This window comes from Pseudomonas sp. FW305-7, from assembly GCF_058786735.1.
Window position 1 is genome coordinate 115,091 of record NZ_JBYSZA010000008.1, and the last position, 57,671, is coordinate 172,761.

The following is a 57,671-nucleotide window of genomic DNA, read 5'->3' on the forward strand; positions in this document are numbered from 1 at the left end:
ACATCATTGGCCGTGGGGCCAACGATCTGGCGAATTATGTTGTGCAGGCGCTGGATTTGCCGATCACTGCCGAAGAGTTTCTGGTGATTCGCGAGCCGCTGATGCGCGAGCGTTTCCCCACTGCACAAGCGATGCCCGGGGCGGAAGAGCTGATTCGCCACCTCAAGGCGCACAACATTCCGATTGCCGTGGGCACCAGTTCGTCGCGGCAGTCGTTCGGCCAGAAAACCACGTTGCACCGTGACTGGTTTGCGCTGTTCGATTTCATCGTCACGGCAGACGATCCGGAAGTCGGCGCAGCCAAGCCGGCGCCGGATATTTTCCTGACCGCCGCCCGCCGTCTGGGTGTCGCGCCCGAGGATTGTCTGGTGTTCGAGGATTCGCCGTTTGGCGTCACAGCGGCGAAAGCGGCAGGCATGACCGCCATCGCCATTCCCGACGCCGCCATGGCCGATGAAAAATACGCACACGCCGACGGGATTCTTCGGTCGTTGAAAGGGTTTGTCCCGAGCGCCTGTGGCTTGCCAGCGCTGGAATGGGCCTGAACGCAGCATGAAAAAACGCCGCCCCTCTGTTGAAAGAGGGGCGGCGTTTTTCGTAAAGACGAATCAGAGGATCAGGCGCCGAAACCACCGTCAATGGTCAGGCTTGCACCGGTGATGTAACCCGCTTCCGGCCCCACCAGATAAGCGACGAAACCGGCGATTTCATCGGCTGTACCGTAGCGACCCACCGCCATCAGCGGAATAAGGCTTTCGGCGAAGTCACCGTGCGCCGGGTTCATGTCGGTGTCGACCGGGCCGGGTTGCACGTTGTTGATGGTGATGCCACGTGGGCCGAGATCCCGCGCCAGACCTTTGGTCAAACCCACCAGTGCCGATTTGCTCATTGCGTAGACACCGCCGCCGCCGAAGGGCATGCGGTCAGCATTGGTGCTGCCAATGTTGACGATGCGCGAGCCTTCACCCATGTGTTTGGCGGCTTCCTGCGAAGCGATGAACACGCTGCGTACGTTGATCGCCAAGGTCTGATCAAAATCTTCCAGCTTGAAATCTTCCAGCGGAGCGATGGCCAGCACCCCGGCGTTGTTGACCAGAATGTCGAGGCGGCCAAAGGCTTCGACGGTGGCGCTGACCGCATGGCGAATGGCTGCGGCGTCAGCACTGTCAGCCTTGATCGCCAGGGCCTTGCCGCCGTTGGCAGTGATGCTGTTTTGCAACTCTTCAGCCTTGGCGGTTGAGCTGACGTAGGTGAAGGCAACAGCAGCGCCTTCAGCGGCCAGACGTTTGACGATGGCAGCGCCGATGCCGCGGGAACCGCCTTGAATCAGAGCGACTTTGCCGCTGAGGTGTTGAGTGGTCATGTTCGATCTCCAGATGTTTCAAGGCGGGGTGCCTTGTTGTTGGAGCCGAGTATCGGCCGCGCATCGACAACCGTGTATACCCTGATTGCTATAGTCTGTGTAAACCAGAAGTTTATAGTGGCGATCATGGAAACCTTCAGCAGTATCGAATGCTTCGTGCGTAGCGCCGAAGTCGGCAGCTTTGCCGAGGCCGCTCGACGCTTGAGTCTGACGCCGGCAGCCGTCGGTAAAAGCGTGGCGAAACTGGAAGCGCGCCTCGGCGTGAGGCTGTTCCAGCGTAGCACTCGTCGACTGACCCTGACGGAAGCGGGGCAGTTGTTCTTGGGTGAAGTCAGCGCCAGCCTCACCACGATCCAGAACGCCGTGGCCAATCTGGCCAGCGCCGAGGGGCAGCCGACAGGCACCTTGAAAGTCAGCATGGGCACGGTGTTCGGCCGTCTCTATATCGTGCCGCTGCTCGGCGAGTTCCTGCGACGCTTCCCGGCGATCAACCCGGACTGGAACTTCGATAACCGTCAGGTTGATCTGATCGGCCAGGGCTTCGATGCCGCCATCGGTGGTGGCTTCGAATTGCCCCAAGGCGTGGTTGCGCGGCGATTGACGCCTGCGCATCGGGTCTTGGTCGCGTCGAAGGATTACTTGAAGGCCAACACACCCATCACAGAGCCGGACGATCTCAAGCAGCACGACGGGATTCTGATCCGCTCACCGCAAACCGGTCGTGTACGTTCATGGCAGCTGACGCATCGCAGCCAACAGCACAGCCCGCTGACCCTGCGGGCGCGAATGACCATGAGCGATTCCGAGGCGGCGTGTGCAACGGCGGCACAAGGGTTGGGCATTGCGCTGGTGAGCATGCCGTTCGCGGTGGGGTATCTGGAGGCGGGAACATTGCAGCGGGTGTTGCCGGACTGGTTTGTCGATGACGGCAACATTTCGATCTACTACGCCGAGCACAAATTGTTGCCGGGCAAGACTCGGGCTTTTGTGGATTTTGTGATTGAACAGTTTGCGCAGCAGGGGTTGGCTCAGCGGTTCAGTGCTATCTGATTTTGGCTGGGGACCGAGGTGCGGCGATCGCGGGCAAGCCACGCTCCCACAGGTCTCGCGTCGCACACGAAGTGTGTGGGCAACTCATAACCTGCGGGACCGAGACCCGCGATGAACGATCACGCGGTCTAACGGGCAAACCGCCCCGGCCAGCCAATGATGTTTTTCGGCCGCGGCGTCGCGTACGTCCGCACCTTGGACGTCGACAACCCCAGGCGCACCAGCGATTCCGCAATGGTCACCGCGGCCGTCACCCCGTCCACTACCGGTACCCCGGTGCGCCGGCGAATCTGCTCATCCAGCCCGGCCATTCCGCCGCAACCCAGGCATATCACTTCGGCCTTGTCCTGCGTCACCGCCAACTCCGCCTGATGCACGATGGCTTCCAGTGCGCGGTGCGGTTCATGTTCCAGTTCAAGAACCGCAAGGCCACTGGCCCGCACCGAAGCGCAACGATCCCACAGACCGGACAACTTCAGACGATCCTCGATCAGCGGCACCGTGCGATCCAGCGTGGTGACCACCGAGTATGCGTGGCCAAGAAACATCGCTGTACTGGCCGCCGCATCGGTGATGTCCACCACCGGTACATTGAGCAGCTCCTGCAAACCTTCGCGACCATGTTCGCCATAACCGGCCTGAATCACCGCATCGAACGGCTGATCGTAAGACATCACCCGATCCATCACCGCGATGGCGGCCAGATAGCTTTCGAAATTGCCTTCAATCGAATCGGCGCCGAAGTACGGCGTCAAACCGACGATTTCCGTGCCGGGTGATGCAACAGCCTGCGCCGAGCGGGCAATGGCCTGAGTGATGGATTCGGTGGTGTTGACGTTGACCACGAGAATTCGCATGGGAAGTCCTTATAGCGGGCAGTTCTGCGGCCCGAAGTCCGGGCCGCGAAGAAGTTAGTGGCAGACGTTGTCGACAGCGATGGACTCGCCATTGACGTCGGCGTAGTGCGGCTGACGTTTGGCGATGATCAGGTAGAGCATTCCGGCGATTCCCGCACCGATCAGCCAGGAAAACGGCGAAACACTGTGGAAGCCGGGAACCAGCGCCAGGACGATGGCGATCAATGCCGCAGGAATAAACGCCGCCACCGCACGGAAATTGACCCCGTGGCTGTAGTAATAGGCGCCGTTGGGATCTTCGCTGTAGAGCTGCGGAACGTTGATCCGACCTTTGCGGATCAGCCAGTAGTCGACCATGATCACGCCGTACAACGGGCCTAGCAGGGCGCCGAGACCGGACAGGAAGTACACGATCACCAGCGGGCTGTTGTAGAGGTTCCACGGCAGGATCAGCACGGCGATGGTCGCGCTGATCAGCCCGGCACGGCGGAAGGTCAGGTATTTCGGCGCCAGATTGCTGAGGACAAACGCCGGGGCGACGAAGTTGGCCATGATGTTCACCGCCACGGTGACAATCAGGAACGCCAGGCAACCGAGCACCAGGAAGAACGTATTGGGAATCGAGGCGATGATTTCTGTAGGACTTTCGATGATACGGCCGTTGATCTGGAATTGCGCGCCACACAGCAGAACAGTAATCGCGGCGAACACCAGAATGTTCACCGGCAAACCCCAGAAATTTCCGACCTTGATGGTTTTGCGGCACGGCGAGGAGCGGGCGAAGTCGCAGAAGTTGAGGATCAACGTGCCGTAAATCGCCAGCCACAATGCGCCGCCGGCAAAAATATTGCGCCACATCTCACCGCCGGTCAGTGGTTCGCGGATCGACCAGGCGATGGTTGCGTTGGCCTGGAAGTACATCCATGCGGCGAGAGCGGCGACGGTGAGCAAAATCACCGGGCCGGCGAACGCCTCGTAACGGCGGACCATTTCCATGCCGTAGGCGAGGATTGCCAGTTGCACGAACCAGATCGCCACGAAACACACCCAGCCCAACGTCGACAGGCCGAGGATCGAGTTGTGGTCGTATTCAGCAAAGCCCGGATGGACCGCCGTGAGCAACACCCGGAAAACCACTGACGCCAGATACGTCTGAATCCCGAACCACGCGATGGCGATAACCGCCCGAATCAGCGCAGGAATTTGCGCGCCGTGAATACCGAAACTGATCCGGCTGATCACCGGAAACGGCACCCCGGTTTTCTGCCCCATGTAACCGGACAGGTTCATGAAAAAGTAGACCAGTGCCGCGCCTATCCCCAGCGACAGCAGAATCTGCCAACCGCCCAGCCCCAAGGCATACAAGCCGATGGCAAACGAGTAGTTGGCAATGTTGTGCACGTCATTGGTCCACAGGGCGAAAATGCTGTATTTGCCCCAGCGCCGACCTTCGGCTTTGGTCGGTGCCAGATCACTGTTGTGCAGACGGGGGCTCAGTTGCAACGGCTCGCCCAGACCGTCGTACGGCAAGGGCTGATCGAGTGCGGAGGAGGGCAGATTCAGCGCGATGTTGTTGGAGAGACTTGTACGCATTCCGGCAGGCTCCTGATGGGCGGGCCGCGATGACTGTGCAAGAGCCCGGGGCTCGACAAATCTTCGTCGCGGCCAGCAAACATCACTGGTTACGGGGCATCTGCAGCCTGTACGGGATAGGGCGCTTCAGGCTTGCGGATCGAAAGTGTTTAGTCATGTTTTGCAGTTTTGTATACAAAACATGTATGCACCAAAGCCAGATCTGTGCCAATTATCGATCTATGCGCAGCCATCCTCATTTCGAAAAGTTATCTAGCAACGCTAAGTGATTGAAAATAGTTGGTTATAAATTGACCGATTGAACAGGTATTTATTTTTTGCGGGGGATTTTGCGGAGGTGGCAAAGCGGAGAGGCGTTCAGAAGGGATGTAACTTTTCAGGGCGTGAAAACAAAAAGTGCACACATAAATGGCACCGATGGTGACATTCCTGTGTACACATTTTTTTGAGTCGGTAGAGGCCAGTGTAGGAGTGAGCCTGCTCGCGATAGCGGCGTATCAGTCGATGAATTTTTTGCCTGATACACCGCTATCGCGAGCAGGCTCACTCCTACAAAGGGAAATCATCGTGGCAGGGGTTTACGCCTTGCTGATGATATTTCCCGCATGCAGCCCGCATTCTTTCTGCGTGGCTTCTTCCCACCACCAACGGCCTTCGCGCTCGTGCTGATTCGGCAGGACAGGGCGGGTGCACGGTTCGCAGCCAATGCTGATAAAGCCGCGTTCATGCAGGCTGTTGTACGGCAGCTCCAGCATGCGGATGTAACCCCAGATCTCTTCGCTGGTCATCTGCGCCAGCGGGTTGAATTTGTAGAGGGTGCGTTCAGGCGTAGAGAACGCGGTGTCGATTTCCAGCACTGCCACGGCGCTGCGCGTGCCAGGGCTCTGGTCGCGGCGCTGGCCGGTGGCCCAGGCTTTGACGCTGGACAACTTGCGTCGCAGCGGCTCGATCTTGCGGATCCCGCAGCATTCACCGTGGCCGTCCTTGTAGAAACTGAACAGGCCTTTTTCCTTCACGAACGGTTCCAGTTTCGTGTAGTCCGGCGACACCAGTTCGATGTCGATCTTGTAGTGCTCGCGCACCTGATCGATGAATCGGTAGGTTTCCGGGTGCAGGCGACCGGTGTCGAGACTGAACACCTTGACGTTCTTGTTGAGCTTCCAGGCCATGTCCACCAGCACCACATCCTCGGCGCCGCTGAAAGATATCCACAGCTCATCACCGAACTCGGCAAAGGCGAGTTTGAGGATGTCTTGCGCGGATTTGTTGGCATAGGTCGTGGCGAGTTCCACGACATCGAACGTTGCACTCATCAGGGCGGCTTCCTACAGGTCGGTGGCGCTGGGCGCTCTATATGGCGGCGATGGTAACAAAAAGCTGCGTCTGGCGGGGCGTGCTGTGCGTTGCGCGGGCGTGGGGGAGTCGCTAGAGTTCGGGCTCGCTCGACTCAATAATCAATACAAACGGGAGTGTCTTGTGGAAATTGCTTGCCTGGATCTTGAAGGGGTACTGGTACCGGAAATCTGGATCGCCTTCGCCGAAAAAACCGGAATCGAATCCCTCAAAGCCACCACCCGGGACATTCCCGATTACGACGTGCTGATGAAACAGCGTCTGCGCATCCTCGATGAACATGGCTTGAAGCTGTCGGACATTCAAGAAGTGATCGCCACCCTGAAACCGCTGGACGGCGCGGTGGAGTTCGTCAACTGGCTGCGCGAGCGCTTTCAGGTGGTGATCCTGTCGGACACCTTCTATGAGTTCTCCCAGCCGTTGATGCGTCAACTGGGCTTCCCGACGCTGCTTTGCCATCGCCTGATTACCGATGAAAGCGGGCGGGTGACCAGCTATCAGTTGCGTCAGAAAGATCCGAAACGGCAGTCGGTGCTGGCCTTCAAGAGCCTGTACTACCGGGTGATTGCGGCGGGTGATTCGTACAACGACACCACGATGCTCGGCGAGGCGGATGCGGGGATTCTGTTCCATGCGCCGGAGAATGTGATTCGCGAGTTTCCGCAGTTTCCGGCGGTGCACACGTTTGCCGAGCTGAAGCAGGAATTCCTCAAAGCCTCAAACCGCGACCTCAGCCTGTAAGCATGGCTCCCTGATGATCGTTCCCACGCTCCGCGTGGGAATGCTTCAACGGACGCTCCGCGTTCGGCTTTGGATGGGACGCAGAGTGCCCCGGGCTGCATTCCCACGCAGAGCGTGGGAACGATCTTTACTCAGAGGTTTTGCAGGGTTTCCAGGAGGATTCTGACTTTAGTAATCGACTCCTGATACTCCGCCTGCCAGTCCGAATCGGCGACGATCCCGCCACCGCCCCAGCAGCACACCTGCCCATCCTTGACCAACAGACTGCGAATCGCGATGGAGCTGTCCATCTCGCCGCGCACGTCCAGATACAACAACGACCCGCAATACAAACCGCGCCGGGTCGGCTCCAGTTCGTCAATGATCTGCATGGCACGAATCTTTGGCGCGCCGGTGATCGAACCGCCGGGGAAGCTGCCGGCGATCAGATCGAGTGCATCGCGGTCATCCGCCAGTTCACCGGTCACGCTGCTGACCAGGTGATGCACGTTCGGATAGCTTTCCAGGCTGAACAACTCCGGCACGCGCACCGAGCCAATGCGGCAGGTGCGCCCGAGGTCGTTGCGCAGCAGGTCTACGATCATCAGGTTTTCCGCGCGATCCTTCGGGCTGGCCAGCAGTTCGGCGGCGTTGGCCGCGTCTTCGGCGGGGGTCAGGCCTCGAGGGCGGGTGCCTTTGATCGGGCGGGTTTCCACTTGGCGCTGGCTGACCTTGACGAAGCGCTCCGGCGACAGGCTCAGCACCGCGCCGCCATCGGGCAGGCTCTGGAAGCCGGAAAACGGTGTCGGGCAGGCTTTGCGCAATTCGCAGTAAGCCAACCATGGGTCGCCTTGGCATGAGGCTCGGAAACGCTGGGCAAAGTTGACCTGATAGCAGTCACCGGCCTGAATGTAATGCTGAATGCGTTCGAAAGCCTGACGGTAGTCGTCAGCCGAAAGATCGGCGGTCATCGGTTGGTTCAGCTTGAACGGCGCCAGCGATTCAACAACCGGTTGAGTGAACAGACCGATCAGCCGCTGCTTTTCACTGTCGACAATCGACGGATGAAACACCAGTTGACTGGTGCCAGCCTGGTGATCGCTGACCAATGCCCAGTCATACAACCCAAACTGTGCATCCGGCAGTTGCAGATCATCTCGTGCATCGCTCGGCAGGTTTTCCAGGTGCCGACCAAAGTCATAGCTCAGATAACCGATCAATCCGCCAGCGAACGGCAGTTCATAAGTGGCAGGCAGTTGTGCCTCGCCCAAACGGTTCAGATTGTCACGCAGGCGTTGCAGGAAATGGCTGCCGCTTTCATCCCGCAACACCGCCAGTTGTTCCAGCGGCCAGGCACTGAGCAAGTCATAACGGCCACGGTCGGCACTTGGCCGGCCGCTGTCGAGCAGCACGGCGCCGGGCGCGTGGCGGATGGCCGCGAAGTAGTCGGCGGGATTGGCGCGGTAGGGCAGTGGATGTACGGAGCAGGTCAACATGGGCGGGGCAGATCGGCCATTGAGGCGGGGTGGGGATTGTAGTCCTCTCCGATCCCAGATCAAAGTCAAAAGCCTACCCCTCACCCCAGCCCTCTCCCCCAAGGGGGACGAGGGGGAAAGGGAGCAGATCTTCATGCTTTTCAAAGCCTCGGTTCGACTCGATATTTCGGGGAGGGGAGCAGATCTGGGCTTTTCAAGTCCTGAGTTCGATTCAAGACTTTCAAGTCGGCGTAGCTCCAACATCCACCTCGGTCAGTCCCCTCGCCCTCCGGGAGAGGGTTAGGGTGAGGGGCTCTTCAGCTTTTAGCCCTCGACCGCAGGAATATGCCCAAACATTTCCTGAGTAAACGCCACCCGCTCTTCAACCGACTCGGTCACCCCACGCGCCTTCAGCTCTTCCAGTCGCGCTTCAACCGCGTGGGTACGCAAGGTCAGCCCGCAGTCATTGGCGATCTGGATATTCAGTCCCGGCCGCGCATTCAGCTCCAGAATCAGCGGGCCTTTTTCCTGATCGAGGACCATGTCCACACCGATATACCCCAACCCACACAGCTCATAGCAGCCGGCAGCGAGTTTCATGAAACCGTCCCAATAGGGCAGTTGCACGCCGTCCACCGCGTTGGTGGTGTCCGGGTGTTTGGTGATGATGTTGTTCAACCAGGTACCGCGCAGGGTCAAACCGGTCGCCAGATCAACACCGACACCAATGGCACCCTGGTGCAGGTTGGCCTTGCCGCCGGACTGGCGGGTCGGCAAGCGCAACATCGCCATCACCGGGTAACCCATGAGCACGATGATGCGGATGTCCGGCACGCCTTCGTAGCTGATGCTCTTGAAGATCTGATCCGGGGTCACGCGGTATTCGATCAGCGCCCGATCACGGTGGCCGCCCAGCGAATACAGGCCAGTGAGGATGCTCGAGATGTGGTGCTCAAGTTCTTCGTGGGCAATGATCTTGCCCGACACCGTGCGATAGCGACCCTCGAAACGGTCGGCGACGACGATGATGCCGTCACCGCCGGCGCCTTGCGCCGGTTTGATCACGAAGTCGCTGCGCCCGCCGATGATCTCGCCGAGCTTGTCGATTTCCTTCTCGGTGGAAATCACGCCATACAGCTCCGGCACGTGAATGCCGGCCTTGATCGCGCGTTCCTTGGTGATGATCTTGTCATCGACGATCGGGTACAGGCTGCGCTTGTTGTACTTGAGCACGTAGTCGGCGTTACGCCGGTTGATGCCCATGATGCCCCGGGCCTCCAGGGCCTTCCAGGTCTTCCAGAAACCGAACATCAGGCGTCAGCCTTCTTCAGGAAAGCCTTGAAACGCACCAGTTCGGTCAGGCGGTAACCGCGATAACGACCCATCGCCAGCATGAAGCCGACCAGAATCAGCAGGATCGCCGGGAAAGTGAACACGAAGTAGACCAACTCCGGCACGGTCATGATCAAGTGCGCCAGGGACGCCGCGAACAGCGTGCCAATCGCCACTTTCATCGCATGGCTGGCGCCGCGCTCTTCCCAGGTGATCGACAGACGTTCGATGGTCATGGTCAGAATCACCATCGGGAACAGCGCTACCGACAAGCCGCGTTCCAGACCGAGCTTATGACTGAACAGGCTGATCGCCGCGATCAACACCACGACAAAGGTCAGCACCACCGAGAGTCGCGGCAGCATTTGCAGCTTCAAGTGTTCCAGATACGAACGTAATGACAGCCCCAGCGCCGTGATCACGGTAAACAGCAGGATGCCGAAGCCCAACTGAGTTTCACGGAAGGCGAGGGCGATCAGCACTGGGGTAAATGTGCCCAAGGTCTGCAGGCCGATCAGGTTGCGCAGGATCAGGATCACCAGCACGCCGATCGGGATCATCACCATGATCATGAAGGTCTGCTGGGTTTGCAGCGGCAGGCCGTACAACGAGTATTCGAGGAAATTGGCGTCGGTGTTTTCGTCGGTCAGCTTGGCCAGACGAATCGCGTTCATCTCGCTGTTGTTCAGGCTGAAGGTCACGTTGGCCTTCTTGCCGCCGTCGACGGTGATCAGGTTTTCATCGCCAGTCCACCACAGCAGGCGGTCGGTCGGCAGGCCCTGCTCGCCGGTTTCCGGGTTGAAGTACAGCCAGTCGTTGCCATTGAAGCTGCGCAGCCACAGTTCCGGGGTTTGCGGCTGGTCGGCGACGAGGCGGATGGTGTGGACTTTTTCCACCGGTACGTGAGCGATCGACAGCAGCAGTTCGACGATTTTGGCTTTGTGTGGCGTCGACGGGTCGCCGGCCAGCAGCAGTTTCACGTTGTCGTCGTTGACGTTGTTGACCCGTTTGATCGCCTCGCCAATAAAGGTTTCGACGTCGGCCGAGTGCTGGCGGATCGGCGCGAGCAGAGCTTCGGCGGCGATTTTTTCCGGGCCTTCGATGGCGATGCTGTCGCGGAAGGTCGGGCCTTTGATCTTGGTCTTTTCGGCGGTGTAACGCTTGGTCAGCACCAGACGGTAATAGAGGGTCTGATTGCCCTTGGCCCGGCGCGCCGACCAGGTCACCTTGCGGTTGCCGTCGACGCGGTTCACCGCCACGCCGTAATTATTGGAGATGAAGCTTTCGTTGAGGCTGACGTAGTCGCGGCTCAACGGTGGTACGAACATCTGGATCTTCACCGGGTCCTTGGTGCTGGCGACGAACTCGACCTTGGCGTCGATGTTCCACAAGTCGTCGGTCGCATCTTCGGTCACCGGGATGCCGAGTACGAAAATCTGATAGGCCGTAACCGAAACGCCCAGCAGCACCAGAATGGTGATCAGGATTTTCAGGTGGAAGGTTAGAGAACGCATGAAAATTACTCGGCGGTATGAGCGGCGATGGTGCAGGCGGGTTTGCCGGCAGCGTATTTAAGACTGGGGTCGACCAGCGCGTCGAAGCGTTTCAGCGCTTCGGAGCCAATCAAAAGCGGATATTGGAACGCACTTCGGTCGGTCAGGTTCACTTCGATGCTGCGCAAAGCCGAACCCATGCAGATATCCAGCTCGATCACCGGACGGGCGGTGTACTTCTTGCCTTCTTCCGGGTCGTAGTCGCCAGCGCGACGCTTGATCTTGCTGACCCGGGCCAGCGGCCGTTCGATCGGGTGCGAATGCGCGGCGTCGATGGCCAGATAAAAGCGCACCCAGGACTCGCCGTTGCGTTTGAAGCGTTTGATGTCGCGGGCGCTCAGCGAGGCAGTTTTCGCCCCGGTGTCGAGTTTGGCCGCGACTTCGAGATTGATGCCATCAAGCGATGCATATTCGTTGAGGCCGTACACGGTTTTTTCCCCCGCAGCGGCGAGGCCGGGCAGGCAAAAAAGGGCAAAAAATGTCGGGAAAGGCTTGAGTCTCATAAATCCTGGTGCGCAGCGTTCCGTTGTCGGTTCAGGTCCCTGGCAAAACTTGCGCAAGGCCCTTCGTGTGCCTATCAGCTTTTTATGACAAGCCGTACAAATGGCCAGCAAATGCGGGCGGCATTCTAGCACGGTGGTTTTATGGCGCCAGCGCCTGGGCCGGTCTATAACCCCAAGGGCTATTGATAAGGCTTATTAGACGATTGTCGACAATATCGATTTATCCTTTGACTGATGCAGGCTAATTGGCTAGTTTTTGCCGCATTGGATTTGAAGGTGTCGACAATATGCTGGATCAACTCGATCCCCCGGTCATCAGCGGCGACGATTCCGAGACACTTTCGGAAAACGTCTTCCGGCGCATCCAGGCGGCTATCGTCAAAGGCGAGATCGCCCCGGGCAGCAAGATCTCCGAGCCGGAACTGGCGCGCACCTACGGCATCAGCCGAGGGCCGCTGCGCGAAGCCATTCATCGGCTGGAAGGCCAGCGCCTGCTGGTGCGCGTGCCGCATGTCGGTGCGCGGGTGGTCTCACTGAGCCACGCCGAATTGCTTGAACTCTACGAAATCCGCGAATCCCTTGAGGGCATGGCCTGCCGGCTGGCGGCCGAGCGCATGAGCGTCGAAGAAATCGACGAACTGCGCCGCGTATTGGAAACCCACGAACGCGACGCGGCGTTTCAGGCGGGCGTTGGCTACTACCAGCAGGAAGGCGATTTCGACTTCCACTACCGGATCATCCAGGGCAGCGGCAACCGCACCCTCACGCAAATGCTCTGCGGCGAGCTCTATCAACTGGTGCGCATGTACCGCATCCAGTTTTCCACCACGCCGAACCGTCCACGCCAGGCCTTCGCCGAACACCACCGGATTCTCGATGCCATTGCCGACCGTGACGGCGAGCTCGCGGAATTGTTGATGCGCCGTCACATCGGCGCCTCGAAACGCAACATCGCCCGTCATTACCAGGACGGCGCCCACAATAAGACAGCCACTGAACGAGGTGAGTCATGAGTTCCAAGCACAGCACTCCAGGCCAGCGTTTCCGCGATGCGGTCGCCAGCGAGCACCCATTGCAAGTGGTCGGCGCGATCAACGCCAACCACGCGTTGCTGGCCAAGCGCGCCGGTTTCAAGGCGATCTACCTGTCCGGTGGCGGGGTGGCCGCAGGCTCGCTCGGCGTGCCGGACTTGGGTATCACCGGGCTGGATGATGTGCTGACCGATGTGCGCCGCATTACCGACGTCTGCGATCTGCCGCTGTTGGTGGACGTCGATACCGGTTTCGGCTCCTCGGCGTTCAACGTCGCGCGCACGGTCAAGTCGATGATCAAGTTCGGCGCGGCGGCGATTCACATCGAAGATCAGGTTGGCGCCAAGCGCTGCGGCCATCGCCCGAATAAAGAGATCGTCAGCCAGCAGGAAATGGTCGACCGCATCAAAGCCGCCGTCGATGCCCGCACCGATGACAGCTTCGTGATCATGGCGCGCACTGATGCGTTGGCGGTGGAAGGTCTGGAATCGGCGCTGGATCGCGCAGCAGCGTGCATCGAGGCCGGCGCCGACATGATCTTCCCGGAAGCCATCACCGAGCTGGAAATGTACAAGCTGTTCGCCAACCGCGTGAAAGCGCCGATTCTGGCCAACATCACCGAGTTCGGTTCGACGCCGCTGTACACCACCGAGCAATTGGCTGGCGCCGACGTGTCGCTGGTGCTCTACCCGCTGTCGGCGTTCCGCGCGATGAACAAAGCTGCGGAAAACGTCTACACCGCGATCCGCCGCGACGGCACGCAGCAGAATGTCATCGACACCATGCAGACTCGCATGGAGCTTTACGATCGCATTGATTACCACACCTTCGAGCAGAAGCTCGATGCGTTGTTTGCACAAAAGAAAGGCTGATTCAAACCCTGTGGGAGCGAGCCTGCTCGCGAAGGACGCCAACGATAATGCGGTGTTCCTGATGCACCGAGGTGTTGCGACCACCTTCGCGAGCAGGCTCGCTCCCACAAGTTTCCCCTACAAATTCAAGAAGATTGGAGACAGCAATGGCCGAAGCAAAAGTACTCAGTGGCGCCGGGCTCCGTGGCCAGGTTGCCGGGCAAACCGCACTGTCCACCGTGGGCCAGGCCGGTGCCGGGCTGACCTATCGCGGCTACGACGTACGCGAACTGGCAGCCGATGCACAATTTGAAGAAGTGGCGTACCTGCTGCTTTACGGCGAGCTGCCGACCCAGGCGCAACTCGACGAATACCAAGGCAAACTGAGCAAGCTGCGCGATCTGCCGCAAGCGCTGAAAGAAGTGCTCGAACGCATCCCCGCCGACGCCCACCCGATGGACGTGATGCGCACCGGTTGCTCGTTCCTCGGCAACCTCGAGCCGGAGAAAGACTTCTCCGAGCAGCGCGACAAGACTGACCGCTTGCTGGCCGCGTTCCCGGCAATCATGTGCTACTGGTATCGCTTCAGCCACGATGGCAAACGGATCAATTGCGTGAGCGACGAACCGACCATCGGCGGCCACTTCCTGCACCTGCTGCATGACAAGAAGCCGAGCGAACTGCACGTCAAAGTCATGAACGTCTCGCTGATCCTTTACGCCGAGCACGAATTCAACGCCTCGACCTTCACCGCGCGGGTTTGCGCGTCGACCCTGTCCGACCTGTATTCCTGCGTAACGGCGGCCATCGGTTCGCTGCGTGGCCCGTTGCACGGCGGCGCCAACGAAGCCGCGATGGAAATGATCGAGCGCTTCTCCTCGCCGGAAGAGGCGATCAAAGGCACCCTCGGCATGCTCGAGCGCAAGGACAAGATCATGGGCTTCGGTCACGCGATCTATAAGGACAGCGATCCGCGCAACGAGGTGATCAAGGGCTGGTCGAAAAAACTCGCTGACGAAGTCGGTGACAAGGTGCTGTTTGCGGTTTCCGAAGCCATCGACAAGACCATGTGGGAACAGAAGAAGCTGTTCCCCAACGCCGACTTTTACCATGCCTCGGCGTACCACTTCATGGGCATCCCGACCAAGCTGTTCACGCCGATCTTCGTCTGCTCGCGCCTGACCGGCTGGGCCGCGCACGTGTTCGAACAGCGTGCCAACAACCGCATCATCCGCCCGAGCGCCGAGTACGTCGGCGTCGAACAGCGCAAGTTCGTGCCAATCGAACGTCGCTGAATGGTGGGCGCCGAACACTGATCCGAGATTCACCGAAGACCCTGTGGGAGCTGGCTTGCCAGCGATGACTGAGTCACATCCAACATTGATGTCGACTGACCCACCGCTATCGCTGGCAAGCCAGCTCCCACAGGGTTCAGTGTGAAGTTAAAGATCGGCGACCGGCCCTACCTCTTGAAACTACCGTGACCCGAGTCCTGACCCGATGAACACAGAATTTCGCAAGAACCTGCCCGGCACGCCGCTGGACTACTTCGATGTCCGCACCGCGGTTGAAGCGATCCAGCCCGGCAGCTACGACACCCTGCCGTACACCTCCCGCGTGCTGGCGGAAAACCTCGTGCGTCGCTGCGACCCGGCCACGCTCACCGATTCCCTCAAGCAATTGATCGAGCGCAAACGCGACCTCGACTTCCCGTGGTTCCCGGCGCGCGTGGTCTGCCACGACATTCTCGGTCAGACCGCGTTGGTCGACCTCGCCGGCCTGCGCGACGCAATCGCCTTGCAGGGCGGTGATCCGGCGCAGGTCAACCCGGTGGTGCCGACGCAACTGATCGTCGACCACTCGCTGGCGGTGGAGGCGGGCGGCTTTGACAAGCAGGCATTCGAGAAAAACCGCGCCATCGAAGACCGTCGCAACGAAGACCGTTTCCACTTCATCAACTGGACCAAAAAAGCCTTCAAAAACGTTGATGTGATCCCGCCGGGCAACGGCATCATGCACCAGATCAACTTGGAGAAAATGTCTCCGGTGATCCAGGTGCGTGACGGCGTGGCGTTCCCTGACACCTGCGTCGGCACCGACAGCCACACCCCGCACGTCGATGCACTGGGCGTGATCGCGATCGGCGTCGGCGGCCTCGAAGCCGAGAGCGTAATGCTCGGTCGCGCCTCATGGATGCGCCTGCCGGAAAGCGTCGGCGTCGAACTGACTGGCAAGCTGCAACCGGGCATCACCGCCACCGACATGGTGCTGGCGCTGACCGAATACCTGCGCAAACAGAAAGTCGTCGGCGCCTGGCTGGAGTTCTTCGGCGAGGGCGCAGCCAACCTGACCCTCGGCGACCGCGCGACCATCTCCAACATGGCCCCGGAATACGGCGCCACGGCGGCGATGTTCTACATCGACCAGCAGACCATCGATTATCTGAAACTGACCGGCCGTGAAGACCAGCAAGTGCAGTTGGTCGAGCACTACGCCAAGACCACCGGCCTGTGGGCCGACAGCCTGAAAAGCGCGCAGTACGAACGCGGTCTGACCTTCGACCTGTCTTCGGTCGTGCGCAACATGGCCGGCCCGAGCAACCCGCACGCCCGCGTCGCAGTGTCCGATCTGGCGGCCAAAGGCATCTCCGGGCAGTGGGATGACGTTCCGGGGCAAATGCCCGACGGTGCGGTGATCATCGCCGCCATCACCAGTTGCACCAACACCAGTAACCCGCGCAACGTGATTGCTGCCGGCCTGCTCGCACGCAACGCCAACAAGCTCGGCCTGACCCGCAAGCCATGGGTGAAATCCTCGCTGGCGCCGGGCTCGAAAACCGTGGCGCTGTACCTCGATGAAGCGGGGCTGACCACGGAGCTGGAGCAACTCGGTTTCGGCGTCGTCGCCTTCGCTTGCACCACCTGTAACGGCATGTCCGGCGCCCTCGATCCGGTGATCCAGCAAGAGATCATCGACCGCGATCTCTACGCCACCGCTGTGCTTTCCGGCAACCGCAACTTCGACGGCCGCATCCATCCGTATGCCAAGCAGGCGTTTCTCGCATCGCCGCCGTTGGTGGTCGCGTATGCCATCGCCGGCACCATCCGTTTCGATATCGAAAAAGATGTTCTCGGCGTTGTGGATGGCAAGGAAATCCGCCTGAAAGACATCTGGCCGAGCGACGAAGAAATCGACGCTGTGGTGAAGTCTTCGGTCAAGCCCGAGCAGTTCCGTCAGGTCTACATTCCGATGTTCGCCGTCCATGAAGACACCGGCCCGAAAGTCACGCCGTTGTACGACTGGCGCGAAATGAGCACCTACATCCGCCGACCGCCGTACTGGGAAGGCGCGCTGGCCGGTGCGCGTCCGCTTAAAGGTATGCGCCCGTTGGCGGTGCTGCCGGACAACATCACTACCGATCACCTGTCGCCGTCCAACGCGATCATGCTCGACAGTGCCGCCGGCGAATACCTGGCGAAAATGGGCCTGCCGGAAGAGGACTTCAACTCTTACGCAACGCACCGTGGCGACCACCTGACCGCACAGCGCGCAACGTTTGCCAACCCGAAACTGTTCAACGAAATGGTCGTGGAAAACGGCAAGGTCAAACAGGGTTCGCTGGCGCGGGTCGAGCCGGAAGGCAAGGTCATGCGCATGTGGGAAGCCATCGAAACCTACATGGAACGCAAGCAGCCGCTGATCATCATTGCCGGTGCTGACTACGGCCAGGGTTCGTCCCGCGACTGGGCGGCCAAAGGCGTGCGTCTGGCCGGTGTCGAAGCGATCGTCGCCGAAGGTTTCGAGCGCATTCACCGCACCAATCTGGTGGGCATGGGCGTGTTGCCGCTGGAGTTCAAACCGGGCACCGACCGCCACACCCTGGCCATCGATGGCAGCGAAACCTACGACGTGATCGGCGCCCGTACACCGCGTGCCGACCTGACGCTGGTGATCCATCGCAAAAACGGCGAGCGCGTCGAAGTGTCCGTGACCTGCCGTCTGGATACCGCTGAAGAAGTGTCGATCTACGAGGCCGGCGGCGTGTTGCAACGCTTCGCTCAAGACTTCCTCGAAGAGTCGGCGGTGGCCGTTTAAATCAACTGATGTGGGCATGGGACTTCAAGTCCCATGTCTTCGTTAAGGAGCACCATGGCTCACGCACCACAAATCAAGATTCCCGCCACCTACATGCGCGGCGGCACCAGCAAAGGCGTGTTCTTCAGCCTCAGGGATCTGCCCGAAGCCGCGCAGGTTCCCGGCCCGGCCCGCGACGCCTTGCTGCTGCGCGTGATCGGCAGCCCCGACCCGTACGACAAGCAGATCGACGGCATGGGCGGCGCCACGTCCAGCACCAGCAAAACCGTGATTCTGTCGAAAAGCATCAAGGCCGATCATGACGTCGATTACCTGTTCGGTCAGGTCTCCATCGACAAGCCGTTCGTCGACTGGAGCGGCAACTGCGGCAACCTCTCGGCAGCCGTTGGTTCGTTCGCCATCAGCAACGGTCTGGTCGATGCCAGCCGCATTCCACACAACGGTGTGGCGGTGGTGCGCGTATGGCAGGCCAACATCGGCAAGACCATCATCGCCCACGTGCCGATCACCAATGGTGAAGTGCAAGAGACAGGTGATTTCGAACTCGACGGCGTGACCTTTCCGGCCGCCGAAGTGCAAGTCGAATTCATGGACCCGGCGGCGGAAGAAGAGGGCGGCGGTGGTTCGATGTTCCCCACCGGCAACCTGATCGATGAGCTGGAAGTGCCGGGTGTTGGTACCTTCAAGGCGACCATGATCAATGCCGGGATTCCGACGATTTTTGTCAACGCCGAAGACATTGGTTACACCGGCACCGAGTTGCAGAGCGCGATCAACAGCGATCCGAAGGCGCTACAGATGTTCGAGACAATTCGTGCTTATGGCGCCCTGCGCATGGGCCTGATTGCCAACCTAGATGAAGCGGCGAAACGTCAACACACGCCGAAAGTCGCGTTCGTGGCCAAGCCTTCGGATTACGTGGCCTCCAGCGGCAAAACCGTGGCGGCTGGCGATGTTGATTTGCTGGTGCGCGCGTTGTCGATGGGCAAGTTGCACCACGCGATGATGGGCACGGCGGCGGTGGCGATTGGTACCGCAGCAGCCATTTCCGGGACCTTGGTCAACCTTGCCGCGGGCGGTGTTGAACGCAACGCCGTGCGCTTCGGTCATCCGTCCGGGACCTTGCGCGTCGGCGCCGAAGCCAGCCTGGAAAACGGCGAATGGGTGGTAAAAAAAGCCATCATGAGCCGCAGTGCGCGGGTGTTGATGGAAGGTTACGTCCGGATCCCCGGTGATTCTTTCTGACACAACGCTGCACCCTGTAGGAGTGAGCCTGCTCGCGATGGCTGACTGATATTCACCATCAATGTTGCCTGATATGCCGCAATCGCGAGCAGGCTCACTCCTACAGTTTCCGTATTTCAACAATAAGAAATCGTTAGCCCTGAACCGAGGTCCCATCAACGAACCACTTCAAGAGTGAATCGAACATGAGCGCCAACGTCGACCTGAACAACCGCCCCGACTACGACCAAGTCCTGCAGGACATCGCCGATTACGTCCTCAGCTACAAAGTCGAATCCAGCGAAGCCCTGAACACCGCCCGCGACTGCCTGATGGACACCTTGGGCTGCGGCCTGCTGGCGCTGCGTTTCCCCGAATGCACCAAGCATCTTGGCCCGATTGTCGAAGGCACTGTCGTGCCGTTTGGCGCGCGGGTTCCGGGCACCAGTTATCGCCTCGACCCGGTGAAGGCCGCGTGGGACATCGGCTGCATCGTCCGTTGGCTCGACTACAACGACACCTGGCTCGCCGCTGAATGGGGGCATCCGTCGGACAACCTCGGCGGCATTCTTGCAGTGGCCGATCACCTCTCGCAAAAACGTCTGGCCAATGGCGAAGCACCGCTGACGATTCGCGATGTGCTCGAAGCCATGATCATGGCCCATGAAATTCAAGGCATCATCGCCCTGGAAAACTCCTTCAACCGCGTAGGACTCGATCACGTCATTCTGGTGAAAGTCGCCTCGACCGCTGTGGCCGCCAAATTGATGGGCGCCAACCGCGAGCAACTGCTGTCGGCGTTGTCCCACGCGTTCGCCGATGGGCAGGCGTTGCGCACCTATCGCCACGCGCCAAACGCCGGCTCGCGCAAATCCTGGGCGGCGGGGGATGCATCGAGTCGCGGCGTGCGTCTGGCCGACATCGCCCTTCGCGGCGAGATGGGCATTCCCGGTGTTTTGAGCGCTAGACAGTGGGGCTTTTACGACGTGCTGTTCAGCCACACCAACAGCGATCTGGCGTTGAAGCCCGAGGACAAACGCAGCTTCAGCTTTTCACGGCCGTTCGGCAGTTACGTGATGGAAAACGTCCTGTTCAAAATCAGCTTCCCTGCCGAATTCCACGCGCAAACGGCCTGCGAAGCGGCCGTGACACTGCATCCACAAGTGCGCAATCGTCTGCACGAGATCGACAGAATTGTCATCACCACCCATGAATCGGCGATTCGCATCATCTCCAAGGTCGGGCCGCTGGCCAACGCGGCCGACCGCGATCACTGCATCCAGTACATGACCGCTGTGCCGCTGGCCTTCGGCAATCTGGTGGCCGAGCAATACGAAGACGACTTCCACAAGGCGCATCCGATCATCGATGTGCTGCGCGAGAAAATGGTCATCGTCGAAGAGCCGCGCTTCACCCGCGAGTATCTGGAGGCCGACAAACGCTCGATTGCCAACGCCGTGCAGGTGTTTTTCAAGGACGGTTCAAGTACCGAGAACGTGATCGTGGAGTACCCGATCGGCCATCGTCGACGTCGCGCCGAAGGAGTGCCGTTGCTCGAAGACAAGTTCAAGGCAAACCTCGCCACCCGTTTCACGGGGCAACGCTGCGCCGAGATTTTCGCGTTGTGCAAGGATCAGACGCAGCTTGAAGCGACCGCGGTGAACCGCTTTGTCGACCTGTTGGTGATCTGAGGTCGGCGCAGGCGTCGTCATTCGAATCGCAGGATCACCCGTCGATTGTTCCTGCTTTTCTTTTCGATTTTTTCGCAAAACACTCGGCCGATTTCCCGGGTGTTTTGCACATGGGTGCCGCCACAGGGCTGGATGTCGATGCCGATGACTTCAACCATCCGCAGGTCGCCCTGAATCACTGGCGGTTTGACGGTTTTGCTGCCGGTGCTTTGCAGCAGTGCGGGGTATTCCGAGGCCGGCATCGACAAAGTGCTGACTGGAATGGCCTGCTCAATCAGCGCGTTGAGTTCGTCAGTGATGCTCTCTTTGTCGAGGGTCATTTCCGGCAGATCGAAATCCAGGCGTCCCTTGTCGGCGCTGATGCTGCACCCGGTTACCGGCGCATTGATGATCGAACCCAGCAGGTGCAGGCAGGTGTGCATCTTCATGTGTTGATAGCGCCGCTGCCAATCGAGGCTGGCATTGAGCAGGGCGCCCGTGCACAGGTGCGGCGGGCATTGCTCTACCTGATGCCAGATGATCGACGGCAGCAAGGGATCGCGCACCGTGCCCGTGACGTTGATCCGCGTGCCATCCGGCAGGCTGAAATACCCGGTATCCCCGGGTTGCCCACCTCCGGTTGGATAAAAGAGGGTGTGTTCCAGCACGACGGCTTGATCAACCACCGCGATGACCCGCGCACTGAAGTCGCGCTGGTAGGGTGCATTGTTAAACAGGCTGAGGGTTTCCATGGTGTGTACCGACATTTGAACCTCCAATGTTCAAAGTGAGTTCTGCTGCGAATCGGCGAGTGTTTTTCAGCGTTTGACGGGCAGTTTGGTGATGGCGAAACCGGCGAGCAGGGTTGCCGAATAGAGCATCAGGTCGCGAGAGATTTGCGTGCCTTCGTACCAGGCGCCGATGATCACGGCGAACACCGGAAAGATGATGAAGACGAACGACAGAAGCACCGGACTCAAGCGTTTGAGCAGGATGAAATAGACGATAAAGCCGCCGACCGACGCCACCAGTCCGAGGTAGAGCAGGGCGCCCCACGAGCGCGGGGTGATCGAGGCGAATGTCGGGCTTTCCAGACCCAGGCCAACCACCAGCAGCATCAAACCGGCGATGCCGATGGGCAGGGTGTTGTAAGTGATCACGCTGATCGCGCTGCCATGCTTTTTGGTCACCACGTAGCACAGGGCATGCAGGATCGCCGCGCCGAGAATCGCCAGCACGCCAAGCCATTCGGCCTGATCCAGATGCAAGCCCTGGCTGCGGATAATCATGAACAGACTGCCGAAGCCGATGGCGATGCCGAGCATCTGCGCGGGGTGGATTTTCTCGCGCAGAAACACCGCGGAAAAAATCAGGATGAACACCGGCATGCCACTGAACAACAGAGCGGTCAGGCCGGAGGAGACGTGCGTCTCGCCGTAGTTGAGCAAGTAGTACGGCAGGCTGAAGTACGACAACGTGACGAACACGAAAAACCAGCGACTTTGCCGGGGAAACAACAAAGGCTCCTTGCGTAATACGGCGAAACCCAGAAACAGCGGGAAGGCAATCAGAAAACGCAGGCCGGCGGCCGTCAGGGGCGGCACGCTTTCCACCGCAATCTTTATCCCCAGCCACGTGGTGCCCCAGCTCAGACAGACGATGAGAAACAGCAGGCTGGTGACTAACCCGCCGAGCCACGGCTTGCTGATGTTCAACGGTGTGCTGACAGCGGTCGACATGCTGGGTGCTCCGGACAGCAGAATTGACCTCGTCACTGAAAAGGTCTATCCCTGATTGAACCTGTTTTCCTTACGCTATTCGGGGCGAGAATGAGTGTCAAAGTAAGTATTGCCATGGTGTCAATCCTCCGTGACGGACTCGCCCATGGCGTCGGTGTGAAGTACAAGCGGCTCGCGGATGCGGTGGAAAAAGCCATCGGTGCCGGGGTCATCGAACCCGGTAGCAAGCTGCCGCCTCACCGACTGTTGGCCGACAGTCTTGGCGTCACCATCGGCACCATCAGTCGTGCTTACGGCGAATTGGAGCGTGTAGGGCTGGTGGTGGCGCGCGTAGGCGATGGCACTTATGTGCGTCAGCGCGGGATGGAACGGCCGCAGGACAAGGGCTTTCGCAATGTCAGCGATGAACCGCAAGCCTGCCTGGACATGAGCCGGAATCAGCCGATCCCCGGGCAGGAAACGGCCTTGATGAGCCAAGCCCTGCACACCCTGGCGAGTGATTCGCGACGCTTGCAGCAATTGACGGGGTACACCCCCGAAGGTGGGTTGCCAAGGCATCGCGCGGCGGGAGCTGATTGGCTGCGTCACCGGGATTTCGCGCCTCACGCCGATCATGTGCTGTGCGTCAACGGCGGGCAGCATGGCCTGTTGTGTGCGTTGATGGGGTTGCTCAAGGCCGGCGACACCGTGGTCACCGAGCATTTGTCCTACCCCGGATTGATCAGCGTCGCACGTCAGCTCGGGATAAAGCTGATTGGTGCGGGGGTGGATGACGAAGGACTGTTGCCTTCATCTCTGCAGGACGTTTGCCGTCAGCATCGCGTCTCGGCGCTGTATTGCACGCCGACGATCCAGAATCCTACGGCTGCGGTCATGTCCGTCTCGCGGCGCGAGGCGATTGCCGAGGTCTGTCGTGAACACAATCTACTGATTATTGAAGATGAAGCCCATGCGGTGCTGGATCGCCAGCGCCCGCTACCCCTGAGTTATTACGCCGCGGAGCGTTCGGTGTTGATCGGCAGTTTGAGCAAGGCTGTTTCAGCAGGGTTGCGCATCGGCTATCTGCATGCACCGCAGGCATTGATCGGTCGCCTGAGTGCTGCGATTCGTGGCACCTGCTGGATGGCCAATCCACTGGCGATGGAAGTGGCGAGCCAGTGGATCGAAAACGGCATGGCCGAGCGTTTGCTGGATGAGCAGATAAACGAGATCACCCGGCGCAAGGCGTTGGTTGCGGGGGCGCTGGAAGGGCTGAGCTACAAGACGCACAGCCAAAGTCCGCATTTCTGGGTGGAAGTGCCTGAGTTGTGGCGCGCGTCGCAGATCGCCGCTGAACTGAAAGAGCGCAACTACCTGGTTGCCACAGCCGAGGCGTTTGCGGTGGGGCATGCGGCGGTGCCGCAGTTTATTCGGGTGAGTGTGTGTAACTCGGTGGGTGATGACGGCTTGTTGCTGGCGGGGTTTGAGGCTTTAAATCGCGCACTGACAGAGACCGTGTGATCGTTCATCGCGGGCAAGCCCGCTCCCACAGGTTTCTCTAGTGTTTGCAAATTTCGCATTCACTACAAAACCCTGTGGGAGCTGGCTTGCCCGCGATGGCGTCAGCCCGGACACCGCAAAATTATTTGAAGCGCCGCTCCACGCCTTTCTCCACCAGAATCTTCGCCGAAATCTCTTCCACCGAAAAATGCGTGGAGTTGATGTTCGGAATGTTCTCGCGGCGGAACAGATTTTCCACTTCGCGCACTTCGAATTCGCACTGGGCGTAGCTCGAATAGCGGCTGTTGGGTTTGCGCTCGTTACGGATCGCGGTGAGGCGGTCCGGGTCGATGGTCAGGCCGAACAGCTTGTGCTGGTGGGCGCGCAGGGCGGACGGCAGGGTCAGGCGCTCCATGTCGTCTTCGGTCAGCGGATAGTTCGCTGCGCGGATGCCGAATTGCATGGCCATGTACAGGCACGTCGGCGTCTTACCACATCGCGACACGCCCACTAGTATCAAGTCAGCCTTGTCGTAATAGTGCGTGCGCGCGCCGTCGTCGTTGTCGAGGGCGAAGTTCACCGCCTCGATGCGCTCCATGTAATTGGAGTTGTGCCCGATCGAATGGGACTTGCCGACGGTGTAGGAAGAATGCTCGGTCAGTTCCTGCTCGAGCGGGGCGAGGAAGGTCGAGAAAATGTCGATCATGAAACCATTGGACGTTGCGAGAATCTCACGAATGTCCTGATTGACGATGGTGTCGAAGATGATCGGGCGAAAGCCGTCGGTTTCAGCGGCTTTGTTGATTTGTTGTACCATGGCCCGCGCTTTTTCCACGCTATCGATGTACGGTCGCGTGAATTTGCTGAAGGTAATGTTTTCGAACTGCGCCAAGAGGCTTTGACCCAGGGTTTCGGCGGTGATGCCGGTGCCATCGGAGATAAAGAAAGCAGATCGTTTCATTTGCACCTTGGGCCTTAAGCTAATAAGCAATCTTGGATATGATAGGCGCGATTTGCCGGCCGCCATTGGCCAGCATTCTCACTTATTTTCCAGGTCCAGGCCATACAACCGGCCAACGCTCCCCCGAGCAGCCGGTTTCTGAGCTTTTCCAACACAGTTAGTGGAGAGATCACCTTGGTAGAGTACGTAGTTTCCCTCGATAAGCTCGGCAAACACGATGTTGAGCATGTGGGGGGCAAGAACGCATCCCTGGGCGAGATGATCAGTAACCTGGCAGGCGCCGGTGTTTCGGTCCCCGGCGGCTTCGCCACGACGGCTCAGGCCTATCGTGATTTCCTCGAACTGAGCGGCCTCAACGACCAGATCCACAAGGCCCTCGACGCGCTCGACGTCGACGACGTCAATGCCCTGGCCAAGACCGGCGCGCAGATCCGTCAATGGATCATGGAAGCCGAATTCCCCGAAAAACTGAATGCCGAGATCCGCACCGCGTTCGCCGCGCTGTCGGCCGGCAACCCTGACGTGGCCGTAGCGGTGCGTTCTTCCGCCACCGCCGAAGACCTGCCGGACGCATCCTTCGCCGGTCAGCAGGAAACCTTCCTGAACATCCGTGGTGTGGAAAACGTCATCCGCGCCGCCAAAGAGGTGTTCGCTTCGCTTTTCAACGACCGTGCGATTTCCTACCGCGTGCACCAGGGCTTCGACCACAAACTGGTCGCCCTGTCGGCCGGCGTGCAGCGCATGGTGCGTTCGGAAACCGGCACTGCCGGCGTAATGTTCACCCTCGATACCGAATCCGGTTTCCGTGACGTGGTGTTCATCACCGGCGCTTACGGCCTGGGCGAAACCGTCGTTCAAGGCGCGGTGAACCCGGATGAGTTCTACGTGCACAAAGGCACGCTGGAGGCCGGTCGCCCGGCGATCCTGCGTCGCAACCTGGGCAGCAAAGCCATCAAGATGATCTACGGTGACGAGGCCAAGGCCGGTCGTTCGGTCAAGACTGTCGATGTCGACAAGGCCGAGCGTGCGCGTTTCTGCCTGACCGACGCTGAAGTCAGCGAACTGGCCAAGCAGGCAATGATCATCGAGAAGCACTACGGCTGCCCGATGGACATCGAGTGGGCCAAGGACGGTGACGACGGCAAGCTGTACATCGTGCAGGCGCGTCCGGAAACCGTAAAAAGCCGAACACAGGCCAACGTCATGGAACGTTACCTGCTGAAAGAAACCGGCACTGTGCTGGTTGAGGGTCGTGCTATCGGCCAGCGCATTGGCGCCGGTAAAGTGCGGATCATTAAAGACGTGTCCGAGATGGACAAAGTCCAACCGGGCGACGTGCTGGTTTCCGACATGACCGACCCGGACTGGGAACCGGTGATGAAGCGCGCCAGCGCCATCGTTACCAACCGTGGCGGCCGTACCTGCCACGCAGCGATCATCGCCCGTGAACTGGGTATTCCGGCAGTCGTCGGTTGCGGCAACGCCACCCAACTGCTGAAGGATGGCCAGGGTGTGACCGTTTCGTGCGCCGAAGGCGACACCGGTTACATCTTCGAAGGCGAGCTGGGCTTCGACATCAAGAAGAACTCCGTCGATGCCATGCCGGAGCTGCCGTTCAAAATCATGATGAACGTCGGCAACCCGGACCGCGCTTTCGACTTCGCGCAGTTGCCGAACGCTGGTGTGGGCCTGGCCCGTCTGGAATTCATCATCAACCGCATGATCGGTGTGCACCCGAAAGCGCTGTTGAACTACGACGGTCTGCCGCAGGAAATCAAGGAAAGCGTCGACAAGCGCATTGCCGGTTACGACGATCCGGTCGGTTTCTACGTCGAAAAACTGGTTGAAGGCATCAGCACCCTCGCTGCAGCGTTCGCACCGAAGAAGGTCATCGTGCGTCTGTCGGACTTCAAGTCCAACGAATACGCCAACCTGATCGGCGGCAAACTGTACGAGCCGGAAGAAGAAAACCCGATGCTGGGCTTCCGTGGCGCTTCGCGTTACATCAGCGAATCGTTCCGCGACTGCTTCGAACTCGAATGCCGCGCGCTGAAACGTGTGCGCAACGAGATGGGCCTGACCAACGTCGAAATCATGGTGCCTTTCGTTCGTACTTTGGGCGAAGCCAGCCAGGTGGTCGATCTGCTCGCCGAAAACGGCTTGAAGCGCGGCGAAAACGGTCTGCGCGTGATCATGATGTGCGAACTGCCTTCCAACGCGATTCTCGCTGAAGAATTCCTCGAGTTCTTCGACGGTTTCTCGATCGGCTCCAACGACCTGACTCAGCTGACCCTGGGCCTGGACCGCGATTCCGGTATCATCGCGCACCTGTTCGACGAGCGTAATCCGGCGGTCAAGAAGCTGTTGGCCAACGCGATTGCCGCGTGCAACAAGGCTGGCAAATACATCGGTATCTGCGGTCAGGGTCCTTCGGACCACCCGGATCTGGCCAAGTGGCTGATGGAGCAGGGCATCGAAAGCGTGTCGCTGAACCCGGACACCGTGCTGGAAACCTGGTTCTTCCTCGCCGAAGGTCAAGCTCAGGCTTGATCAGTATGTGAACGGCCCGCTCCCCTGTGGGAGCGGGTTTGAGATTTGAGTAGGGCGGGCTCCTGTGGATGCCGCCCTTTTTTGTGCAAGAGCATTATGCAAAGCAGCAGCAACCTGTTTCCTGTCGCCCTGATCAGCGCCGAACGGCGTGGTGATCTGAGCGAAGACGTGTATCGCTTGAAACCCGGCAACAGCCCCGACTGGTCCGTGGAGATCGCCGTCACCCGTTTGGGTATGGCCGATGATTCCGCGCCACGTGGTGTGCCGGTGATTTTGTTGCACGGCAGTTTTTCCAATCGGCGTTTCTGGTTTTCACCGAAGGGTCTGGGGCTGGGCGCGTATCTGACGCGCCTGGGTTTCGATGTGTGGATTCCGGAAATGCGCGGCCACGGCCTGTCGCAGCGCAACGAGGAATACCGACGTAACCGTGTCGCCGACTATGCCCGTTACGATCTGCCGGCGATTGCTGCGTTCGTGCGAGAGCAGAGCGGGCAAGTGCCGCACTGGATCGGCCATTCGCTGGGCGGCATCACCTTGGCGGCGGCGCTCGGTGGTGAATACCTCGGTGAGCCTGCCGTGGCCTCGGCGGCGTTTTTCGGCACGCAAGTGAGTCGCACCTATTGGCCGCTGAAAATCCCGCCGGTGGAGTGGAGCGGTCGCTTCATTCTCAAGCGCTTTGCGCAGCTGTCCGGCTCGCGCCTGAAACGAGGGCCGGAAGACGAACCGATCGGTCTGGCCCTCGAAAGCATGCGCTGGTACGGCCTGTTCGGCCGTTTTGGCGATAAGGACAAGGACTGGTGGGCCGGTCTTGCCGATGTGCAAGTGCCGGTACTGGCGGTGAGTGCGGTGGGGGATCATCAGGACCCGGCCTGGGCCTGTCGCAAACTCTTCGAGCAGATTGGCTCCGAGCACAAGCAGTTCGTCAATCTGGGGCGCGAACACGGTTTCAACGACAATTTCGGTCATGTCGAAATGTTGGTGAGCAAGGCCGCGCAGGTGGAGGTGTGGCCGCTGGTAGCGCGTTGGTTGAGCGATCAGCAGACGCCGTTACTGGGCGAAAAGGCGGATCTGGCAGCCGCCGTTTGAGCTGAACGCGCTGAAGAGGGCATTTCGTTCGGCTCGGCTTGCGGCTAAGATATGACGCATTGTGCGGTTCTGGTCATATTTGGTGGCTGTTTCGCTATTACGTTTCAGGGTTTGTTCAGGTTCGTTCAGCGACCATGGGATGGACTAAGGTAAACAGCGACTGCCGGAACTCGTCTCTTCAGAGTGCGTCATCCTTGATCGTCTTCCTTATTGCAGGAGCTTTTCGATGAACCATTACCTTACGCCTGACCTGTGCGACGCCTATCCGGAGCTGGTCCAGGTGCTGGAACCGATGTTCAGCAATTTCGGCGGACGTGATTCGTTCGGCGGCGAAATCGTGACCATCAAGTGCTTCGAAGACAACTCGCTGGTCAAGGAACAAGCGGAACTCAAGGGCAACGGCAAGGTGCTGGTGGTCGATGGCGGTGGTTCCCTGCGTCGTGCGCTGCTGGGCGACATGATCGCCGAGAAAGCCGCGAAAAACGGCTGGGAAGGGCTGGTGATCTACGGCTGCATCCGCGACGTCGACGTCATCGCGCAAACCGATCTGGGCGTGCAGGCGCTGGCCAGTCACCCGATGAAAACCGAAAAACGCGGTATCGGCGACCTCAACGTGGCGGTGACTTTTGCCGGTGTGACGTTTCAACCGGGCCACTACATTTATGCGGATAACAACGGCGTGATCGTCTCGCCGAGCCCGCTGAAGATGCCTGAATAAGAATTTCGACAAAGGGATGCGGATGTTCGAGGAAGAAAACGCGCAATGGGGGCTGGTGCATGCCCTGGTGCTGGACGGTAAAGGCGGTGCGCGTTCGATAGCCCGGACTGAGCTCGACGATTTGCAGTTGCAGGCGCATGAAAGCCTGTGGCTGCATTGGGATCGCAGTCATCCGCAAACCCAGACCTGGCTGCGCAAATCCAGCGGGCTCAACGAGTTCACCTGCGACCTGCTACTTGAAGAGAACACACGACCACGCCTGTTGCCGCTGCCGGATTCCGAGCTGCTGCTGTTTCTGCGCGGGGTCAATCTCAATCCGGGGGCTGAGCCTGAAGACATGGTCTCGGTGCGGATTTTTGCTTCTGCGCAACGGGTGATTTCCCTGCGTTTGCGTCCGTTGCGTGCCACCGATGAGTTGTTGGCTGACCTGGCGGATGGTAAAGGCCCGAAAACCTCCTCTGAACTCATCCTTTATCTGGCGCAGTTCCTCACCAACAAGGTGCAGGATCTGGTCACTTGCCTCTCGGAAATTGCCGATGAGGAAGAAGAAAAGATGGATGCCGACGAACGGTATACCCCGGAGCACGGCGCCATTTTGCACATCCGTCGCAGGGCGGCCGGACTCAAGCGTTTTCTCGCTCCGCAACGAGACATTTTTGGTCAACTGACGCGGATCAAAATGCCGTGGTTTGTCGATGATGACGCCGATTACTGGAACGAACTGAACAACAGCCTGACCCGCTATCTCGAAGAGCTCGAATTGACCCGAGAGCGCGTGGGGCTTGTGCTGGAGGCCGAAGACCGGCGTTTGAGCGAACGCATGAATCGCACGATGTACCGCTTCGGGATCATCACCTGCATTTTTTTACCGATGAGTTTCATCACCGGCCTGTTGGGTATCAACGTTGGCGGAATTCCATTCTCCAGCAGCCCCTATGGTTTCCTGATCGCCTGTTTGACGGTGCTCGCCCTGGCCTTCGGTCAGTGGTGGTTATTCCGTCGTTTGCGCTGGGTATGAAGATGGCGTATGTGACCCGACCAAATTTGCCCGCGTCTTTCCCAGACATCACGAGAGGTGCGTATGCACGATCCGTTTGAACAGTCTTTACGCGACATGCTCAACGCTTCGCCGTCCAGCCGCGACGACGATGCGTGCCTGGGCCGTGTGCTCAAAACCGCCAACCGCCAGGTCGGTGCCGGCGATCTGTTCAGCCTGCTGGGCCGCTGGCTGCCCGCGTTGATGATCGCCCTGAATAATGGATCGGCGCATGTCTCGCCGGTTTCCCGTCTTCGTAAACCTACCGCTCGCACTGCTGATAAGGCTGATTGAATATGGAACTTGATCTCTGGACTCAGAGCCTCGTCACTGCAATGACTGCGTTGTGGACCAAAGTCGCCAACTTCATCCCGAACCTGTTCGGCGCACTGGTCGTGCTGCTGTTGGGTTTTGTCGTGGCCAAACTGCTCGATACCTTGTTGTCCAAGTTGCTCGCCAAACTGGGCCTCGATCGCCTGATGGGCGGCACCGGGCTGACCAAGTTGATGTCGCGTGCCGGGCTGCAAGTACCGATCTCGACTCTGATCGGCAAGATCGTCTATTGGTTCGTTCTGCTTATTTTCCTGGTTTCTGCAGCAGAGTCCCTTGGACTTGAGCGAGTTTCAGCTACGCTGGATATGCTGGCGTTGTATTTGCCGAAAGTATTCGGCGCCGCGCTGGTGTTGCTGGTAGGTGTTCTGCTCGCGCAACTGGCCAATGGCCTGGTGCGCGGGGCGGCAGAAGGCGTGGGCCTGGACTACGCTTCGGGATTGGGGCGAATTGCACAAGGGCTGGTGATCATCATCAGCATCTCGGTCGCGATCAGTCAGCTTGAGGTCAAGACTGACCTGCTGAACCATGTGATCGTCATCGTATTGATTACCGTTGGTCTGGCGGTTGCGCTGGCCATGGGTTTGGGAAGCCGGGAAATTGCCGGTCAGATTCTCGCGGGAATCTATGTGCGTGAGTTGTATCAGGTTGGGCAACAAGTGCGTGTTGGCGAGGTCGAAGGCCAGATCGAAGAGATCGGCACGGTTAAAACCACATTGCTGACCGATGAGGGTGAGCTAGTCTCTCTTTCCAATCGGATCCTGCTGGAACAGCATGTGAGTAGCCGCTAACCCGGCAAACCCTGCTAATGTATGCCGCCGCAAAATGCCAGCTGAGGCTGGTTGCGGTGGACATTGACCTGACTGTCGGCACGACTTGTTTTGAATAAAGCCCAAACGCTATCCACGCGCTACGACCCCCGCGAACTCTCTGATGAGGAGTTGGTCGCGCGCTCGCATACCGAGCTTTTTCACGTAACGCGCGCTTATGAAGAACTGATGCGGCGTTACCAGCGAACATTATTTAACGTCTGTGCGAGATATCTTGGGAACGATCGCGACGCAGACGATGTCTGTCAGGAAGTCATGTTGAAGGTGCTGTACGGCCTGAAGAACTTCGAGGGCAAATCGAAGTTCAAGACATGGCTATACAGCATCACGTACAACGAATGTATTACGCAGTATCGGAAGGAACGGCGAAAGCGTCGCTTGATGGACGCATTGAGTCTTGACCCCCTTGAGGAAGCGTCCGAAGAAAAGGCGCCAAAACCCGAGGAGAAGGGCGGGCTTGATCGCTGGCTGGTGTATGTGAACCCGATTGACCGCGAAATTCTGGTGCTACGATTTGTCGCAGAACTGGAATTTCAGGAGATCGCAGACATCATGCACATGGGTTTGAGTGCGACAAAAATGCGTTACAAACGTGCTCTAGATAAATTGCGTGAGAAATTTGCAGGCATTGCTGAAACTTAGTTCGGCGCAAATATCTCTTACGTGTAGGCAAGTTCTGATAGACTTGCCGCCGAGTTGTCCCCCGGTTTGCGGGACTGCTTCACAATCACCAGATGGGGATTTAACGGATGAAACTGAAAAACACCTTGGGCTTGGCCATTGGTTCTCTGATTGCCGCCACTTCGTTCGGCGCTCTGGCACAAGGCCAAGGCGCAGTTGAAATCGAAGGCTTCGCAAAGAAAGAACAATTCGACAGCGCTCGTAACTTCAAAAACAACGGCAACCTGTTCGGTGGCTCGATCGGTTACTTCCTGACCGACGACGTTGAACTGCGTCTGGGCTACGACGAAGTACACAACGTTCGTTCCGACGACGGTCGTAACATCAAGGGCGCCAACACCGCTCTGGACGCTCTGTACCACTTCAACAACCCGGGCGACATGCTGCGTCCGTACGTTTCGGCTGGTTTCTCCGATCAGAGCATCGGTCAGAACGGTTCCGGCGGTCGTGACCGCTCCACCTTCGCCAACGTTGGCGCTGGTGCAAAACTGTACTTCACCGAAAACTTCTACGCCCGTGCTGGCGTTGAAGCTCAGTACAACATCGACCAGGGCGACACCGAGTGGGCTCCTAGCGTCGGTATCGGTGTGAACTTCGGTGGCGGCTCCAAGCCTGCTGCTGCTCCAGTTCCAGCACCAGCTGAAGTCTGCTCCGACAGCGACAACGATGGCGTTTGCGACAACGTTGACAAGTGCCCAGACACCCCAGCCAACGTAACTGTTGACGCTGATGGCTGCCCGGCAGTTGCTGAAGTTGTTCGTGTTGAGCTGGACGTGAAGTTCGACTTCGACAAGTCGGTAGTCAAGCCTAACAGCTACGGCGACATCAAAAACCTGGCTGACTTCATGAAGCAGTACCCATCCACCACCACTACTGTTGAAGGTCACACTGACTCCGTCGGTCCTGACGCTTACAACCAGAAACTGTCTGAGCGTCGTGCAAACGCCGTTAAGCAAGTTCTGACCAACCAGTACGGTGTTGAATCGTCCCGCGTTCAGTCTGTTGGCTACGGCGAATCCCGCCCAGTTGCTGACAACAAAACTGAAGCTGGCCGCGCTGTAAACCGTCGCGTAGAAGCGCAGGTTGAAGCTCAAGCTAAGTAATTAGCTGCCGCTACGAGAAAAGCCCGGCTCAGGCCGGGCTTTTCTTTGCCTGCGATTTGGCAAGGCGTATTTGGCGCAGAGTGATACTCGCGCCTCGCGCCGCAGGTCGATGCCCGGCTATAATCGCCGCCTCTTTTCGCCGCCCGAGTCATTGCCGCCCATGTACACCCTGGCCCGTCAGCTGTTGTTCAAACTTTCCCCGGAAACCTCCCACGATCTGTCGCTGGATCTGATCGGCGCGGGTGGGCGTTTGGGCTTAAACGGCTTGCTGTGCAAGGCCCCGGCAAAAATGCCGGTGACCGTGATGGGGCTGGAATTTCCCAACCCGGTGGGGCTGGCGGCCGGTCTGGACAAGAACGGCGCGGCCATCGATGGCTTCGCGCAGCTGGGTTTCGGTTTTGTCGAAATCGGCACCGTGACCCCGCGTCCGCAGCCAGGCAACCCGAAACCACGGATCTTCCGCCTGCCGGAAGCCGAGGCGATCATCAACCGCATGGGTTTCAACAACCTCGGTGTGGATAACCTGCTGGCGCGGGTGGCTGCTGCGAAATACCAAGGCGTGCTGGGCATCAACATCGGCAAGAACTTCGATACCCCGGTTGAGCGCGCGGTTGACGATTACCTGATCTGCCTGGACAAGGTTTACGCCCACGCCAGTTACATCACGGTCAACGTCAGCTCGCCGAACACCCCGGGGCTGCGCAGTCTGCAGTTCGGTGATTCGCTCAAACAATTACTGGCAGACCTGGCCACCCGTCGCGCCGAACTGGCGCTGCGTCACGGCAAGCATGTGCCGCTGGCGATCAAGATTGCCCCGGACATGACTGACGAAGAAACCGCGCAAGTCGCCCAGGCGCTGATCGAAACCGGGATGGACGCGGTGATCGCTACCAACACCACCCTGAGCCGTGTCGGTGTTGAAGGCATGGAACATGGCGACGAGGCGGGCGGTTTGTCTGGCGCGCCAGTGCGTGAGAAGAGCACGAATACCGTGAAGGTGCTGGCGGGTGAACTGGGTGGTCGTCTGCCGATCATCGCGGCGGGCGGCATCACCGAAGGCAAGCACGCGGCCGAGAAAATTCTTGCCGGTGCCAGCCTGGTGCAAATCTACTCTGGCTTCATCTATAAAGGCCCGGCGCTGATTCGTGAGTCGGTAGATGCTATCGCCGCACTGCGTTAATAAGGCGTGAGGCGGGTTGTGGCGAGGGATCAGTGCAATCCGCATCAGGCATAAAAAAGGGCTCCTCGAAGGAGCCCCTGGGCCGTAGCCCGCCGTCCGGGAAGGACGTGCGTGGTTAATGCGTTACAAATTCAGATTGTCGTGTCGGAATAAATGCCCTGTGTCAGCCGACGGCGTGAAGTTCGTTGAGTCTGTGGATTCCCGCAGTGCCGGTCATACCGTCCCAGTTGTCGCCGCGTCCTTCTCGCCAGCCGTTGATCCAGGCTTGGCGTACCGACGGTAGAGTAAATGGGCAAAGCTCACGGGATTTGCCACCAACGCCATATTGATATCCGCGCAAAAATGCTCTTTCCAACGGATCACGCTTAAGTCTTCTCATAGGGTGTTTCCCTCACTTGTTGACTGTTTGTGTCGCGTTGACCTCAACCGAGGTCTGGCAGAAAAACTCTGCCGTGGGCGGCTCGCTGCCGGCGTTGCGAGCCAAGGTGTTGACGCCGTTGGGACGTCAACCTGTGTTCAGTTCTAACCAATGAGTCACACCGAGGGAATGATCGTTTTGTCATAAGGACGTAACGAAAATAGTGCTACAGCCATAAGTAACTTTGGGTTTCATGAATGTTTTTTCAGCAAACCCCGGTATGATCGGCGCCGCACTGGATGATGGGCTTAATTCTTTAGTGAGAATGACCCACGTTTAGACTCAGGTACTATTCGACGAAGGGTCGCTTTAAGACTTTTTGTTGCACCAACTTTTTTCTCTGTCCTTGCATCTAAGCTCCTTTAACCCGAGCAGCGGGGATGGGACGGCACACCTTCGTGCCACGCGGGCGTTCTTGTAGAAAAGCGCCTGATTGAAAACCGGATCGGCAATGCGTTGCCGATTCACTAGCCAAAGGCTCTGGAAAAACCATGTCCGACCGTTTCGAACTCTTCCTCACTTGCCCTAAAGGCCTTGAAGGCCTGCTCATCGAGGAAGCCGTCGGGCTTGGCCTTGAAGAAGCCCGCGAGCACACTTCCGCCGTGCGTGGCATGGCAACCATGGAAACCGCTTATCGCCTGTGCTTGTGGTCGCGTCTGGCCAACCGCGTGTTGCTGGTGCTCAAGCGTTTCCCGATGAAGGACGCTGAAGACCTGTACCACGGCGTGCTCGACGTCGAGTGGCAGGATCACATGCTCAGCGATGGCACCCTGGCCGTCGAATTCAGTGGTCATGGCTCGGGCATCGACAACACCCACTTCGGCGCCTTGAAGGTCAAGGATGCCATCGTCGACAAGCTGCGCACCCCGCAAGGCGATCGCCCAAGCATCGACAAGCTCAATCCGGATCTGCGCATTCACCTGCGTCTGGATCGCGGCGAAGCGATTCTGTCCCTCGACCTCTCCGGCCACAGCCTGCACCAGCGTGGCTATCGCTTGCAGCAGGGCGCTGCGCCGCTGAAGGAAAACCTCGCGGCAGCGATTCTGATCCGCTCCGGCTGGCCGCGCATTGCCGCCGAAGGTGGCGCGCTGGCTGACCCGATGTGCGGTGTTGGTACGTTCCTCGTCGAAGCGGGCATGATCGCCGCCGACATGGCGCCGAACCTGCGTCGCGAGCAGTGGGGCTTCACCGCTTGGCTCGGTCACGTGCCGGCGCTGTGGAAAAAACTTCACGAAGAGGCTTCCCAGCGCGCCGCTGCCGGTCTGGCCAAGCCGCCGCTGTGGATCCGTGGTTACGAAGCCGACCCGCGCCTGATTCAGCCGGGCCGCAACAACGTTGAACGTGCCGGTCTGAGCGAGTGGATCAAGATCTACCAGGGCGAAGTCGCGACCTTCGAGCCGCGCCCGGACCAGAACCAGAAAGGTCTGGTGATCTGCAACCCACCGTACGGCGAGCGTCTGGGTGACGAAGCCAGCCTGTTGTACCTCTACCAGAACCTCGGCGAGCGCCTGCGTCAGGCCTGCCTGAACTGGGAAGCGGCGGTATTCACCGGCGCGCCGGATCTGGGCAAGCGCATGGGCATCCGCAGCCACAAACAGTATTCGTTCTGGAACGGCGCGTTGCCGTGCAAGCTGCTGTTGATCAAAGTGCTGCCGGATCAGTTCGTCACCGGCGAGCGTCGTACCCCGGAGCAGCGTCAGGCCGAGCGTGAGCAAGCGGCTTACGATCAGACTCCGGACGAGCCGCAAGAGCGCAAGTTCAACAAGAACGGCAACCCGATCAAACCGACGCCGGCCCCGGCGCCAGTGATCGAGCAGCCGCGCTTGAGCGAAGGCGGGCAGATGTTTGCCAATCGCCTGCAAAAGAATCTCAAGGCGATGGGCAAGTGGGTCAAGCGCGAAGGCATCGATTGCTACCGCGTCTACGATGCCGACATGCCGGAATATGCGATGGCGATCGATCTGTACCACGACTGGGTGCACGTTCAGGAATACGCCGCACCGAAGTCCATCGACCCGGAAAAAGCCTCGGCGCGCATGTTTGACGCCCTGGCGGCGATTCCGCAGGCGTTGAACGTCGACAAGAGCCGCGTAGTGGTCAAGCGCCGCGAGCGCCAGAGTGGCACCAAGCAGTACGAGCGTCAGGCCGCGCAAGGCAAGTTCAATGAAGTCAGCGAGGGCGGCGTGAAGTTGCTGGTCAACCTCACCGATTACCTCGACACCGGTCTGTTCCTCGATCACCGGCCGATGCGCATGCGTATTCAGAAAGAGGCCGCCGGCAAACGCTTCCTCAATCTGTTCTGCTACACCGCGACGGCCAGTGTGCATGCGGCCAAGGGCGGCGCGCGCAGCACCACCAGCGTCGACCTGTCGAAAACCTACCTCGACTGGGCGCGCCGCAACCTGTCGTTGAACGGCTACTCCGACAAGAACCGTCTGGAGCAGGGCGACGTGATGGCGTGGCTGGAGAGCAGTCGTGACGAATACGACCTGATCTTCATCGATCCGCCGACCTTCTCCAACTCCAAGCGCATGGAAGGCATCTTCGACGTGCAGCGTGATCAGGTGCAGTTGATCGACCTGGCCATGGCGCGTCTGGCTCCGGGTGGCGTGCTGTACTTCTCCAACAACTTCCGCAAGTTCCAGTTGGAGGAAAACCTCGCCGAGCGTTATGCGGTCGAGGAAATCAGCGCGCAGACCATCGATCCGGATTTCGCGCGCAACACCAAGATCCACCGCGCCTGGAAAATCACGGCTCGTTGACACTCGGCAAAGTTGGATCCACAGAGCCTTGATTTTTAACGGCTCTTGGATCCGATCAGCGCTAGCCAAATTAATGGCTAATAGCTATAACTCACTCATGGCCAATGGGGGTATCCCCGAAATGCTGCTGTGGTGAGTTGCCCTTATGTCGTTGCACCCCGTGCGCCCGAAGATTCTGGGTTTTATCAGCGAAGAAGTCTCGGCCTGGCTGGTCGCGATGCTGGTATTGCTCGCCGGCGGGATTCTCACGGGGCTGCTCGCCTGGGCCACCTTCAATCAGTTTGAGCAGCAATTGCGTCAGCGCTTTCAACTGCTGGCCAATGAGCGTTACAGCCGCATCGAAGAACGCTTCCAGGATCAGGAGCAACGCCTCGACGGCTTGCGCCGCTTCTTCGCCAACTCCGAATCGGTGTCCCGCGCCGAATTCGATGGCTACACCCAACCTTTATTACTGCGTACCCAGGCCTATTCGTTTGCCCTGCGGGTCAGTGCTGCCGAGCGCGGCGCTTTTGAACAGCGCGTGCGAGAGGAAGGGCTGAGCACCTTTACCATTCGCGAACTCAATGCGCAGGGCGAGCTGCAACTGGCCGGCGTGCGTGATGAATATGTGCCCGTGCTGTTCAGCCAGACGCAAAGTCGCCTCGGCTCGCCTTTGGGCTATGACTTGCTGGCGCAACCGCTGCGTCGGGACACCCTCCAGCGTGCAGACAAGCTTGGTGGTCTGGCGGTGTCGCAACCGATGCATCTGGTGAGTATCGAGCCGTCCTACGCGCGCGGGGTGCTATTGGTTGCACCAGTGATGCGGGCTGGCCAGCAACAGTCGTTCGGCTACGTGATGGCGGTGATCAGCATGCGCCAGCTGCTGGCCGATGGCTTGCCGGATGCGTTTCATGACTACTTGTCCGTGCGCATTCTTGACCTGTCGACCAATGATCAGCATGAAGTGTTGTTCGAATCCACCAACGAGCCCGCGCTCAGTGATCTGGCGGCGACGCGGCTGGTGCGCATGGCCGATCACGACTATCAGGTCGATATCCTGCCCAGCGAAGCTTTTATGCAGGCCAATCACTCGTCGGTGGGCAGCGTGATCATTCTTGGCGGCTTGCTGAGTCTGCTGCTCAGCGCGTTGCTCTATGTGCTGGTCAGCCAGCGCCAGCGCGCCTTGCGCCTGGTCGAATTGCGCACGCAGGAACTGCACGAGCGTGAGCAGGAGTTGCGCGGCACCCACGGTCAATTGCGCGGGGTGCTGAATGCCGCGACTCAAGTCGCGATCATCGCCACCGATTTGCGCGGGGTGATCAATACTTTCAACCCCGGCGCCGAACAGATGCTCGGCTACAGCAGTGCCGACGTCGTCGGCCACATGACCCTGGAAAACCTGCACTTGCCAAGGGAGTTGAGCGCACGTTCTACGGAATTGAGTGCGCGGTACGGCAAGAGCATCCCGACCTGCCACGCGATGCTGGTCGAGGGCGGTGAAGTCGGCGGTCACGAGGCTCGCGAGTGGACGCTGGTACGCAGCGATGGCAGCCACCTGCCAGTGAACATGCTCGCCACTCCGGTCCTCGATGAGCAGGGCCTGTGGGTAGGCCATCTGGCGATCTGTATCGACATCACCGAGCGCAAGCGCGTCCACGAGGCCCTGGCGGCGCGGGACGTGCTGCTGAAGAAACTCAGTGCTCACGTGCCTGGTGGCATCTACCAGTTCAAGATGGAATTCGACGGGCGCTTCAGCGTGATCTACGCCAGCGACGGCATCCGCGAGATCTACGAGCTGGAGCCGGACGTGCTGCTGCTCGACGCCGAGGCGATCTTTTCTCGCATCCACCCACAGGACATCACCCGCGTGCGCACCTCGATTCGCGCCTCGGCGGACAACCTCAGCCCGTGGCGCGAGGAATACCGCGTGCAATTGCCCGAGCGCGGGCTGCGCTGGGTGCGTGGTGAGGCGACGCCGGAAGAGCTGCCCGGCGGCGGTGTGCTGTGGCATGGCTATATTTCGGATATTTCCGATCTGAAGCGGGTCGAGGAAGAACTTCGTGCGCTGTCAGTGACTGATTCGCTGACCGGTATTCACAACCGCCGCTATTTTCAGGAGCGCCTGACCACGGAAATGGCCCGGGTCGAGCGTGGCGGCGGGGAGTTGTCGGTGATCATGCTCGACATCGACCACTTCAAACGTATCAACGACCAGTACGGCCATGCCGTGGGCGACCGGGTGCTGCAAGCCGTGTGCGAGCGCATCGGCCATCGGCTGCGCCGTACCGATGTGTTTTGTCGTCTGGGCGGCGAGGAGTTCATGGTGCTGTGCCCGGACATCGACGGCGAACACGCGTACATGCTCGCGGTGGAGTTGTGGCAGGGGCTGCGCAGTGCGCCGGTGGATGTGGTCGGCGTGGTGACTGCGAGTTTCGGTATCGCCAGTTGGCGACCGGGGGAGGGCGCGGATTCGCTGCTGCTGCGCGCCGACTCGGGCGTGTACGCAGCCAAGCAGGGCGGGCGCGATCGGGTTGAGCAGATGAGCTGACATTCAATACACCACAAACCTGTGGGAGCTGGCTTGCCAGCGATAGCGTCATTTCAGTCAGCATCTTCGGTGACTGACATAGCGCTATCGCTGGCAAGCCAGCTCCCACAGGGTTTTGTGGAGTTGCTTGAACCGCGTTACAGAACCGAAGCTGTCTGCGCCAGTTTCGGCTGCTTATACAGATCCAGCAGCACCTGATCCAGCACCGACGACGCCCCAAACGGCGCCTTGTCATTGAGGATCGCCACCACCGCCCAGGTGTTGCCATTCACATCACGGCTGAAACCGGCGATCGCGCGCACGGTGTTCAGGGTGCCGGTCTTGACGTGAGCTTCGCCGCGCATCGCGGTGGTCTTCAGGCGTTTGCGCATGGTGCCGTCGGTGCCGGCAATCGGCAGCGAGCTGATGTATTCGGCGGCGTACGGGCTGTGCCAGGCGGCTTGCAGCATGCTGGCCATCTCACGGGCGCTGACGCGTTCGGCGCGGGACAGGCCGGAGCCGTTCTCCATCACCAGATGCGGCGCGGTAATGCCTTTGCGTGCCAGCCACTGACGTACCACTCGCTGCGCGGCCTTGGCGTCGTCACCGTCGGCATCGTTGCGGAATTTCTGACCGAGGCTCAGGAACAGCTGCTGGGCCATGGTGTTGTTACTGTATTTGTTGATGTCGCGGATGATCTCGGCCAGATCCGGCGAGTAGGCGCGGGCCAGCAGTTTGGCGTTGCTCGGGGTCGAGGCGAGACGATCCTTGCCCTGGATGCTGCCACCCAGTTCCTTCCAGATCGCCCGAACGGCGCCAGCGGTGTAGGTCGCGTGGTCGAGCAGCGACAGGTACGTCTGCGAGCTGCAGCCATCGCCCAACTGGCCGGCGACGGTGACGGTCATGCTGCCGTCGGCTTGCGCCACCGGGTTGTAGCGCACGCCGCCGGTGCATTGTTTGGAGTTCAACGCCTTGACGGTGTTTTCGATGCGGATGTTGGCAATCGGCGGTTCTACCGAGATCAACACCCGACCACCGTCGTTACGCGCGACAAAACGCAGAGCCTTGAGGTTGACCAGCAGCGAATCCGGTTTGACCAGGAACGGTTTGTTCTCGTCGTTGCCGTCGTCATTGAATTCCGGCAGTTGCGGCTGCACGAAGAAGCTGCGGTCCAGCACCAGATCACCGGTGATCTGGGTCACGCCGTTGGCGCGCAGGTCGCGCATCAGCAGCCAGAGTTTTTCCATGTTCAGCTTTGGATCGCCGCCACCCTTGAGGTAGAGGTTGCCGTTGAGGATGCCGCCGCTCAGGTCGCCATCGGTGTAGAACTCGGTTTTCCACTGATGGTTGGGACCGAGCATCTCCAGCGCCGCATAGGTGGTGACCAGTTTCATGGTCGAGGCCGGGTTGACCGATACGTCGGCGTTGTACACGGTCGCGGTGCCCGGGCCATCCAGCGGCACCATCACCAGCGACAGGGCAGTCGGCTGCAGCTTGCTCGCCTTGAGGGCTTTTTCGACGTTGGGGGTGAGAGAAGTATTGATGGTGGCAGCGGAGACAGGCAGGGCCAGTGGAAGAAGAAGGCCGGCCAGAAAAAGTGGACGCAACGATTTGATCATAAGAAATAAAACCCTGCAAAAGAGGGGAAAAATAACGAGGACATGGATGAAAAAGCCCTCAGTGGTCACGAAAGTGTCGGCATTATGCCCCAAGGTGTAACCGCTTGTGCCGTCCCCGGGGTGGCTAATCCGTGATTTTTTTACAGGCGGTCGGCTGCGCAGTCCAGAGAATCGGGCAATTGACCGCTTAAACTGGTAAAGTGCCGGCCGTTATTACTTAAGAGGATTGTTCCAATGGCGACTAACCGTTCCCAGCGTCTGCGCAAAAAACTGTGCGTTGATGAATTTCAAGAGCTGGGTTTCGAACTGAACCTGGACTTCAAAGAAGACTTGTCCGAAGAAGCCATTGACGCTTTCCTCGAAGCCTTCATCAAAGAAGCCATGGAAGCCAACGGTCTGGGTTATGTAGGCGGCGACGACTTCGGTCTGGTTTGCCTGCAGAAGCGTGGCTCGGTCAACGAAGAGCAGCGCGCTGCCGTTGAAGCCTGGCTGAAAAACCGTTCCGAGCTGACCAAGGCTGAAATCAGCCCGCTGCTGGACGTTTGGTATCCGGAAAAGCCGATCAACGCGGCTAAGTGATACTGAAAAAAACGGCGACCTGAGGGTCGCCGTTTTTTTATGCCTGCGCTTTACGCCAGTTCAGAATCACCAGCGTCAAAACCCCCGCGACAATCCCCCAGAACGCCGAACCAATCGAAAACAGCGTCAACCCCGACGCCGTGACCATAAAGGTAATCAGCGCCGCTTCGCGTTCCTTCACTTCGGTCATGGCAATGCTCAAGCCATTGATGATCGAACCAAACAGCGCCAATGCGGCAATCGACAGCACCAGTTCCTTCGGCAACGCGGCGAACAACGCCGCCAATGTGGCGCCGAACACCCCGGCAATCCCGTAGAAAATCCCGCACCACACCGCTGCGGTGTAACGTTTGTTGCGGTCTTCATGGGCGTGCGGCCCGGTACAGATGGCTGCGCTGATGGCCGCGAGGTTGATGCCGTGGGATCCGAACGGCGCCAGTAACAGCGAGGCGATGCCGGTGGTGGTGATCAGCGGCGATGCCGGCACGTTATAGCCGTCGGCGCGCAGGACGGCGATGCCGGGCATGTTCTGCGAGGTCATCGCCACCACGAACAACGGGATGCCGATGCTGATGGTCGCTGCCAGCGAGAAATGCGGAGTAGTCCACACGGGTGTCGCCACCTCCAAGTGGAAACCGCTGAAATCCAGCAGGCCCATAAAGCCCGACAGCGCGGTGCCGATCAGTAGTGCAGCGAGCACGGCATAGCGTGGCGACAGGCGTTTGACCAGCAGATAAGTGAAGAACATCCCCAGCACCAGAGCGGTGCGGTGTTGCGCGGCGACGAAAATTTCACTGCCGATCTTGAACAGAATCCCCGCCAATAATGCCGCCGCCAGCGATGCCGGGATCTTCTTCACCAAGCGTTCGAAACTGCCGGTCAGCCCGCAGATCGTCACCAGCACGGCGCAGGTGATGTAGGCGCCGATGGCTTCGCCGTAACTGACGCCGCCAAGACTGGTGATCAGCAACGCCGCGCCGGGCGTCGACCAGGCGATGGTGATGGGTGTGCGATAGCGCAGCGACAGGCCGATCGAGCACACCGCCATGCCGATCGAAATCGCCCAGATCCACGAGGAAATCTGCCCGCTGGTCAGGCCCGCCGCTTGCCCGGCCTGGAACATCAGCACCAGTGAACTGGTGTAGCCGGTCATCATCGCAATGAAACCGGCGACGATGGCCGAAGGCGATGTGTCGGAAAAGGGACGCAGTTGAGTGTGCGTGGCGTCGTTCATGACGGCGGTGTTCCTTATACCAATGAAGATTCCCGCCATAACGCCAACCCTTGTAGGAGTGAGCCTGCTCGCGATTGCAGTGTGTCACCCACGTCATTGCCGAATGACACACCGCATTCGCGAGCAGGCTCACTCCTACAGGGAATTGTGCGCTGAAGGCGGATTCTGTGATCAAGCCTAAACTCAATCGTAACGGATCGTTGCAATACAGCCGTGGTCACAAACAGCCATACAGTCGTGTTGCCACCATCCATTGTGTACAATCGCGCTGTTTTTTACGCGATACTTGCCAGCGACCTACTGTGCCGTATTACAGTCACGGTCTATTCGCCGCAGTTCTTCCGACTCGAGTGCCCATGAACGAACAGTTGCAACCCCTCAAGAAACAACCGCGAGCAGGCAAAGCCGGCCGCAGCGGAACCCAGGACGATATTGTCTACGCGCATATCTTCGAGGCCATCCTCGAGCAGCGTCTGGCGCCCGGCACCAAGTTGAGCGAAGAAGCGCTGGGGGAAATTTTCGGGGTCAGCCGCACCATCATTCGCCGCGCCTTGTCGCGTCTGGCCCATGAGGGCGTCGTGCTGTTGCGGCCGAACCGTGGCGCCGTCGTCGCCAGCCCGAGCGTTGAAGAAGCACGCCAGGTGTTCATGGCCCGCCGTCTGGTCGAGCGCGCGATCACTGAACTGGCCGTGCTGCACGCCACTGCCGAACAGATTGCCGAACTGCGGCAGATGGTCAACGATGAGCGCGACAGTTTCTCGCGTGGTGATCGTGGCGCCGGTATTCGCCTGTCGGGTGAATTTCACCTGAAGCTCGCTGAAGCGGCAAAAAACGCCCCGCTGATCAGCTTCCAGCGCAGCCTGGTCTCGCAAACTTCGCTGATCATTGCCCAGTATGAAAGCGGCAACCGTTCGCATTGCTCCTATGACGAGCACACCCAGTTGATCGACGCGATCGAAAAGCGCGACGGCGAACTGGCAGTGAATCTGATGATGCACCACATGGATCACATCGACAGCAAGCTCAACCTCGATGAGGAAGGCGCGTCCGATGATCTGCATGCGGTGTTCTCGCATCTGTTGCAGACCAAGAAGCCGGGGCGTCCTGCGGCGAAACTCTAAGTCAGACCGAGTTGGCCCAATCGCTGGCAAGCCAGCTCCCACAGGATGTGTGGTGTAGTGCAAATGGGTAAACACCACAAAAAACTGTGGGAGCTGGCTTGCCAGCGATAGCGATCTGACAGGCAATAAAAATCCCCCAGGCTGAAAAGCTCTGGGGGATTTTTTATGCCTGCCTGATCGTTCCCACGCGGAGCGTGGGAACGATCATGTGTCGGGAAAAACTCAGCGCTGATGCACCAACGCACCCGCCGCATACGTCTGTTGCACCGTGCGGTCATCCCCCAGCGTCATCAACACAAACAACGTCTCGGCAATGTTATTCGCCTGTTTCAGGCGATAGCTAAGCAACGGCGTGGCGTTGTAATCCAGCACCAGGAAGTCGGCATCCGAGCCCGGTTGCAGATTGCCGATCTTGTCCTCCAGACGCAGCGCCCGTGCACCGCCCAGCGTCGCCAGATACAGCGACTTGAACGGACTCAGGCGCGCACCCTGCAACTGCATCACTTTGTAAGCTTCGTTCAAGGTTTGCAGCAGCGAGAAACTGGTACCGCCACCAACGTCTGTACCCAGACCCACGTTCAGCTTGTGCTTCTCGGCCATCGGCAGATTGAACAAGCCGCTGCCGAGGAAGAAGTTCGAAGTCGGGCAAAACGAGATCGCCGAGCCGGTTTCCGCCAGACGCGCACATTCGTCGTCGCACAGGTGCACGCCGTGGGCGAAGACCGAGCGCTCGCCGAGCAACTTGTAGTGGTCGTAAACGTCGAGGTAGCCCTTGCGCTCCGGGAACAGCTCCTTGACCCACTCGATTTCCTTGAGGTTTTCGCTGATGTGGGTCTGCATGTACAGATCCGGGTATTCGGTCAGCAGTTGCCCGGCGAGGGTCAGTTGTTCCGGGGTGCTGGTCGGGGCGAAACGCGGGGTGACCGCATAGTGCAGGCGGCCCTTGCCGTGCCAGCGCTCGATCAGCGCCTTGCTCTCGACGTAGCTGGATTCTGCGGTGTCGGTCAGGTAGTCCGGGGCGTTGCGGTCCATCATCACCTTGCCGGCGATCATCCGCAGATCGAGCTTTTCGGCTGCCTCAAAGAACGAGTTCACCGACTGCGGGTGCACGCTGCCGAACACCAGCGCAGTGGTAGTGCCGTTGCGCAGCAGTTCCTTGATGAAAATATCCGCGACATCGTCGGCGTGCGCCTTGTCACCGAACTGGCTTTCGCACGGGAAGGTGTAGGTGTTCAGCCAGTCGAGCAGTTGCTCGCCATAGGCACCGACCATGCCGGTTTGCGGCAGGTGAATGTGCGTGTCAATGAAGCCCGGGGTGATCAGCGCGTCTTTGTAGTGCTCGATTTCGATGTCCGCCGGCAGGGTCGGCAGCAAATCACTGGCGTGGCCGAGGGCGCTGATCTTGCCGCCATCGACCACCAGCAGGCCATCCTCGAAATATTCGTAGGAGGCTTCGATTCCGACTTCGGCAGGGTCGGCAATGCTGTGCAGGATGGCGGCGCGGTAGGCTTTGCGAGTCAGAGGCATGAGGGTTCTCTAATCAATTTGAGGCTTTGAGTTTGGCGGCTTCACTGCGGCGCGAAACGGGCAGCAGTTTGGCAATCGGTTCGGCGCTGGCAGTCTGCTGGCCGAAATTGGCGTTATAGGTGGCGATGATTTCGCCGGCGATGGAGATGGCGATTTCCACAGGCAATTTGCCTTTGACTTCGCTGATGCCCATCGGGCAGCGCATGCGTTGCACGACGCTGGCGTCGAAGCCGCGATCACGCAGACGGTGTTCGAATTTGGCGCGTTTGGTCTTCGAGCCGATCAGGCCGAACCAGGTGAAATCGTTGCGCTTGAGGATGGCGGCGGTCAGCTCTAGATCCAGCTGATGGTTGTGGGTCATGACGATGCAGTAGCTGCCGGCGGGCAGGTCATCAATTTCATCCACAGGCTCCTCGGCGACGATTTTACGCACGCCGTGAGGAATCTGTTCGGGGAATTCCTCTTCCCGCGAATCGATCCAGCGCACCCGGCAGGGCAGGCCGGCAAGCAGCGGTACCAAGGCGCGGCCGACATGGCCGGCGCCGAACACGGCAATCTGCGCCTGCACCTGGCCCATCGGTTCGAACAGCAACACGGTGGCGCCGCCGCAGCACTGGCCCAGACTGGCGCCGAGACTGAAGCGCTCCAGATGGGTGTCCTGCTTGCCGCTGGCGAGCATCTCGCGAGCGATCTGCATGGCTTTGTATTCCAGATGCCCGCCACCGATGGTGTCGAAGGTCTGTTTCGCGCTGACGACCATTTTCGAGCCGGCATTACGCGGGGTCGAGCCGAGTTCTTCGATGATCGTCACCAGCACACAGGGTTCGCCCTGGTTCTGCAGGTCGGCGAGGGCGTCGATCCAGTTGTACATAGTTCACCCCTACAACATCGTTATCTGTTCGGGCCTCATCGCTGGCAAGCCAGCTCCCACAGGATTTGCGGTGTAACGCATATCGGATAAACACCGCAGAACCCTGTGGGAGCTGGCTTGCCAGCGATTGGCCGCGCCTCGGTCTTAAAGCGGAGCCAGTTCGGTCTCTGCCTCGACCGCTTTCACGGTCTTGAGCTGACGCATCTGCTCACACCCCCACAACACCCGCTCCGGCGTCGCCGGCGCATCGATCTGCGGTTGATGCTTATAGTCACCGAGGCTCGCCACCGCATCCTTGATCGCACACCACGAAGCAATCCCGAGCATGAACGGTGGCTCACCGACAGCCTTGGAATGGAACACCGTGTCTTCCGGGTTTTTGCGGTTTTCCACCAGCTTCACCCGCAGGTCGAGCGGCATGTCCGCCACCGCCGGGATCTTGTAGCTGGCCGGGCCGTTGGTCATCAGCTTGCCTTTGTTGTTCCAGACCAGCTCTTCCATGGTCAGCCAGCCCATGCCCTGGATGAAACCGCCCTCGACCTGACCGATGTCGATGGACGGGTTCAGCGAGGCACCCACATCGTGAAGGATGTCGGTTCGGAGCATCTTGTACTCGCCGGTCAGGGTGTCGACGATCACTTCGCAGCACGCCGCGCCGAAGGCGAAGTAGTAGAACGGCCGACCACGGGCCTGGCTGCGGTCGTAGTAGATTTTCGGGGTCTTGTAGAACCCGGTGCTCGACAACGAAACCTGATTGAAATACGCCTGCTGGATCAGCGCTTCAAAGGTCAGGATGTGGTCGCGGACGCGCACATGACCGTTATGGAATTGCACGTCTTCTTCGCTGACTTTGTACTGCCGGGCAGCAAATTCGATCAGGCGTTTCTTGATGATTTCAGCCGCGTTCTGCGCCGCTTTACCGTTCAAGTCGGCGCCGCTGGACGCCGCTGTCGGCGAGGTGTTCGGTACTTTGTCGGTGTTGGTCGCGGTGATCTGCACACGATCAATCTCGACCTGGAACACTTCAGCCACGACCTGCGCGACTTTGGTGTTCAGCCCCTGGCCCATTTCCGTGCCGCCATGGTTCAAATGGATGCTGCCGTCGGTGTAGATGTGGATCAGTGCGCCGGCCTGGTTCAAGAAGCTCGCGGTAAAGGAAATACCGAATTTCACCGGGGTCAGCGCCAGGCCTTTTTTCAGGATCGGGCTGTTGGCGTTGTAGCGACGGATCGCTTCGCGGCGCTCGTGGTACTGGCTGCTTTCTTCCAGTTCGGCGGTCATTTCCTCGAGCATGTTGTGCTCGACGGTCTGGTAGTAATGGGTGACGTTGCGCTCGGTCTTGCCGTAGTAGTTGGCCTTGCGCACAGCCAGCGGATCAAGCTGCAGGTGACGGGCAATCGCGTCCATCACTTCCTCGATCGCGACCATGCCTTGCGGGCCACCGAAACCACGGTAAGCGGTGTTCGACGCGGTGTTGGTCTTGCAGCGGTGACCGTGGATGGTCGCGTCGCCCAGGTAGTACGAGTTGTCCGAGTGGAACATCGCCCGGTCAACGATCGAGGCGGACAAGTCCGGCGAACAGCCGCAGTTGCCGGCCAGGTCCATGTTGATCCCGTGCAGGCGCCCGGTGCTGTCGAAACCGACGTCGTACTCGACGTAAAACGGGTGACGCTTGCCGGTCATCAACATGTCTTCGACGCGCGGCAGGCGCATCTTGGTTGGTTGGCCAGTCAGGTGCGCAACCACGGCGCACAGGCACGCCGGGCTGGCGGCCTGGGTTTCCTTGCCGCCGAAACCACCGCCCATGCGGCGCATGTCGACGACGATTTTGTTCATCGACACGTCGAGCACTTCGGCGACCAGTTTCTGCACTTCGGTCGGGTTCTGCGTCGAGCAGTAGACGATCATGCCGCCGTCTTCAGTCGGCATCACCGAGGAGATTTGCGTCTCCAGATAGAAGTGTTCCTGACCACCGATGTGCAGCGTGCCTTGGATACGGTGTTCAGCGGTTGCCAGCGCAGAGACCGAGTCGCCGCGCTGATGGGTGTGGCTGTCGAGCACGAAGTGGCGTTTGCGCAGGGCTTCGACCACGTCGAGCACTGGCTCGAGGTCTTCGTATTCAATAATCGCAGCCATGGCCGCTTTGCGTGCGGTTTCCAGGTCTTTCGCCGCGACGGCGAGCACCGGTTGACCGACAAATTGCACGTCATCGATGGCCAGCAGCGGGTCGCCGGGCATCAAAGGGCCGATGTCCTTGAGGCCCGGCACGTCTTCGTGGGTGATGGCGATGCGCACGCCTTCGAAGGCGTAGCACGGCGAGGTGTCGATGCTGATGATTTTCGCGTGGGCGCGGTCCGACATGCGTGCATACAGGTGCAACTGGTTCGGAAATTCCAGACGGTCATCGATGTACTGCGCTTCACCGGACACATGCTTGGCGGCGCTGTCGTGCTTGACGCTACGGCCGACGCCGGAGGTCAGATCCTTGGCGAACAGTTCGGCCAGTTCAGCCTGGGTTTTTTCTACGCCGTGATGGTTAGACATAAGCGGTCACCCGAGTCTCGATGTGCGGTGTTTGCAGTTCGATGAAGTATTTACGCAGCAGGTTCTGCGCGCTGAGCAGGCGATATTCCTTGCTGGCGCGGAAGTCCGAGAGTGGTGTGAAGTCTTCGGCCAGTGCGGCGCAGGCGCGTTCGACCACGGCGTTGTTGAACGGCTGGCCGATCAATGCGGCTTCACAGTGAGCCGCGCGTTTCGGAATTGCTGCCATACCGCCGAAGGCCATGCGCGCATCGCTGATCACGCCGTTTTCGACGCGCAGGTTGAACGCGGCGCAGACGGCGGAGATGTCGTCGTCCAGACGCTTGGAAACTTTGTAGGCGCGGAACAACTGCTCGGCGCTGGCGCGTGGGACGATGATCTTCTCGATGAATTCACTTTCCTGACGGGCAGTGACTTTGTAGTCGATGAAGTAATCTTCGAGGTTCAGCGTGCGCCGGGTTTCGCCTTTGCACAGCACGACTTGCGCGCCGAGGGCGATCAGCAGCGGAGGCGAATCACCGATTGGCGAGGCGTTGCCGATGTTGCCGCCGAGGGTGCCCTGGTTGCGGATTTGCAGCGAGGCGAAGCGGTGCAACAGTTCGCCGAAGTCCGGGTACTCGGCGTTCAACGCTTCGTAGCAGTCGGAGAGGGCGGTGGCAGCGCCGATTTCGATGCGGTCTTCGAAGGTTTCGATGCGCTTCATTTCGGCGACGTTGCCGACATAGATCATCACCGGCAGGGTGCGGTGGAACTGGGTGACTTCCAGCGCCAGATCGGTGCCGCCGGCAAGCAGGCGGGCTTGTGGGTAAGCGTCGTAGAGATCGGCCAGGTCAGCGACGGTCAGCGGCACCAGGCAGCGCTTGTCGCCACTGTTCAGCTCGCCGATATCGGTCGGGGCGATCGCTTTCAGGCGGGCGATGGTTTCCGCTTCGCGGGCATCGAACTGGTCCGGTTGTTTGCCGCAGCACGATTGCTCGGCAGCCGCCAGAATCGGCCGGTAGCCGGTGCAGCGGCAGAGATTGCCGGCCAGCGCTTCGTGGGCCTTGGCGTGATCCGGCGCATCGCTGTTCTTTTGCAGAGCGAACAGCGACATGACGAAACCCGGGGTGCAGAAACCGCATTGCGAGCCGTGGCACTCGACCATGGCTTTCTGCACGCTGTGCAGTTCGCCTTTGTGCTTGAGGTCTTCGACGCTGATCAGTTGTTTGCCGTGCAGTGACGAAACGAATGTCAGGCACGAGTTGAGGCTGCGATAGCGAATGTGTTCGCGGCCATCGTCATCCGTTTGCAACTCGCCAACCACCACGGTGCAAGCGCCGCAGTCGCCGCTGGCGCAACCTTCTTTGGTACCGGATTTGCCGACGTGTTCACGCAAGTAATTGAGCACAGTCAGATTCGGGTCCAGGGCGTGCTCGCTACGGAGTTCCTGGTTAAGTAAAAACTGGATCACGGAAGGCCTCGCAGACTCATTATTGTTGTTAACCGACGTGAACGGAATTTAGCAGGTCTGACTTTTCGGTCAATGGTTTTCTGACTTAAAGGTCAGGAAAATACGTTTCGTCGATCAGCAACGTGTCTAATCAGTATTGACCCTCATCGGTCACCCCGCTTTTTTGCGGGATTCGTGCCAAAAACCGCTCAGTGGGCACTCCGCCATGCCCGTGCATTTGCGCTACACTGCGCCGCTTGTGCAGATCGATAGAGTTTGAAGGACAACCATGACGTTCAAGGCGCCGGACAGCCTCGCCGAGCAAATTGCTCACCACCTCGCCGAACGCATCATTCGTGGCGAAATGAAGCCGGGAGAGCGCATCCAGGAACAGAAGGTCACGCTGGCACTTAATGTCAGCCGCGGATCGGTCCGCGAAGCCTTGCTGATCCTCGAACGCCGCCACCTGATCGCGATCCTGCCGCGCCGTGGCGCGCACGTCACCGAACTGACGCCGCACAAGGTGCAGAGCCTGTGCACGCTGATGAGCGAACTGTACATCCTGCTCGGCAATTCGGTGGCCAACGGCTGGCAAGTGCAGTCGGACATGGCGCCGTTCGTGCAAATTCAGCAGCGCCTGACCGCCAGCTACGAGCGCCAGGACATCCGCAGTTTTGTCGACGACAGCTTCAGCGTCATGCGCGCTGCCTATCCGTTCGCCAACAACCCGTACCTGCAAGAGACCGTCGAGAACCTGCAGCCGGCCATGAGCCGCGCCTACTTCCTTGCCCTCGAACAGCGCAAGGCCGAAATGAGCGAGTTCCTCGAACTGTTCGAGCGCTTGCTGGCCGCCGTGCTTGCCCGTGATTTGCCGCAGATCCGCATCGTGCTGACGGCTTACGCCCAGCGCAGCTGCGATCTGGTGGTGTCCGCCCTGACGGTTGCCTAAGCGTGCGGCTCAAGTGCATCAAACTGGCGGGATTCAAGTCCTTCGTCGACCCGACCACGGTGAACTTCCCCAGTAACATGGCGGCAGTCGTCGGGCCGAACGGTTGCGGCAAGTCGAACATCATCGACGCCGTGCGCTGGGTGATGGGCGAAAGTTCGGCGAAGAACCTCCGTGGCGAGTCGATGACCGACGTCATCTTCAACGGTTCGACCAGCCGTAAACCGGTGAGTCAGGCCAGCATCGAACTGGTCTTCGACAACTCCGACGGCACGTTGCTGGGCGAGTACGCGGCTTACGCGGAAATCTCCATTCGCCGCAAAGTCACTCGCGACAGCCAGACCACCTATTACCTCAACGGCACCAAATGCCGTCGTCGCGATATCACCGATATTTTCCTCGGCACCGGCCTCGGCCCGCGCAGTTACTCGATCATCGAGCAGGGGATGATCTCCAAGCTGATCGAGTCCAAGCCCGAAGACCTGCGCAACTTCATTGAAGAAGCGGCCGGCATCTCGAAATATAAAGAGCGCCGGCGCGAAACCGAAAACCGTATCCGCCGCACCCACGAAAACCTTGCTCGCCTGACCGACCTGCGCGAAGAGCTGGAGCGTCAACTCGAACGCCTGCACCGCCAGGCCGAGGCGGCGAAGAAGTATCAGGAATTCAAAGCCGAGGAGCGTCAGCTCAAGGCGCAACTGTCGGCCCTGCGCTGGCAGGATCTGAACGATCAGGTCGGCCAGCGCGAGTCGATCATCGGCACTCAGGAAATCAGTTTCGAAGCCTTGGTCGCAGAACAGCGCAATGCCGACGCGGCCATCGAACGCCTGCGCGACGGGCACCACGATCTGTCCGAACGCTTCAATCTGGTGCAGGGGCGCTTCTATTCGGTCGGCGGCGACATCGCCCGGGTCGAGCAGAGCATCCAGCACGGCCAGCAACGTTTGCGCCAGTTGCAGGACGATCTGAAAGAAGCCGAACGAGCACGCCTGGAAACCGAATCGCATCTGGGTCACGACCGCACCTTGCTGCTGACCCTCGGCGAAGAACTGGACATGCTCACCCCCGAGCAGGAAGTCACCAGCGCTGCCGCCGAAGAAGCCGCCGCTGCGCTGGAAGATTCCGAAAGCGTCATGCACGGTTGGCAGGAGCAGTGGGACGCCTTCAACCTGACCGCCGCCGAACCGCGTCGTCAGGCCGAAGTGCAGCAGTCGCGCATCCAGCAGCTGGAAACCAGCATGGAGCGTCTCGCCGATCGGCAAAAGCGCCTCGGCGAAGAGCGCGCGCTGCTTTCGGCCGACCCGGAAGACGCGGCGATCATGGAGCTCAACGAGCAACTCGCCGAGTCCGAAGCGACCCTCGAAGATTTGCAGACCAGCGAAGAAGCGCAGGTCGAAAAGCTTGAGCAACTGCGTCAGGAATTACAGCAAGCGCTGACCGCGCAGCAGCAGGCACAGGGTGACTTGCAGCGGCTAAATGGTCGCCTGGCTTCGCTGGAAGCCTTGCAACAAGCCGCACTCGATCCGGGCACCGGCACTGCCGAATGGTTAAAGGAACACAACCTCACCGAGCGTCCGCGCCTGGCCGAAGGCCTGAAGGTCGAGGCCGGTTGGGAGCTGGCGGTGGAAACCGTGCTCGGCGCCGATCTGCAAGCGGTGCTGGTCGACGACTTCAGCGGCTTCGATCTGTCCGGTTTCACCCAAGGCGATTTGCGCCTGCTCAGCCCCGGCACCGATGGCGTACGCGTGGCCGGCAGCTTGCTGGATAAGGTCGAGGCGCAGATCAATCTGTCGCCGTGGCTCGGTCAGGTCAAACCCGTCGACAGCCTCGAACAGGCCTTGGCCTTGCGTGGGCAATTAAGCGCTGGCGAGAGCCTGATCAGTCGCGACGGTTATTGGGTCGGTCGTCACTTCTTGCGTGTGCGTCGTGCCAGCGAGGCCGAGAGCGGCATGCTTGCCCGTGGCCAGGAAATCGAAGCGCTGCACCTTGAGCGCGAAGAGAAAGAAGCCACGGTCGAGGCCATGGAAACCCGTCTGCAAACCCTGCGTGCGCAACAGCGTCAGCAGGAAAACGGTCGCGAACATTTGCGTCGTTTGCTGCAAGACGAAGCACGTCAGCAAGGTGAATTGAAAGCGCAACTGTCCGCCGGCAAAGCCAAGGCCGAACAGTTGACTTTGCGCCGCACACGCCTCGATGAAGAGCTGGTCGAGCTTGGCGAACAGCGCGAACTTGAGCACGAACAAGTCGGCGAAGCGCGCATGCAGTTGCAGGAAGCCCTCGACGCGATGGCACTGGATACCGAGCAGCGCGAATTGCTGTTGGCCCAGCGCGACAGCCTGCGCGAGCGCCTTGATCGCGTGCGTCAGGAAGCGCGTCAGCACAAGGATCACGCGCACCAATTGGCCGTGCGTCTCGGCTCGTTGCGCGCTCAGCATGATTCCACGCGTCAGGCGCTGGAGCGTCTGGAAATGCAGGCCGAGCGTCTGACCGAAAAACGCGAACAGTTGAGTCTGAATCTGGAGGAGGGCGAGGCACCGCTGGAAGAGCTGCGCCTGAAACTCGAAGAGCTGCTCGACAAGCGCATGACCGTCGACGAAGAACTCAAGACTGCGCAGATCGCCCTGGAAGACGCCGACCGCGAATTGCGCGACGCAGAAAAGCGCCGGACCCAGGCCGAGCAGCAATCGCAGCTGATTCGCGGCCAGCTCGAACAGCAACGCATGGAATGGCAGGCCCTGACCGTGCGCCGCAAGGCTTTGCAGGATCAGTTGCTCGAAGACGGCTACGATCTCAATGGCGTGCTCGCCACATTGACCGCGCAGGCCAGTGAACGCGAAGCCGAAGAAGAACTCGAAAGGATCAATGCGCGGATTCAACGCCTGGGCGCGATCAACCTCGCGGCCATCGATGAATACACGCAACAGTCCGAGCGTAAGCGTTATCTGGATGCGCAGGATGCCGATCTGGTCGAAGCACTGGAGACGCTGGAAAACGTTATCCGCAAGATCGACAAGGAAACCCGTAACCGTTTCAAAGATACCTTTGATCAGATCAATGGCGGTTTACAGGCACTTTTTCCAAAAGTTTTCGGTGGTGGACGGGCGTATTTGGAACTGACGGGCGAAGATCTACTCGATACAGGGGTAACGATCATGGCGCAGCCGCCAGGGAAGAAGAACAGCACCATCCATTTGCTCTCCGGCGGGGAAAAAGCCCTGACCGCGCTGGCACTGGTATTTGCCATCTTCAAATTGAATCCGGCGCCGTTCTGCATGCTCGATGAGGTTGACGCGCCACTGGATGACGCTAACGTTGGACGCTACGCACGCTTGGTCAAAGAGATGTCGCAGACCGTGCAGTTCATCTACATCACCCACAACAAAATCGCCATGGAAATGGCCGAGCAGTTGATGGGCGTAACGATGCATGAACCGGGTTGTTCGCGACTGGTAGCCGTGGATGTCGAGGAGGCGATGGCGATGGTGGACGCCTGAGCCAGCGTGGTGTCGGAAAGGTAATTTAGTTTTGTAGGACTTTTTTACCGCGTTCGACTTGCTGGCCAATCGACATATTCGCGCAAGCCAATGAGACAGACGGTGTAAAGTTGTCTTTGGTCGTGCTAGTTTAATGTCAATTTTTCGTATACGTGGGCAAAACGCCTGTCAGAACATAGAGTTGGCGCCACGTTTTAAAGCGGTTTGCACAGTGTAAACCCCTTATTTTTCAGCATTTTTTATAGAGGCACGGGATTACATGGAAATCGGTCTGCGCGAGTGGCTGATCGTCATCGGCATCATTGTGATAGCCGGTATTCTTTTCGATGGCTGGCGCCGTATGCGCGGCGGCAAGGGAAAACTGAAATTCCGTCTTGACCGAAGTCTGTCCAACCTGCCGGACGAGGACACCAGCGCCGAGCTGTTGGGCCCGGCTCGCGTGCTGGACAACCATAAAGAACCGCAGCTGGACGAACACGATCTGCCCTCGGTGAGCATGCCGGCCCGCGAAGCACGCGAGCCTCGCGAATCCGGTTCGAAGCGTGGCAAACGTGGCAGCAACGGTCCGGCTCAGGGTGACCTGAACCTCAACCTCGATCTGGATGACGGCCCGAGCTTCAGCAGCCGTGACGATGACTTCGTTGAAGACAGCAAGCCTGCGCCTGCTGTTGTCGACAAGGATCAGCCGCAAGCCGAAGAAGTGCTGGTGATCAGCGTGATCTGCCGCGACGCTGCCGGCTTCAAAGGCCCGGCGCTGTTGCAGAACATTCTGGAAAGTGGTCTGCGTTTTGGTGAGATGGATATTTTCCACCGCCACGAAAGCATGGCCGGCAACGGTGAAGTGTTGTTCTCCATGGCCAATGCGGTCAAACCGGGCATCTTCGATCTGGACGATATCGACCATTTCAGCACCCCGGCGGTGAGCTTCTTCCTCGGCCTGCCAGGCCCGCGTCATCCTAAGCAGGCTTTCGATGTCATGGTGGCCGCAGCCCGCAAGCTGTCGCAGGAACTGAACGGCGAGCTGAAAGATGACCAGCGCAGCGTGCTGACCGCACAAACGATTGAGCACTACCGTCAGCGCATCGTCGAATTCGAACGCCGCGCCCTGACCCAGAAGCGTTGATTGAAAAGATTGCCTCGCGATAAAAAAGAGGCAATCGGCAAATAGATTGAGCAGCCTCGGCTGCTCTTTTGCTTTATGAGAGAACACCCCATGACCGCCGCCAAAAACCGCATTCTAGAGCTGCGCGCTGAACTCGATCAGCATAATTACCGGTACCACGTCCTCGACGAACCGAGCATTCCGGACGCCGAGTACGACCGGTTGTTCCACGAGCTCAAAGCGCTGGAAGCGGCCAATCCCGAACTGATCACCAGCGACTCGCCGACCCAGCGAGTCGGCAGCGTGGCGCTCACCGCGTTCACCCAGGTGCGTCACGAAGTGCCGATGCTCAGCCTCGGCAACGCCTTCGAAGAAACCGACATGCGCGAGTTCGATCGCCGCGTCACCGAAGGGCTGGATCTGCCGGCCGGTGACCTGTTCGGTGGCGGCGCGGCGGTGGAGTACAGCTGCGAACCCAAGCTCGATGGCCTGGCGGTCAGCCTCCTCTATCAGGACGGCGTGCTGGTACGTGGCGCCACACGCGGCGACGGCACCACCGGTGAAGACATCAGCGTCAACGTGCGCACCGTGCGTAACATTCCCCTGAAGCTGCACGGCGAAGGCTGGCCGGCGACCCTGGAAGTGCGCGGTGAAGTGTTCATGTCCAAGGCCGGTTTCGAGCGCCTCAACGCCTCGCAACTGGAAGTCGGCGGCAAGACCTTCGCCAACCCGCGCAACGCTGCGGCCGGCAGCTTGCGTCAGCTGGATTCGAAGATCACCGCCAACCGTCCGCTGGAATTCTGCTGCTACGGCATTGGTCAGGTTTCCCACGATATTGCCGACACCCACATCGGCAACCTCAAGCAGTTGCAGAAATGGGGCATGCCGATCAGTCACGAGCTGAAGTTGGCCAAGGGCATCGGCGAGTGCCTGGATTACTACCGCGACATCGGCGAGCGGCGTAATTCGCTGGCCTATGAAATCGACGGCGTGGTGTTCAAGGTCAACAGCATCGCCGATCAGCGTGAGCTGGGCTTCCGCGCCCGCGAACCGCGCTGGGCCATCGCACATAAATTCCCGGCGATGGAAGAACTCACCGAGTTGCTCGACGTGGAATTCCAGGTCGGCCGCACCGGCGCCGTCACGCCAGTCGCACGAC

The 57,671-nt window shown here is 59.5% G+C and carries 45 protein-coding genes (2 of these 45 running past the window's edge); 27 read left to right on the top strand and 18 right to left on the bottom strand.

The window, feature by feature from the left end:
* On the top strand, positions 1–545 hold the 3' portion of the coding sequence (locus AC3WMT_RS12715) for an HAD-IA family hydrolase (RefSeq protein ID WP_103303859.1). Its footprint begins 151 nt before the window's first position; the window shows 545 of its 696 coding nt (coding positions 152–696); its start codon lies off the left edge, out of view; the stop codon is at positions 543–545.
* A 71-nt stretch (positions 546–616) separates the two neighbouring features.
* Here the strand turns inward: AC3WMT_RS12715 and AC3WMT_RS12720 are convergent, their stop codons facing one another.
* Positions 617–1,363 (bottom strand): 3-oxoacyl-ACP reductase family protein, encoded by a 747-nt coding sequence (locus tag AC3WMT_RS12720; RefSeq protein ID WP_103303860.1) that lies wholly within the window; start codon positions 1,361–1,363, stop codon positions 617–619.
* Positions 1,364–1,489: 126 nt separating this feature from the next.
* Between AC3WMT_RS12720 and AC3WMT_RS12725 the strand changes: the two genes are divergently transcribed.
* Positions 1,490–2,413 carry a LysR family transcriptional regulator gene (locus AC3WMT_RS12725; protein WP_103303936.1) on the top strand — a complete coding sequence of 308 codons (924 nt, stop codon included), beginning with the start codon at positions 1,490–1,492 and terminating at the stop codon, positions 2,411–2,413.
* Between the two features lie 128 nt (positions 2,414–2,541).
* Here the strand turns inward: AC3WMT_RS12725 and AC3WMT_RS12730 are convergent, their stop codons facing one another.
* The 3 genes from AC3WMT_RS12730 to AC3WMT_RS12740 all read right to left on the bottom strand — a co-directional run bounded on the left by AC3WMT_RS12730 (position 2,542) and on the right by AC3WMT_RS12740 (position 6,176).
* A complete protein-coding gene (locus AC3WMT_RS12730; RefSeq protein ID WP_103303861.1) occupies positions 2,542–3,270 on the bottom strand; it encodes an aspartate/glutamate racemase family protein in 729 nt (242 codons plus the stop codon).
* A 54-nt stretch (positions 3,271–3,324) separates the two neighbouring features.
* Positions 3,325–4,863 carry an NCS1 family nucleobase:cation symporter-1 gene (locus AC3WMT_RS12735; protein WP_103303862.1) on the bottom strand — a complete coding sequence of 513 codons (1,539 nt, stop codon included), beginning with the start codon at positions 4,861–4,863 and terminating at the stop codon, positions 3,325–3,327.
* A gap of 578 nt (positions 4,864–5,441) precedes the next feature.
* Positions 5,442–6,176 carry a phosphoadenylyl-sulfate reductase gene (locus tag AC3WMT_RS12740; RefSeq protein WP_103303863.1) on the bottom strand — a complete coding sequence of 245 codons (735 nt, stop codon included), beginning with the start codon at positions 6,174–6,176 and terminating at the stop codon, positions 5,442–5,444.
* A 163-nt stretch (positions 6,177–6,339) separates the two neighbouring features.
* Between AC3WMT_RS12740 and thrH the strand changes: the two genes are divergently transcribed.
* Positions 6,340–6,957: a bifunctional phosphoserine phosphatase/homoserine phosphotransferase ThrH gene (thrH, locus tag AC3WMT_RS12745; protein WP_103303864.1), complete on the top strand. Its 618-nt coding sequence runs from the start codon at positions 6,340–6,342 to the stop codon at positions 6,955–6,957.
* 131 nt (positions 6,958–7,088) lie between these two features.
* Here thrH and pabB read toward each other — a convergent pair whose 3' ends face one another.
* From pabB to rloA, 4 genes are all read right to left on the bottom strand, one after another.
* Positions 7,089–8,432, bottom strand: coding sequence for an aminodeoxychorismate synthase component I (gene pabB / locus AC3WMT_RS12750; RefSeq protein WP_103303865.1), 1,344 nt, complete (start codon positions 8,430–8,432; stop codon positions 7,089–7,091).
* A gap of 303 nt (positions 8,433–8,735) precedes the next feature.
* Positions 8,736–9,722, bottom strand: a complete 987-nt coding sequence (locus AC3WMT_RS12755) for an alpha-L-glutamate ligase-like protein (RefSeq protein ID WP_103303866.1) — start codon at positions 9,720–9,722, stop codon at positions 8,736–8,738.
* Positions 9,722–11,257, bottom strand: coding sequence for an osmotic stress tolerance membrane protein RloB (gene rloB, locus AC3WMT_RS12760; protein WP_103303867.1), 1,536 nt, complete (start codon positions 11,255–11,257; stop codon positions 9,722–9,724). Before rloB ends, AC3WMT_RS12755 begins: the two co-directional genes overlap by 1 nt.
* Positions 11,258–11,262: 5 nt before the next feature.
* A complete protein-coding gene (gene rloA, locus AC3WMT_RS12765) occupies positions 11,263–11,799 on the bottom strand; it encodes a retropepsin-like aspartic peptidase RloA (protein WP_007916436.1) in 537 nt (178 codons plus the stop codon).
* A gap of 290 nt (positions 11,800–12,089) precedes the next feature.
* Between rloA and AC3WMT_RS12770 the strand changes: the two genes are divergently transcribed.
* The 6 genes from AC3WMT_RS12770 (at position 12,090) to prpD (ending at position 20,691) form a co-directional block, all read left to right on the top strand.
* Complete coding sequence (locus AC3WMT_RS12770) at positions 12,090–12,812, top strand: GntR family transcriptional regulator (RefSeq protein WP_172828118.1); 723 nt, start codon at positions 12,090–12,092, stop codon at positions 12,810–12,812.
* Complete coding sequence (prpB, locus tag AC3WMT_RS12775) at positions 12,809–13,702, top strand: methylisocitrate lyase (protein ID WP_103303868.1); 894 nt, start codon at positions 12,809–12,811, stop codon at positions 13,700–13,702. Before AC3WMT_RS12770 ends, prpB begins: the two co-directional genes overlap by 4 nt.
* Positions 13,703–13,848: 146 nt before the next feature.
* Positions 13,849–14,976, top strand: a complete 1,128-nt coding sequence (gene prpC, locus AC3WMT_RS12780; RefSeq protein WP_103303869.1) for a bifunctional 2-methylcitrate synthase/citrate synthase — start codon at positions 13,849–13,851, stop codon at positions 14,974–14,976.
* Positions 14,977–15,181: 205 nt separating this feature from the next.
* Positions 15,182–17,776, top strand: a complete 2,595-nt coding sequence (gene acnD / locus AC3WMT_RS12785) for a Fe/S-dependent 2-methylisocitrate dehydratase AcnD (RefSeq protein WP_103303870.1) — start codon at positions 15,182–15,184, stop codon at positions 17,774–17,776.
* A 54-nt stretch (positions 17,777–17,830) separates the two neighbouring features.
* Positions 17,831–19,021 carry a 2-methylaconitate cis-trans isomerase PrpF gene (gene prpF, locus AC3WMT_RS12790; protein WP_103303871.1) on the top strand — a complete coding sequence of 397 codons (1,191 nt, stop codon included), beginning with the start codon at positions 17,831–17,833 and terminating at the stop codon, positions 19,019–19,021.
* Positions 19,022–19,206: 185 nt separating this feature from the next.
* Positions 19,207–20,691 carry a 2-methylcitrate dehydratase gene (gene prpD, locus AC3WMT_RS12795; RefSeq protein ID WP_103303872.1) on the top strand — a complete coding sequence of 495 codons (1,485 nt, stop codon included), beginning with the start codon at positions 19,207–19,209 and terminating at the stop codon, positions 20,689–20,691.
* 17 nt (positions 20,692–20,708) lie between these two features.
* Here the strand turns inward: prpD and AC3WMT_RS12800 are convergent, their stop codons facing one another.
* Positions 20,709–21,437, bottom strand: coding sequence for an alanyl-tRNA editing protein (locus AC3WMT_RS12800; protein ID WP_103303873.1), 729 nt, complete (start codon positions 21,435–21,437; stop codon positions 20,709–20,711).
* A gap of 51 nt (positions 21,438–21,488) precedes the next feature.
* Positions 21,489–22,409 carry a DMT family transporter gene (locus tag AC3WMT_RS12805; protein WP_103303874.1) on the bottom strand — a complete coding sequence of 307 codons (921 nt, stop codon included), beginning with the start codon at positions 22,407–22,409 and terminating at the stop codon, positions 21,489–21,491.
* A gap of 90 nt (positions 22,410–22,499) precedes the next feature.
* Here AC3WMT_RS12805 and AC3WMT_RS12810 point away from each other — a divergent pair, with 90 nt between their 5' ends.
* The gene (locus AC3WMT_RS12810) at positions 22,500–23,909 is read left to right on the top strand and encodes an aminotransferase-like domain-containing protein (RefSeq protein ID WP_103303875.1); all 1,410 of its coding nucleotides are present in this window, start codon (positions 22,500–22,502) and stop codon (positions 23,907–23,909) included.
* A gap of 121 nt (positions 23,910–24,030) precedes the next feature.
* Here the strand turns inward: AC3WMT_RS12810 and ppsR are convergent, their stop codons facing one another.
* Positions 24,031–24,849 (bottom strand): posphoenolpyruvate synthetase regulatory kinase/phosphorylase PpsR, encoded by an 819-nt coding sequence (ppsR, locus tag AC3WMT_RS12815; protein ID WP_064116928.1) that lies wholly within the window; start codon positions 24,847–24,849, stop codon positions 24,031–24,033.
* Positions 24,850–25,023: 174 nt separating this feature from the next.
* On the opposite strand from ppsR, the gene ppsA reads away from it, so the two are divergent.
* From ppsA to AC3WMT_RS12860, 9 genes are all read left to right on the top strand, one after another.
* A complete protein-coding gene (gene ppsA / locus AC3WMT_RS12820; protein WP_103303876.1) occupies positions 25,024–27,399 on the top strand; it encodes a phosphoenolpyruvate synthase in 2,376 nt (791 codons plus the stop codon).
* Between the two features lie 96 nt (positions 27,400–27,495).
* Complete coding sequence (locus AC3WMT_RS12825) at positions 27,496–28,485, top strand: alpha/beta fold hydrolase (RefSeq protein WP_103303877.1); 990 nt, start codon at positions 27,496–27,498, stop codon at positions 28,483–28,485.
* A gap of 226 nt (positions 28,486–28,711) precedes the next feature.
* Complete coding sequence (rraA, locus tag AC3WMT_RS12830) at positions 28,712–29,203, top strand: ribonuclease E activity regulator RraA (RefSeq protein WP_103303878.1); 492 nt, start codon at positions 28,712–28,714, stop codon at positions 29,201–29,203.
* A gap of 22 nt (positions 29,204–29,225) precedes the next feature.
* Positions 29,226–30,221 carry a zinc transporter ZntB gene (locus AC3WMT_RS12835; protein ID WP_103303879.1) on the top strand — a complete coding sequence of 332 codons (996 nt, stop codon included), beginning with the start codon at positions 29,226–29,228 and terminating at the stop codon, positions 30,219–30,221.
* 63 nt (positions 30,222–30,284) lie between these two features.
* Positions 30,285–30,533 (top strand): hypothetical protein, encoded by a 249-nt coding sequence (locus AC3WMT_RS12840; protein WP_008076827.1) that lies wholly within the window; start codon positions 30,285–30,287, stop codon positions 30,531–30,533.
* 2 nt (positions 30,534–30,535) lie between these two features.
* Complete coding sequence (locus tag AC3WMT_RS12845; protein WP_007916401.1) at positions 30,536–31,360, top strand: mechanosensitive ion channel family protein; 825 nt, start codon at positions 30,536–30,538, stop codon at positions 31,358–31,360.
* Between the two features lie 90 nt (positions 31,361–31,450).
* Entirely contained in the window at positions 31,451–32,041 is a 591-nt protein-coding gene (gene sigX / locus AC3WMT_RS12850) for an RNA polymerase sigma factor SigX (protein ID WP_011333251.1), read from the top strand.
* Between the two features lie 107 nt (positions 32,042–32,148).
* Complete coding sequence (locus AC3WMT_RS12855; protein WP_103303880.1) at positions 32,149–33,183, top strand: OmpA family protein; 1,035 nt, start codon at positions 32,149–32,151, stop codon at positions 33,181–33,183.
* Positions 33,184–33,343: 160 nt separating this feature from the next.
* Positions 33,344–34,363 (top strand): quinone-dependent dihydroorotate dehydrogenase, encoded by a 1,020-nt coding sequence (locus AC3WMT_RS12860; RefSeq protein WP_103303881.1) that lies wholly within the window; start codon positions 33,344–33,346, stop codon positions 34,361–34,363.
* Positions 34,364–34,526: 163 nt separating this feature from the next.
* Here AC3WMT_RS12860 and rmf read toward each other — a convergent pair whose 3' ends face one another.
* Complete coding sequence (gene rmf / locus AC3WMT_RS12865; protein WP_003223300.1) at positions 34,527–34,742, bottom strand: ribosome modulation factor; 216 nt, start codon at positions 34,740–34,742, stop codon at positions 34,527–34,529.
* Between the two features lie 530 nt (positions 34,743–35,272).
* Here rmf and rlmKL point away from each other — a divergent pair.
* Positions 35,273–37,543 (top strand): bifunctional 23S rRNA (guanine(2069)-N(7))-methyltransferase RlmK/23S rRNA (guanine(2445)-N(2))-methyltransferase RlmL, encoded by a 2,271-nt coding sequence (gene rlmKL, locus AC3WMT_RS12870; RefSeq protein WP_103303882.1) that lies wholly within the window; start codon positions 35,273–35,275, stop codon positions 37,541–37,543.
* Between the two features lie 145 nt (positions 37,544–37,688).
* A complete protein-coding gene (locus AC3WMT_RS12875) occupies positions 37,689–40,070 on the top strand; it encodes a sensor domain-containing diguanylate cyclase (protein WP_103303883.1) in 2,382 nt (793 codons plus the stop codon).
* Positions 40,071–40,207: 137 nt separating this feature from the next.
* On the opposite strand, the gene dacB is transcribed toward AC3WMT_RS12875, so the two are convergent.
* The gene (gene dacB, locus AC3WMT_RS12880) at positions 40,208–41,668 is read right to left on the bottom strand and encodes a D-alanyl-D-alanine carboxypeptidase/D-alanyl-D-alanine endopeptidase (protein ID WP_103303884.1); all 1,461 of its coding nucleotides are present in this window, start codon (positions 41,666–41,668) and stop codon (positions 40,208–40,210) included.
* 234 nt (positions 41,669–41,902) lie between these two features.
* On the opposite strand from dacB, the gene AC3WMT_RS12885 reads away from it, so the two are divergent.
* Positions 41,903–42,247 (top strand): YggL family protein, encoded by a 345-nt coding sequence (locus AC3WMT_RS12885; RefSeq protein WP_095189455.1) that lies wholly within the window; start codon positions 41,903–41,905, stop codon positions 42,245–42,247.
* A 37-nt stretch (positions 42,248–42,284) separates the two neighbouring features.
* On the opposite strand, the gene AC3WMT_RS12890 is transcribed toward AC3WMT_RS12885, so the two are convergent.
* A complete protein-coding gene (locus AC3WMT_RS12890; protein WP_103303885.1) occupies positions 42,285–43,481 on the bottom strand; it encodes a benzoate/H(+) symporter BenE family transporter in 1,197 nt (398 codons plus the stop codon).
* A 356-nt stretch (positions 43,482–43,837) separates the two neighbouring features.
* Here AC3WMT_RS12890 and AC3WMT_RS12895 point away from each other — a divergent pair, with 356 nt between their 5' ends.
* Complete coding sequence (locus tag AC3WMT_RS12895) at positions 43,838–44,602, top strand: GntR family transcriptional regulator (RefSeq protein WP_103303886.1); 765 nt, start codon at positions 43,838–43,840, stop codon at positions 44,600–44,602.
* 222 nt (positions 44,603–44,824) lie between these two features.
* Here the strand turns inward: AC3WMT_RS12895 and guaD are convergent, their stop codons facing one another.
* The 4 genes from guaD to xdhA all read right to left on the bottom strand — a co-directional run bounded on the left by guaD (position 44,825) and on the right by xdhA (position 50,991).
* On the bottom strand, positions 44,825–46,129 hold the full coding sequence (gene guaD / locus AC3WMT_RS12900; protein ID WP_103303887.1) for a guanine deaminase: 1,305 nt from the start codon (positions 46,127–46,129) through the stop codon (positions 44,825–44,827).
* A 13-nt stretch (positions 46,130–46,142) separates the two neighbouring features.
* A complete protein-coding gene (xdhC, locus tag AC3WMT_RS12905; protein WP_103303888.1) occupies positions 46,143–47,000 on the bottom strand; it encodes a xanthine dehydrogenase accessory protein XdhC in 858 nt (285 codons plus the stop codon).
* A gap of 144 nt (positions 47,001–47,144) precedes the next feature.
* On the bottom strand, positions 47,145–49,544 hold the full coding sequence (gene xdhB / locus AC3WMT_RS12910; protein ID WP_103303889.1) for a xanthine dehydrogenase molybdopterin binding subunit: 2,400 nt from the start codon (positions 49,542–49,544) through the stop codon (positions 47,145–47,147).
* Positions 49,537–50,991 carry a xanthine dehydrogenase small subunit gene (xdhA, locus tag AC3WMT_RS12915; RefSeq protein WP_103303890.1) on the bottom strand — a complete coding sequence of 485 codons (1,455 nt, stop codon included), beginning with the start codon at positions 50,989–50,991 and terminating at the stop codon, positions 49,537–49,539. The genes xdhB and xdhA overlap by 8 nt, the downstream gene beginning before the upstream one ends.
* Before the next feature lie 268 nt (positions 50,992–51,259).
* Here xdhA and AC3WMT_RS12920 point away from each other — a divergent pair, with 268 nt between their 5' ends.
* The 4 genes from AC3WMT_RS12920 to ligA all read left to right on the top strand — a co-directional run.
* Entirely contained in the window at positions 51,260–51,919 is a 660-nt protein-coding gene (locus AC3WMT_RS12920; protein ID WP_103303891.1) for a GntR family transcriptional regulator, read from the top strand.
* 2 nt (positions 51,920–51,921) lie between these two features.
* The gene (smc, locus tag AC3WMT_RS12925; RefSeq protein WP_103303892.1) at positions 51,922–55,410 is read left to right on the top strand and encodes a chromosome segregation protein SMC; all 3,489 of its coding nucleotides are present in this window, start codon (positions 51,922–51,924) and stop codon (positions 55,408–55,410) included.
* A gap of 259 nt (positions 55,411–55,669) precedes the next feature.
* Entirely contained in the window at positions 55,670–56,533 is an 864-nt protein-coding gene (gene zipA / locus AC3WMT_RS12930) for a cell division protein ZipA (protein ID WP_103303893.1), read from the top strand.
* Positions 56,534–56,623: 90 nt separating this feature from the next.
* Positions 56,624–57,671, top strand: the 5' portion of a protein-coding gene (gene ligA, locus AC3WMT_RS12935; protein WP_103303894.1) for an NAD-dependent DNA ligase LigA. The gene runs 1,310 nt beyond the window's last position; the window shows 1,048 of its 2,358 coding nt (coding positions 1–1,048); the start codon lies at positions 56,624–56,626; its stop codon lies beyond the right edge, outside the window.

What these genes read in the sequence shown, in the direction of transcription:
- AC3WMT_RS12805 (WP_103303874.1), bottom strand. Translation starts at nt 22,409, where the DNA reads ATGTCGACCGCTGTCAGCACACCGTTGAACATCAGCAAGCCGTGGCTC.
- AC3WMT_RS12840 (WP_008076827.1), top strand. Translation starts at nt 30,285, where the DNA reads ATGCACGATCCGTTTGAACAGTCTTTACGCGACATGCTCAACGCTTCG.
- AC3WMT_RS12845 (WP_007916401.1), top strand. Translation starts at nt 30,536, where the DNA reads ATGGAACTTGATCTCTGGACTCAGAGCCTCGTCACTGCAATGACTGCG.
- AC3WMT_RS12720 (WP_103303860.1), bottom strand. Translation starts at nt 1,363, where the DNA reads ATGACCACTCAACACCTCAGCGGCAAAGTCGCTCTGATTCAAGGCGGT.
- prpB (WP_103303868.1), top strand. Translation starts at nt 12,809, where the DNA reads ATGAGTTCCAAGCACAGCACTCCAGGCCAGCGTTTCCGCGATGCGGTC.
- AC3WMT_RS12825 (WP_103303877.1), top strand. Translation starts at nt 27,496, where the DNA reads ATGCAAAGCAGCAGCAACCTGTTTCCTGTCGCCCTGATCAGCGCCGAA.
- AC3WMT_RS12890 (WP_103303885.1), bottom strand. Translation starts at nt 43,481, where the DNA reads ATGAACGACGCCACGCACACTCAACTGCGTCCCTTTTCCGACACATCG.
- AC3WMT_RS12800 (WP_103303873.1), bottom strand. Translation starts at nt 21,437, where the DNA reads ATGTCGGTACACACCATGGAAACCCTCAGCCTGTTTAACAATGCACCC.
- ppsR (WP_064116928.1), bottom strand. Translation starts at nt 24,849, where the DNA reads ATGAAACGATCTGCTTTCTTTATCTCCGATGGCACCGGCATCACCGCC.
- AC3WMT_RS12725 (WP_103303936.1), top strand. Translation starts at nt 1,490, where the DNA reads ATGGAAACCTTCAGCAGTATCGAATGCTTCGTGCGTAGCGCCGAAGTC.
- AC3WMT_RS12855 (WP_103303880.1), top strand. Translation starts at nt 32,149, where the DNA reads ATGAAACTGAAAAACACCTTGGGCTTGGCCATTGGTTCTCTGATTGCC.
- rloA (WP_007916436.1), bottom strand. Translation starts at nt 11,799, where the DNA reads ATGAGACTCAAGCCTTTCCCGACATTTTTTGCCCTTTTTTGCCTGCCC.
- xdhB (WP_103303889.1), bottom strand. Translation starts at nt 49,544, where the DNA reads ATGTCTAACCATCACGGCGTAGAAAAAACCCAGGCTGAACTGGCCGAA.
- AC3WMT_RS12730 (WP_103303861.1), bottom strand. Translation starts at nt 3,270, where the DNA reads ATGCGAATTCTCGTGGTCAACGTCAACACCACCGAATCCATCACTCAG.
- AC3WMT_RS12895 (WP_103303886.1), top strand. Translation starts at nt 43,838, where the DNA reads ATGAACGAACAGTTGCAACCCCTCAAGAAACAACCGCGAGCAGGCAAA.
- dacB (WP_103303884.1), bottom strand. Translation starts at nt 41,668, where the DNA reads ATGATCAAATCGTTGCGTCCACTTTTTCTGGCCGGCCTTCTTCTTCCA.
- AC3WMT_RS12920 (WP_103303891.1), top strand. Translation starts at nt 51,260, where the DNA reads ATGACGTTCAAGGCGCCGGACAGCCTCGCCGAGCAAATTGCTCACCAC.
- AC3WMT_RS12860 (WP_103303881.1), top strand. Translation starts at nt 33,344, where the DNA reads ATGTACACCCTGGCCCGTCAGCTGTTGTTCAAACTTTCCCCGGAAACC.
- prpF (WP_103303871.1), top strand. Translation starts at nt 17,831, where the DNA reads ATGGCTCACGCACCACAAATCAAGATTCCCGCCACCTACATGCGCGGC.
- guaD (WP_103303887.1), bottom strand. Translation starts at nt 46,129, where the DNA reads ATGCCTCTGACTCGCAAAGCCTACCGCGCCGCCATCCTGCACAGCATT.
- AC3WMT_RS12835 (WP_103303879.1), top strand. Translation starts at nt 29,226, where the DNA reads ATGTTCGAGGAAGAAAACGCGCAATGGGGGCTGGTGCATGCCCTGGTG.
- AC3WMT_RS12885 (WP_095189455.1), top strand. Translation starts at nt 41,903, where the DNA reads ATGGCGACTAACCGTTCCCAGCGTCTGCGCAAAAAACTGTGCGTTGAT.
- AC3WMT_RS12740 (WP_103303863.1), bottom strand. Translation starts at nt 6,176, where the DNA reads ATGAGTGCAACGTTCGATGTCGTGGAACTCGCCACGACCTATGCCAAC.
- prpC (WP_103303869.1), top strand. Translation starts at nt 13,849, where the DNA reads ATGGCCGAAGCAAAAGTACTCAGTGGCGCCGGGCTCCGTGGCCAGGTT.
- AC3WMT_RS12735 (WP_103303862.1), bottom strand. Translation starts at nt 4,863, where the DNA reads ATGCGTACAAGTCTCTCCAACAACATCGCGCTGAATCTGCCCTCCTCC.
- AC3WMT_RS12810 (WP_103303875.1), top strand. Translation starts at nt 22,500, where the DNA reads ATGAGTGTCAAAGTAAGTATTGCCATGGTGTCAATCCTCCGTGACGGA.
- zipA (WP_103303893.1), top strand. Translation starts at nt 55,670, where the DNA reads ATGGAAATCGGTCTGCGCGAGTGGCTGATCGTCATCGGCATCATTGTG.
- acnD (WP_103303870.1), top strand. Translation starts at nt 15,182, where the DNA reads ATGAACACAGAATTTCGCAAGAACCTGCCCGGCACGCCGCTGGACTAC.
- pabB (WP_103303865.1), bottom strand. Translation starts at nt 8,432, where the DNA reads ATGTTGACCTGCTCCGTACATCCACTGCCCTACCGCGCCAATCCCGCC.
- AC3WMT_RS12755 (WP_103303866.1), bottom strand. Translation starts at nt 9,722, where the DNA reads ATGTTCGGTTTCTGGAAGACCTGGAAGGCCCTGGAGGCCCGGGGCATC.
- xdhC (WP_103303888.1), bottom strand. Translation starts at nt 47,000, where the DNA reads ATGTACAACTGGATCGACGCCCTCGCCGACCTGCAGAACCAGGGCGAA.
- rloB (WP_103303867.1), bottom strand. Translation starts at nt 11,257, where the DNA reads ATGCGTTCTCTAACCTTCCACCTGAAAATCCTGATCACCATTCTGGTG.
- rmf (WP_003223300.1), bottom strand. Translation starts at nt 34,742, where the DNA reads ATGAGAAGACTTAAGCGTGATCCGTTGGAAAGAGCATTTTTGCGCGGA.
- prpD (WP_103303872.1), top strand. Translation starts at nt 19,207, where the DNA reads ATGAGCGCCAACGTCGACCTGAACAACCGCCCCGACTACGACCAAGTC.
- rlmKL (WP_103303882.1), top strand. Translation starts at nt 35,273, where the DNA reads ATGTCCGACCGTTTCGAACTCTTCCTCACTTGCCCTAAAGGCCTTGAA.
- rraA (WP_103303878.1), top strand. Translation starts at nt 28,712, where the DNA reads ATGAACCATTACCTTACGCCTGACCTGTGCGACGCCTATCCGGAGCTG.
- AC3WMT_RS12875 (WP_103303883.1), top strand. Translation starts at nt 37,689, where the DNA reads ATGTCGTTGCACCCCGTGCGCCCGAAGATTCTGGGTTTTATCAGCGAA.